Genomic DNA, 57671 nt, shown 5'->3' on the forward strand with positions numbered 1-57671 from the left:
GACTTGCCGTTGCCGTTGGCGCCGAGCAGCGCGATGCGGTCGTCCTGATCTATGCGCAGGTCGAGGCCGGTCAGGATGGGATGCGTTGGGTCATATCCGGAGGCAGCCTTCTCGATGCGGATCAGCGGGCTCGCGAGCGGCTTATCGGGGCTTGGCAGCGCGAAGGGGGCCACGCGGTCCTCCACCTGGTCGGCGATGGGCTGCATCTTGGCCAGGTACTTGACGCGGCTCTGCGCCTGCTTGGCCTTGGTTGCCTTGGCCTTGAAGCGGTCGATGAAGGCCTGGATGCGCCGGCGCTCGTCGTCCTGCTTCTTCTTGAGCTTGAGCTCAAGGCGCTGCCTGGCGCGGCGTGTCTCCTCGAAGTCGTCGTAGCCGCCCGTGTAGAGCGTGAGCTTGCCGCGGTCGAGGTGCAGGATGGCGCCCGCCGCGCGGTTCAGGAGGTCGCGGTCGTGGCTCACGATCAGGACCGTGTGAGGATAGCTCTTGAGGTAGCTTTCGAGCCAGAGCGTGCCCTCGAGGTCGAGGTAGTTGGTCGGCTCGTCGAGGAGCAGGATATCGGGCTCGAGAAAGAGCACGGCGCCGAGCGCGACGCGCATGCGCCAGCCGCCCGAGAAGGCGCGGCAGGGGCGCTGCTGGGCCTCCTCGTCGAAGCCGAGGCCCGCGAGGATGCTTGCGGCGCGCGCCGGAGCGGCGTGGGCACGCATGTCGGCGAGGCGGATCTGGATCTCGGCGATGCGGTGCGGGTCGGTCGCCGTCTCGGCCTCGGCGAGCAGGTCCGCGCGCTCGGTGTCGGTCGAGAGCACCCATTCGATCAGGCTTTCCTCGCCACCGGGTGCCTCCTGCGCGATGCGGCCGATGCGGGCGCCGCGCGGCACCGTGATGCTCCCCTGGTCGGCGTGGAGGTCGCCGGCGATCAGCTTCAGAAGCGTCGACTTGCCGGCGCCGTTGCGGCCGACGAGGCCGACCTTGTGCCCTTCGGGGATGGCGGCGGTCGCGTCCTCGAGGATCGGCCTGCCTTCGATGCGGTAGGTGAGGTCGTTGATGTGCAACATGGCTCGCAGGCGAATAGCCGCTCGGGCTCAGCTTGTCACGCGGGCGGTGAAGCAAGTGGCCCTGGGTCCCGGCTCTGCGCGGCTTCGCCGCTTGGCTGGGATGACACGCTGAGAGCTGTGCGCCGTTGTCATCCCGGCCGAGCGCAGGCGTAGCCTGCGGGAGAGCCGGACCCAGGGGCGATACGGGTGCGTTAGCCGGAGATGACGGGCTTCAGGGTCTCGAACAGCAGGCGCTCCTGCGTGTTGGGGTCCTGGATGGCGAGGTGGGCCGTGAACCAGTCCTTCAGCATGTTGCAGACGCGCGCGCGAGGCGCCTGGGCCAGCGCCTTGGGGTTGGCGAAGAGCTGCATGTCCGCCTGGGTCCAGCCGAGGCGGCCCAGCTCGCCGGCGAGGACGTCGTAGTCTGTCTTCACCGGTGCGGCGTGCTCGGAGGGCTGCTTACGGCCCTCGACGATGGCGCTGACGATGGCCACCACCTGGGCCTCGATCTCCGCGCTCTTGGCCGGGTCGTCGAGGCGCGCGACGATGGTCGGGCTACTCTCGCCCTTGGAGATGAAATCGTAGCAGCCGTCGCCGCTTTCCTGGGACAGCTGGTTCAAGTTGGCGAGAAAGGCGGCCGCCAGCTCCTTGTGGCGGACGGTCGAGGCGGCGAGCGCGTGCTTGGCATTCTCGCGACGCAGGGCGACAAGCTCCTCGATGAGATAACGCGTGATCTCCGGCTGCTCCTTGCGCGCGGCGGAGAGGCGCGCAACCTCGGCAACCCGCGCCTGATACCAGTCGGGGAACTCCTGCTTGACGGCCACCCACATGGTCCGGTTCTGCAGCTTGCGGTCGATCTCATCGGTCGTCGGCACGGCTGGGGCGGCCGCGGCCGGAGCCGCGGGGGATGGCTCTCCGGACGGCACGAGGTTGGCCGTCGTGGTTCCCGTCTGCACCGGAGCGCCGCTCTGCGTCTGGATGAAGCTCAGGATCTGGTCGGTGTACTGGCTGCTGAGCCAGAAGCCGGCGCCGGCCATCGCAACGAGGCCGGTTGCCACGAGGGCAAGCCTGCGGCCGCGCGAGGGAGCCGGCGGCGCGGGGTCGCGCAGCGGCGCGGTCATCTCGGAGGGCTTGCGGCTGTCGGTGGTGGCGCGCAGCGCAGGCGAGGGGCCGGCTGTCGGACCTGGTCCCGGTCCGGGTCCTGGTCCGGGCCTAGCTCCGCCAGCGGGAAAAGGGCCGGCCGTGCGCAGCGGCGGGTTGCCGAGCGGGCGCGTAGCCATCTGATCGGGACGCGTCGTCTCGCCCTGGGGTCGCCAGCTCTCCTGCCGCGACGGTCCCGGCGTATACGGAGCATGCGACTGGGGCGCGGGCGCGTTGGAGGCGGTCGCCTGCGGCGCGGCGGCTGGCTTCGGGGCTGCAGATGCGGGTGCCGTGGCGGCTGGCGGCGACGGCTCCTGTGCAGGAGAGGGTGCCGGCGCCGGCGCGATCTCCGGGACAACGGAGGCGGCGACGCGCCAGTCGGTGAAGCCCTGGCGCCAAACGAGGTCGGTCGGTTTCAGATGGGCGAGCTCGACGATCTTCTTGAGCTCGAGGTCCGACACGGGGCCGTGCTGTTTACCGTCCCGGGCGATGAACCACTGAATGTCTGTCTCTGAACCGCTCATACCCGCTCATACCATGAAGTGAGAAAGCCGGTCCAAGTCTTCACTTTGCCTTGAACCGCTTGTCGCAAGACGATCCCCCTTGGTCGTGTCCCCATTCCCCGGTCCGCGCTCGTCGCGGATCCCCATCCACAGAATGCCTTTGCGGCCCGGTGAAAATGCTTCGTTGGTCATGGACACCGGGCAGGGTGCCATGCAATTTGCGCACTTCGAGGTCTGATCAACATTGAATCCGGGCTTTTACAGGGCATTTCTTGCAGTTTGCGGGCCAGACCCGAGGGCTGCGTTAAGGCGCCGCCTTCTGGCGTGCCCGTGAGCGGCCTATAAGGCGCTCCGCCGCCGGCAAATTCCAAGGAAACGGGGAACCAAGAGAGCAATATGATGGCCATAGAGCGCACATTCTCAATCATCAAACCGGATGCGACGAAGCGCAATCTCACGGGCGAGATCAACGCCGTGATCGAGAAGGCTGGGCTGCGCATCGTCGCGCAGAAGCGCGTCAAATGGACCAAAGCGCAGGCTCAGGAGTTCTACGCCGAGCACAAGGAGCGGCCGTTCTTCAAGGAGCTGGTCTCCTTCATGACGTCGGAGCCGATCGTGCTGCAGGTGCTCGAGGGCGAGGACGCGGTGATCAAGTATCGCGAGATCATGGGCGCGACGGACCCGTCGGAAGCCAAGCGCGGGACCATCCGCAAGAGGTTCGCGCTCTCCAAGGGCGAGAACTCGGTGCACGGCTCGGACAGCTCGAAGTCGGCTGCCCGCGAGATCAAGCTCAACTTCACGGCCAAGGAGATCGTCGGCTGAGGCTGCGCACGGTCACACCACGAAAGCAAACGGGCCCCGCTGGGGCCCGTTTTTGTATGATCAGGATTTCTGACGGCGTAGATCAGCTGAGCTCCTGGACGCGGAAGAGCAGGCCGCCTCGCGGCGTCAGCGTCACGGTCGCGTTGATACCCGGCGGCTCGAGGCCCACGTACTCGGGGCGGAAGCGGCGCAGGAGGATCGACAGTGCCAGCGTGTTCTCCACCTGGCTCATGGCGCCGCCAATGCAGGAGCGCTTGCCGGCCCCGAACGGGATGTAGCTGTACTTCACCTGCTTGTGCGACTTGTCCATCCAGCGCTCGGGCATGAACGCCTCCGGGTCCTTCCAGAACTTCGGATTGTGGTGGGCACCGTAGCCGAACAGCACGATGCGGTCGCCAGGCTGGATCTCCTTGCCGGCGATGACGTCGGGCTGGGTAGCGACGCGGATCAGGCTCCACACCGGAGGGTAGAGGCGCATGGTCTCCTGGATGACGGAGCGGGTGTACTGCAGCGCCGAGTAGTCGGCCGCCGTCGGCTCGCGGTCGCCGCACACGGTCTCGCCCTCGCGGCGGATGCGCTCGGCGGCCTCGGGATGCGTGGCGGTCAGGTACATAGCCCAGGCCAGCGTCAGCGCCGTGGTCTCGGTGCCGGCCCAGAGATACTGCTTGATCTCGTCGATGGCCTGCTGCTGGTCGAATTCCGGAATCTTCGGGTCCGCGACCGCGGACTCGATCATCTTCAACAGCGTCTTCTCGCGCTCCTCGCGCGGGTCCGCCGCGAACACGGCGGGCGGCACGCTCCACCACGCCTCGACGGCCTTGGCGGTATCCTCTTCGCCGACCTCGAACAGGGCGTCGGCCTGGCGCTTCAGCCGGATGTCCTTATGGTTCGACACGTCCGTATAGGTCTTCACGCACTTGAACACGAAGTGCGGATTGAACGGCATGTCGCGGTCGAAGAGCGCCTTGCAGATCATGTCCGCGGCCAGCGTCCAGGTCTGCTCGACCATCTCGAAGGTCTCGCCGCTCCTGGCCAGCTCGCCCCAGTTGGCCATCTTGGTCTTGATGGCCTCGATGAAGTAGGGGATGTAGTCGCCGAACGCGCCCGGATGGAACGCCGGCTGCTGCGGCATGCGGATCTTCTGCCAGAGCGCGCCGTCGTGCGTGATCATGGACTTGCCGAAGATCGGCTTCAGCCCGTCGAAATACTTGATGTAGTTGTCGACCTTGGTCACGAGCACGTGCTTGAAGTACTCGGGCTCCGTGACCAGCACGACGCGCTGGTTGGCCATGTTGACGGGAATCACCGGCCCGTAGCGCTCCGCCATTTGCATGAGCAGGCGCATCGGGTTGTCCGGGTCCTTGAGCAGCGGCGAAAGGTTGAACCAGATGCTGCTCTCGTCGCCGAGGCCGAGGTTGGAATGTTGCTCAGTCGATTCTGCGGTCATGCAATAGTGTCTCCGGGGTGATCCGGTTAGGCCTACCGGTCCCGATTCATACGGAATGCCGTGCGAAGGCGATCTCGGCGGGCCCGTGAATACGTGTACGAGGGCGCTTCACTCGGCTACGGGCGCCTCTCCGGCGCGCCGCTTCTTTCATGAGCGGGCTCTTGCCGGTATGCCGCCCTACGTTCTGTGACTTACTCTAGCACGCGGGCACCGAGACCTTGGTGTTCCGGCGGTTACTGTTGGCGAGGTTTGAATAACGCAGTCTACGGCCTCGATTTTTCGACTGTCCATGCGGCAGCGTCGCTCAGCGACGTTTAGAGTCAACCAATCGCTGCCCCGGGAAGTTCAGTACCCGGCACGCGGGGGCCAGGGCGAGAAGAGCGCTTGCTCTTGGTTAACCCCAGCATTCTCAACAAGTTGCACGCTTACCACGTCCCCGGTCCACGCGGCTTGATCGCGCGCAACCCGGGCCAGGGCCGTGGGATAGAGCTTATGCTCAGCCGCGAGCACCCGATCGGCCAGCGTTTCCGGCGTGTCGTCCGGCAGCACGGGCACGGCCGCCTGGGCGATGATGGGGCCGCCGTCCATCTCGGGGGTGACGAAGTGGACTGTGCAACCTGAAATCCTGACGCCGGCGGCGAGTGCCTGCTCGTGCGTGTGCAGTCCCTTGAATGCGGGCAGCAGCGAGGGGTGGATGTTGATCATGCGGCCCTGCCAGCGCTCGACGAAGGGTGCGGTCATGAGGCGGAGGAATCCCGCAAGGGCGACCAAGTCTATGCGGGAGAGCTCGAGAACGCTCTGGAGCTGGCCTTCGAAGTGCTCGCGGCTTTCGTAGAGCTTGTGGTTGAGGGCGAGTGTCGCCAGCCCCTGTGCCTTGGCCCAGGCGAGACCCGGAGCCTCGGGACGGTTCGAGACCACGAGCGCGATCTCGGCCGGATAATCCGGCGCGCGCGCGGCCTCGACAAGCGCCTGCATGTTGGAGCCGCGGCCAGAGATGAGGACGGCGACGCGCTTCTTTCGAGCTTGGATCATGGCGCGGTGCATAGCATGGCGCGAGGCGGCGTTGCACGCGATCGTTGAAATGCGAGCCCGACGCCTTGCGGTGCCGGCTGCTTCCTTGCTGCAGGCTTTTTGAGGTGCGTCTGCGCGCGCCGCTTTGCCCGTGTGTTGGGCAGCTCAAGGCACGCGACGCGAGTCTTTGTTGTTGTCAAAGGTCTTGTCGGGGCGGCGCATGTTGCCGCCGAGGAGTCCGCATTCGCGACCTTTACGATGGGGAACGCCCGCCGTTTTCATCTGCTGTTCAGGTCGTGGCGCAAATCCTGCTTATCACCAGAGCTGCGTAAGGCGCTTCAGGCCGGCGAAGCCATAGCGCGATCGTTCTTACCTTGGAGAAGCACCTACACCGCATTGCCCTTTCGAAGGCGGGAGAAGCAATGAAGCGTCGCACGTTCTTGACCTCCGGGCTTTCCGCGCTTGCGCTGATGCGGGCTCCAGAGACGGTGCGCGCGGCCGTTCCGTTCTCGGGCCCCGATCAGGCGTCGTCATCCGGCAATCAGACCGCCGCACGCGTGCGGGAACTTGCACGCGAGCTTTCGCGGCGCCGGTTCGCGGCGCCGGCCGAGCGTGCTCCCGGTGCGCTTCAGGACCTCGACTATGACCAATATCGCGAGTTGCGGTTCCGCTCGGAGAAGGCGCTCTGGCACAACGAGGACCTGGGCTTCGAGATTCAGCTCTTTCCGGCGGCCTACATCTTCCGCTCGCCGGTTTCGATCTTCCTGGTCGAGCGCGGGCGCAGCCGGCGGCTCAAGCCCAACGCGTCGTTCTTCGACTTCGGTCCGTACAAGGGACGGATTCCGCGCGGGGCCCAGATCGATTTCTCGGGCTTCCGCATCCATGCGCCGATCAACAGGCGCGACCACCACGACGAGTTCCTGGTGTTCCAGGGCGCCAGCTACTTCCGTGGGCTCGGCAAGGACCATCGCTATGGTCTGTCGGCGCGCGGACTTGCGCTTCATACAGCGGGCGCGGAGGCGGAGGAGTTTCCGTTCTTCCGGAGCTTCTGGATCGAGCGTCCCGACACGCCACAGTCCATAACGGTGCATGCGCTGCTCGACAGTCCGTCCGTCACCGGCGCCTACACGTTCGTGATCCGGCCCGGCCGCGAGACACTCATGGACATCACGTCCGTGCTCTTTCCCCGGCGTGATCTCACCAACGTCGGCATCGCGCCCTTGACCAGCATGTTCCTCAAGGCGGCGCACGATCCGCACGGTCCGCTCGATTTCCGTCCCTCGGTGCACGATTCGGACGGGCTCGCGGTCTGGAACGGGCGCGATGAGCGGCTGTGGCGTCCGCTGCTTAGCCCGTCCACGTTCCAGGTGAGCGCGTTCGTCGACCACAATCCGCGCGGATTCGGCCTCATCCAGCGCGAGCGGCGCTTCGACGACTACCAAGACCTCGAGGCCTTCTCCGAGCTTCGGCCGAGCGCATGGGTCACTCCGGGAGAAGGCTGGGGCGCGGGCTCGGTCGAGCTGGTCGAGATCCCGACCGATGTCGAGTACGAGGACAATATCGTCGCCTACTGGCGCCCCGACGCGCCGCTGCGCGCGGGCGGCAGCTACAGCTTCTCCTATCGGCTCGCATGGTGCGACGACGTGCCTGCCTCGAGCCGCATGCGTGTTCGCGACACCCGCGTCGGCGCGGGCTCGGGTCCGGGCGCGATCCGTTTCGTCGTCGACTTCGCGGACAACCGCGCGCTGGAGCGGCTCGCCGACAGTGCCACGATCCTGCGCGATGCGTCGCCGACAGCGTTCTTCGAGGCGGACCTCACGGCCAGTGCCGGGACGTTGCGCGGGCCGTACGTCCAGCCCAATCCGCATCTGCCCGGCACGCGTGTCGTGTTCGAGCTCGATCCCGGACAGGAGCGCGTTGTCGAGATGCGGCTCGCGCTCAGCGCACAAGGAGAGCCGATGTCCGAGACCTGGCTCTACCGCTGGTGTGCCTGACGAGGGAGGACGCTACGCTCCGAACTTCAGCGCGCCTTCGTAGGTCACTGCCCAAGCGTCGCCCTTGCCTTTGGCGGAGCTGCGCTCGCCGGATGGTGGCGTGATCTCGCCGATGACGACCGGGGCTTCGCCCCACTCCTGCAGAAGGCGCACGAGGCCGTCGGCGCCGTCCCTGGCGACGACGGCGACCATGCCGATGCCGCAGTTGAAGGTGCGCAGCATCTCGGCGTCAGGCAGGCGGCCGACCTTTGCGAGCCAGTCGAACACGGGCTGCGCGCGCCAGCTCGTGAGGTCGACGGTGGCGGCGACGGTCGGCGGCAGCACCCGCGGCAGGTTCTCCGACAGACCGCCGCCCGTGATGTGGGCGAGCGCCTTGATCGGCCCGTCGGTGGCGCCGCCGGCTGCTTCCAGCGCCGCCAGCACCGGCTTCACGTAGATGCGGGTCGGCGTCAGCAGGGCCTCGGCGAGCGTCGTCTCGGGCGCGAAGGGGGCCGGCGCGTCCCAGCCCAGCTTCTCCTCGGCGGCGAGGCGCCGCACGAGCGAATAGCCGTTGGAATGCACGCCGGAGGACGGGAGCCCGATAATGAGATCGCCGATTGTGACGTCCGGGCGCGGCAGGATCTCGCCGCGCTCGACGGCGCCGACCGCAAAGCCCGCAAGGTCGTAGTCGGCGCCCTGATAGTGGCCCGGCATCTCGGCCGTCTCGCCGCCGATCAGGGCGCAGCCGGCCTGCCGGCAGCCCTCGCCTATCCCTGAGACGACGGCGGTGGCGGTCGCCACATCAAGCTTGCCGACGGCAAAATAGTCGAGGAAGAACAGCGGCTCGGCGCCCTGCACGACGAGGTCGTTGACGCACATGGCGACAAGGTCGATGCCGATGGTCGCGTGGCGGCCGGTGTCGATGGCGATGCGGAGCTTGGTGCCCACGCCGTCGTTGGCGGCGACGAGCACCGGGTCGCGGAAGCCGGCGCGCTTCAGATCGAAAAGGCCGCCGAAGCCGCCGAGGTCGGCGTCGGCGCCTGCGCGCTGCGTCGACCGCGCGACGCCCTTGATCGCCTCGACGAGCGCGTTTCCGGCGTCTATGTCTACGCCGGACTCACGATAGGTGATGGGCTTGGCTGAACCGTCCGCTTTCTGGCTCATAGGTCCTCGGAGCTGCCGGCGCAGGTTGGGGTCGATCCTACTTTCGCCCGAATGTGCACCGGAGATGGGGCCTCCTACCAGCTCGAACGCGGGTCGGCAACGGACAAGGGCGTGGCCCGGTATGAAATGCGCTGGAAGGTGAACTTGACCGCTCGACCCCTCATTCTGCCGCTCGTGCTCGCCGGGGTGCTGGCTCTGTCTGGTGTCGCCGTGGCTGCCGGCGGCAAGGTCTATACGGTTGCCAACTATCCGGTGGAGGCGACCGCGAAGGACGCGGTGGCGGCCAAGGAGAAGGCCCACGCCGACGGCCAGCAGGCGGCGCTCGGTGCGCTGCTCAAGCGCCTCGTGCCGGTGACGGCCTACAACCGCCTCGATCACCTGAAGTCGGTGCGGGCCGCCAACTTCATCGACGGTGTGGCCGTGCGCTCGGAGACCAACTCGCGCACGCAGTACATCGCGAGCCTCGATTTTTCGTTCCAGCCCGACGCCGTGCGCGATCTTCTCCATCGCGAGGGGGTGCCGTTCGTGGAGGAGCAGGCGCCGCGCATGGTTCTGGTGCCGGTGACGGCGGAAGGTGCAGAGGGCGCCGTCCGCTACAGTGCGGCAAGCGGACCGTGGGCGCAGGTCTGGAAGGGCCTCGACCTCGACAACACGCTGACGCCGCTCAGGATCGAGCCGCTGCTGCCCGTCATCCACCAGGACGCCGTCGTCGCCGCGCTCAACGGTGATGATGCCGTGGAGCGGATCCTGACCGGCGAATACAAGGCCGATTTCGTGCTACTCGCCGTCGCGGAGGTCGACAAAGCGGGCGGGACGCTCAACGTCACGCTGGCCGGCATCGATCCTGCCGGCCTCGTCTCGTGGCGGCGCGCCTACCGGATCGCGGACGGCGACGTTGGATACGCGATGGAGCTTGCCGCCGTCGTCACGCAGGGTGTGCTCGAGGGCCGCTGGAAGGTCGCCAAGGCCGAGGAGGGCCAGGGCGGTGGCGGCGGGTTCGCCGGCGGAGGAGGCGAGGTGCACCGCGCCGTCGAGTTCTCGAGCCTCGGGGAATGGAACGATCTGCGCGGCCAGATCCTGGACATGCCGGGGATCGACGACGTGCGCATCGGTGCCGTGTCGGCGCGCTCGGCGGAGGTCTCGGTGCGCTATCCCGGCGGCGCGCAGGGGCTCGCGGCGGCCTTTGCCCAGCGGGGGCTCGTGCTGAGCGATGGCGGAGGGTTCTGGACCCTGCGCTCGGGCTACTAACCATACGGGCGCTTGCAGCCACAAAAAACTGTTCTAGATCAAAGCCCCACGTCCGGGTTTCGCCGTAAAATGATCTATTCGCCGCCAAACGGGCCGGGATACACTGCACTATGGTCGTTTTTCGCGTTTCGGGCCCCCCGCACTTGAATATCCCGAACCTCATCACGCTCGGACGGGTCATTCTGGTGCCCGTCGTGTTCTGGCTCCTCGTCTCGGGGCAGACTCAGCTTGCCTTCTTCGCGTTCGTGCTGGCCGGTATCTCGGACGCTGTGGACGGGTTCATCGCCAAGCGTTTCGGGCTTTCCACTGAGCTCGGCGCCTACCTCGACCCGCTGGCCGACAAGCTGCTCATCGTCTCCATCTTCGTGGCGCTCGGCGTCATGGGCGCGCTGCCTTCGTGGCTCGTGATCGCGGTGGTCTCGCGCGATATCCTGATCGTGCTCGGCGTCATGCTCTCCTGGCTGCTCGACCAGCCGGTGCGCATCCGGCCGCTCATCGTCAGCAAGGCCAATACGCTGGCGCAGATCGTGCTCGCGGCGACCGTGCTCGCCGACGACGGATTCAAGCTCGGCCTCGAGGGCCTGCGCATCGCCCTGGTGTGGATTGTGGGCGTGCTCACCATTGCCTCGCTTGCGGCGTATCTGCGCGCTTGGCTTCGCCACATGTCTGGGTAAAAGTCCCCGCTGGCGGCGGCATCTGGGCCGCCGTCGGCCGATCGGAGACGAGGATGCGCGCGGAGCGGCAGGTATTGTTCTGGGTGACGGCGGCCGCGCTGCTCATCCTCACAATCGCGGTTCTCAAGGAGATCCTGCTGCCCTTCATTGCCGGAATCGCCATCGCCTATTTTCTGAGCCCGCTTGCGGACCGCCTCGTGGCGCTGGGCCTCAACCGCATTGTTGCCTCGCTTCTGATCGTGGCGACGCTGGCGGTGCTCGTCATCGCGGGGCTGGTGCTGGTGGTACCCGTGATCCTCACGCAGGCGCAGGATCTCGCGGCGGCGCTGCCGGGCGAAATCGCGCGCATCCGCGAGGTGGTCGAGACCTGGGCGCGGGAGCGACTCGGTCCCGGCTTCAGCAACGGGCTCAACGGGCAGATCGACAAGGCCTCCGACGCCTTGACGCAGAACTGGGCGAGCCTCGCCGGCTGGGCTGCGACCTCGATCTGGAGCCGGAGCCTTGCCATCGTGAACTTCCTGGCGCTGCTGCTCGTGACGCCGCTCGTCGTCTTCTATCTGCTGATCGATTGGCACCCGATGCTGGAAAAGGTCGACGGATGGCTGCCAAGGGGACATGCAGCCTCGATCCGCACGCTCGCGTCCGACATGAACGATGCGGTCGCCGCCTTCGTGCGCGGCCAGGGCACGGTGTGCCTCATTCTCGGCGCCTACTATGCCGTGGCGCTGTCGCTTATCGGGCTCAACTACGGGCTTTTGATCGGCCTCGCGACGGGGCTCATGGCGTTTGTGCCGTTCGTCGGCTGGGCGCTGGGCTTCATCACCGCGACCGCCGTGGCCGTGATCCAGTTCTGGCCGGAGATGGTGCCGATCCTGCTCGTGATCGGGGTGTTCCTGGCTGCCCAGGCGATCGATGCCGGCTTTCTCAGTCCGACCATCGTGGGATCGAAGATCGGGCTGCATCCGGTGTGGCTCATCTTCGCGCTGTTCGTGTTCAGCTACCTGTTCGGAATCGTGGGGACGCTGGTCGCGGTGCCGCTTGCCGCGGCGCTCGGCGTCGTGATCCGCTTCGCGCTCGACGTCTATCTCAAGAGCCCGGTGTACCAGGGTGCGCCTTCCGCCGTGACCTCGCCCGGGACGCAGCCATGACGCTTCGTACCAAAGCCGAGCCCGAGCAACTCGTCCTCTCGCTGTCGCATCGTCAGGCGCAGGAGGCGGAGGACTTCCTGGTCAGCCGCTCCAACGCGGCGGCGGTGGAGCTTGTCGACGGATGGCCGGACTGGCCGCATCCGGCCGCGCTGGTCGTCGGACCGGCCGGCTCCGGCAAGAGCCACCTCGCCAACGTGTGGCGGCTCCGCTCAGGCGCCGAGCTTGTTGCGGCGGCCAAGCTCGACGAGACGGCCGTCGGCGTATTCGAGGCGCGGCGTGCGCTCGTGGTGGAGGATATCGACAGAGGCGTCGGCAGCGAGCAGGTGCTGTTCCACCTCCTCAACCTCGCGCGCGAGACGCGGGGCTCGATCCTGCTCACGTCGCGGGCGGCGCCCGGCGAGATCGAGATCGCGTTGCCGGATCTCAGGTCGCGGCTCCGCGCCATTCCGCCGGTCAGGATCGAGACACCGGACGAAGCGCTCATGCGCTCCGTGCTGGTGAAGCTGTTCTCGGACCGGCAGCTCGCGGTCGAGCCGCACGTGGTGAGCTACCTCGCGCTGCACATGGACCGGTCGATGGACATGGCGCTCGGCGTGGTGGCGGCATGCGACCGGCTTTCGCTCGCCATGCAGCGCAAGGTGACGCGCGCGGTGGCCGCCGCTGCGCTCGCCAGCGTGGCTGAGAACGGGGACGACGATCCGCCGGATGTGAACGACGGGGACGCAGGCTAAACTGTCACAATGATGTTGCAATAAAGACGGCCATTCATGGAACGGACCGATTTCAGGACAAACGACATGGCCTCGGCAAAAGGTAAGCTCAAGACGGACGTGCGCGCGGCCCCCGTGACGCCCGTGCCCGATGGACCCGAGCGCTTCTACAACCGCGAGCTCTCCTGGCTGCAGTTCAATCGGCGTGTGCTCGAGGAGGCGCAGAACAAGCAGCATCCGGTGCTGGAGCGGCTGCGGTTCCTCTCGATCTCGGCGTCGAACCTCGACGAGTTCTACATGGTGCGCGCGGCCGGCATCTACGGCCAGATCGCGGCCGGCGTCACGACGCCGTCGCAGGACGGGTTCACGCCCAAGCAGCAGCTCGCCGAGATCAACCGTTTCGCTGCCAAGCTGGTGGCCGAGAAGCAGACCTGCTGGAACGAGATCAAGGCCGACATGGCTGCGGCCGGCATCGAGATTGTCGATCCGGACAAGCTCACCAAGCCGGAGAAGACCTGGCTCGGGCAGATGTTCATGAGCCACGTGTTCCCGATCCTGACGCCGATCGCCGTCGATCCGGCGCACCCGTTCCCGTTCATCCCCAACCTCGGCCTGACCATGGTCGTGTGGATGCAGAGGAAGAGCGACGCCAAGGCCATGAGCGGGCTCATTCCCATTCCGGCCCAGCTCGAGCGCTTCATCCGGCTGCGCGGGGACGACGCGGCCAAGAACGGCGTGCTGCGCTTTATTCAGCTCGAGGGGCTGATCGGCCTCTTCATCTCGGAGCTGTTTCCGGGCTTCGACGTCAAGAGCCAGGGCGCGTTCCGGGTGCTGCGCGACAGCGACGTCGAGCTGCAGGAGGAAGCCGAGGATCTGGTGCGCTCGTTCGAGACGCTCTTGAAGCGCCGGCGCCGCGGCCACGTGATCCGGCTCGAGCTCGATGCCCGCATGCCCGACCGACTGCAGAAATTTGTGATCGACGAGCTCGAGGTGGGCGAGGAGTCGGTGTTCCTCAAGGAAGGGCTGCTCGGCCTCGCAGACACGGCGCAGCTCATCGTCGCCGACCGGCCGGACCTCGTGTTCAAGGTCTACAATCCACGTTTCCCGGAGCGTATCCGCGAGTTCAACGGTGATTGCTTCGCAGCCATCAGCAAGAAGGACATCATCGTCCACCATCCCTACGAGAGCTTCGATGTGGTGGTGCAGTTCCTGCGCCAGGCGGTGGCGGACCCGAACGTCATGGCCATCAAGTGGACGCTCTACCGCACCGGGCGCGACAGCCCGATCGTGCAGGCGCTCAAGGAGGCGGTGGAGGCCGGAAAGTCGGTGACGGCCGTCGTGGAGCTGAAGGCCCGCTTCGACGAGGCGGCCAACATCCGCTGGGCGCGCGACCTCGAAAAGGTCGGCGTGCACGTCGTCTACGGGTTCATCGAGCTCAAGACGCACGCCAAGCTCGGCCAGATCGTGCGGCGCGAGGGCTCCGACCTCGTCACCTACTGCCACATCGGCACCGGCAACTATCACGTGCAGACGGCGCGCATCTATACGGATCTCTCGCTGTTCACGACGGATCCCTCCATTGCGCGCGACGTGACGCGGATCCTGAACTTCGTCACCGGATACGGCGAGCCGGCCGAGCTCGAGAGCATGGCCGCGAGCCCGCACGGCATTCGCCGGCGCATCCTCGACCACATCCAGCGTGAGATCGCACACGTGAAGGCCGGTCGTCCCGGCGCCATCTGGATGAAGATGAACTCGCTAGTTGATGGGCAGATCATCGACGCGCTCTACGAGGCCAGTCAGGCCGGCGTCGAGGTCGACCTCGTGGTGCGCGGCGTGTGCTGCTTGAGGCCCGGCGTTCCGGGGCTATCGGAGAACATTCGCGTCAAGAGCATCATCGGGCGTTTCCTCGAGCACGCGCGCATCTACTGCTTCGGCGAGGGGGAGGGTCTGCCGTCGCCGAAGGCCGCCGTGTACATCAGCTCCGCCGACATGATGCCCCGCAACCTCGACCGGCGCGTGGAGGCGATGGTGCCGATCAAGAACGCCACCGTTCAAGAGCAGGTGCTCGACCAGATCATGGTGGCGAACCTCAAGGACAACCAGCAGAGCTGGGAGATCAAAGGGGACGGGTCGTCGTCGCGCATCGCGCCCGCCGCCGGCGAGGCGCCGTTCAACGCGCACAGCTACTTCATGACTAACCCGTCGCTCTCGGGACGCGGCCAGGCGCTCAAGGAACATTTTCCGCCGCGGTTCGACTTCGTGCAGAAAGACTAGGCCGTGTGGACAGTTGTCCGGCCACAGGGCTTGTTGCATCATTCCAAGCACGTTGCTTCGTCGCACGAGGATCCTGCTGGCATAGCGATCGTGGAAACTTGCGTGGATCCCGACCTACGTCGGGATGACGTCTGTTGTGTGGGTGCCGCCTGCCCCCTCACAACGTCATCCCGACGTAGGTCGGGATCCACGCAAGTTTCCGCTTGCCCAACGTCGGATGCCGGACACTGAACCTATCCCGGACGGGCTTGTGACCTGGCAATCCCAAGTGTCCATGCGGCCTAGAGCGTGCGATTACACAGCTCGCTGTCAGGGCGGTCGCGTAAAAAAAGAATCGGTAAATCAGTGGTTTGTTTGTGCGGTTCCGATCCGAGGCCGGTTCGGTGCCTGCCCGCAACTGATAGCGGATTTCTTGATAGTCGCACTAGACCCGGGCCTTGCCAGACCCTATCAGGGTGTCGCGCGGATTGCGCCCTAAATGCATGATTCAGAGCGTGATTCACCTTTCCTTGTTTCCCAGCGGAAACGCGCATTTCCAGGCAGGTCGCGGTGAGCTTGACGCAGGTGTTCGGCGGGCGCGCTAAAGCAACGGAGCTTGAGCCCCTCGGCGTGATCGACATCGGGTCCAACTCGGTGCGGCTCGTCGTGTACGAGGGCGCGGTCAGGGCCGCGCTGCCGATCTTCAACGAGAAGGTGCTGGCCGGCCTCGGCAAGGCGGTTGCCTCGACGGGCCACCTCGGCGAGGAGAGCGTCGAGCGGGCGCTCGAGGCGTTGCGCCGCTTCCGGGCCATTGCACGCATCCTCAAGGTCAAGAACCTACGCGTGCTGGCGACGGCGGCGGTGCGCGAGGCCGAGGACGGGCGGGGCTTCATCCAGAGGGCCGAGAAGGTGGTCGGCACCCGCATCGAGGTGCTCTCCGGCGCCAAGGAGGCCCAACTCGCCGCCTACGGGATCCGGATGGGGTTCATGGGTGCGGACGGTCTGGCGGGCGATCTCGGCGGCGGCAGCCTCGAGCTGATCGACATCTACAAGGACCGCCTCAACGACGCGGCCACACTGCCGCTCGGCGGGCTGCGTCTCATCGACCAGACGGGCAACAAGATCGACCGTGCGCTGCCGGTCGTTGACGACGCGGTGGCGCAGGTCAACTGGCTCACCAACGGGCGGGGGCGTCCATTCTACGCTGTGGGCGGTACATGGCGCGCGCTCGCGAAGCTGCATATGGAGCAGACCAACTACCCGCTGCGCGTCATGCACGGCTACGTGATCCCGACGCGGGAGGCGATCGAGTTCTGCCAGTTCGTGCGACGGGCCAAGAAGATCTCGGCGTTGCCGGGCATGGACGACGTGGCGCGCGCGCGGCGCGATGTGGTGCCCTACGGCGCGCTCGTGCTCGAGCGCGTGCTCGAGGCGCTGGCGCCGTCCGAGGTCGTGTTCTCGGTTTTCGGCATCCGCGAGGGGCTGCTGTTCAGCCTGATGCCGCCCCATGAGCAGGCGAAAGACCCCCTGCTCTGCTTCTGCGAGGACTACGCGCGCCAGCGATCGCGGTCCGTCGTTCATGCGCGGGAATTGTGCACGTGGACGGACGCCCTGTTCGATGGAAACGGACCCAAGGAGACGGACGAGGAACGACGCCTCAGGTATGCCGCCTGTCTGCTCTCGGATATCGGCTGGCGGGCTCACCCCGACTACCGCGGGGAGCAGAGCCTTAACGTCGTCGCGCATGCCGGGCTGTCCGGGATCGACCATCCCGGGCGCATTTTTCTCGCGCTTGCGGTCTACTATCGCCATGCGGGCGCCGACGACGGGAAGGGCGACGATTTCTCGGCCCGCCTCAAGCTCGTGGTCAGCAAGCGGGCGCAGAAGCGGGCCCGCATTATCGGCGCGGCCATCCGCGCGGCCCATATGCTCTCGATCGGCATGCCGGGGGTCATCGACGAGACGCGGCTTTCCTACGAGGGGACCAAGCTCGTGCTCAGCATTCCCAGAGCCTACGTGGCCCTCGACGGGGAGCGGCTCAGACGGCGTTTCGGGATGCTCGCGGAGCTGCTTGCGCGCGAGGCGGAAATCCGACTGGCGACCTGAGGCGTATGAGCACGGGCGCTATTCTTTGATCTGGCATCGGCCTTGCGATATCCCGTATCTATCGAGGCCGTGGCAGATCGCCGACTGTCCGGACGACGATTGCCGCCTTCCATGTCCTGTCATCGCTCTCGCGTGATCATGCCCATGCCCTCCAGGATGCCGTCCCGCCATGGCCGATGACCCTTATGAAATCCTTGGCGTGCCGCATAGCGCGACGGACGACCAGATCAGGAAAGCCTATCTCAAGCTCGTCAAGGAGCTGCATCCCGACGTCAATCCGTCGAAGACGGCGGAGGAGCGATTCAAGAAGGTGACAGCCGCCCACGACATTATCGGCGATCCGGAGCGCCGGCGGCAGTACGACACCGGCGAGATCGACGCCTCGGGCGAGCCGCGCCGTCCCACCTGGCGCACGCAGGGGGCAGGCGCCGGTGCAGGTGCGCGGGGACGCAGCGGGCCGATCTTCGAGGACTTCGGTGACATGTTCTCGGACATCTTCTCGGGTGCCGGGCGTGGTGGAGGGCGGGGCGGATTCTCCATGCGTGGGCGCGACGTGCGCTACACGCTCGACGTGGACTTCATCGAGGCCGTGCAGGGCGCCAAGAAGCGGGTGACGCTGACCGACAACGGCGTGCTCGATCTCACCGTGCCCGAGGGCGTTGCCGACGGGCAGGTGCTGCGCCTGCGCGGGCGTGGCGAGCCCGGCGTTGCGGGCGGGGAGTCGGGCGATGCGCTGGTCGAGATCCGCGTGCGGGCGCACCGCGAGTTCCGCCGCGAGGGCGACGACATCCTGGTCGAGGTGCCGATCACGATCGACGAGGCGGTGCTCGGCGGCAAGGTCGAGGTGCCGACAGTCGGAGGCCGGGTGCAGCTCACCATCCCCAAAGGCACGAGCTCTGGGCAGGTGCTGCGGCTCAAGGGCAAGGGCGTGCGCAACGCCACGACCGGAGCGACCGGCGACGAGCTGGTGACGGTCCGAATCGTGCTGCCGGAGACGATCGACGACACCCTCTCCTACTTCCTTTCGGAGTGGCGCCAGAAGCACCGCTACGACCCGCGGAAGTAGGGCGGCCGCACGAAGCTTGTCCCCCTGTCGTCCCGGCCGAGCGCAGGCGTAAGCAGGAGCGTGTTGGGAGATGTTTCTATCCGTGGCCCTCTGGGTCCCGGCTCTGCGCGGCGCCGCTTCGCGACGCCACTCGGCCGGGATGACAGTGGAGGGCGCCGGGTCTCGGCTCAGCGGTCGCCGGGGTTGATGGCGAGGACCTCGCCTTTGGAGAGCGTGAGGGCCAGCTCGCCACGCTTCAGTTTCAACGCATCCTCGCCGAAGAGCTGGCGCCGCCAGCCCTTGAGCGCGGGGACGTCCGGCTCGGCCTCGCTCGCGATGCGCTCAAGGTCGTCGGCGTCGGCGATCAGGCGCGGCGCCACGCGGTGGCGGGCGGCCGACGCCTTCAGAAGCACTTTCAGAAGCTCGATGGTCGCGGTTGCCTCCGCGGACATGGGCTGGTTGTGCGGCAGCGCCGGCAGTGACTTCGGGTCACGCTCGAGCCCGCGCTGGACGGCCTCGATGATCTCCTTGGCGCGCTGCGAGCGGGCGAACCCATCGCTCAAGGTGCGGAGCTCCGAGAGCTTCTCGGGCGTCGTCGGCTGCTGGTTGGCGATGTCGTAGAGCGCCTCGTCCCGCAGGATGCGCCCGCGCGGCACGTCCTGACCCTGCGCCAGGCGCTCGCGCCAGGCGGCCAGCTCGATCAGGACGGCGAGCGCCTTGCGGTTCTTGACGCGCATCTTGAGGCGCTGCCAAGCGTTCTCGGGATGACTCTCATACGTGGCTGGCGCCGTCAGCTCCGCCATCTCCTCGTCGAGCCAGGATTCGCGGTTTGTGATCTCGAGCTCCGCCTTGAGGTGCGTATAGATGTCCCGCAGGTGGGTGACGTCGCCGATGGCGTAGGTGAGCTGCTTGTCGGAGAGCGGCCGGCGGCTCCAGTCGGTGAAGCGGGAGCTCTTGTCGAGATCCCGACCAGTGACCTTCTTGACCAGATTGACGTAGCTCACGCTCTCGCCGAAGCCGCAGACCATGGCCGCGATCTGAGTGTCGAACACGGGCGCCGGGCTGAGGCCCGCCTCGGAGTAGACGATCTCGATGTCCTGGCGCGCGGCGTGGAAGACCTTCACCACGCGGCGGTCCGCCATCAGGGCGTAGAAGGGCTTGAGGTCGATGCCGGCCGCCAGCGGGTCGACGATCACCTCCTCCTTGGGCCCTGCGAGCTGGATCAGGCACAGGTCCGGCCAGAAGGTCTGCTCGCGCATAAACTCGGTGTCGACGGCGACGTATTCGCCGGCGGCAAGCCTGGAGCAGGTGTCTGAGAGGGCTGAGGTCGAGGTGATAACGCGCATTGCGGGACGTATATAGACGGCTGAGGCGGCTATCGCCAGCTCCTTAGCTCCTTGGCCAGGCCGGGCATTTTCCTGGGCTCGCCGCCCTGCGCGGGCGCCGTGCCGGCCAGGAGGCTCTGCCGCGGTCGCGGTCTGCCCGCCGGCGCCGGCCTGTGCCCTCATCCCAATAAAATATTCGTCGAAAGTGTAAATTCCGGTGGGCCGACGTCTAGTCAAGAAATCGCGCGTGATGTATAAATTTTCCCGGGTGCGGGTCGATTTCGAGTGCCGGCGATAAGCGGGTGAGGCAAGTCGGAATTTGACGCCGATTTCGGCGTCATTCCGGAATTTATTCGCTGTCGGTCGATTTCGCGAAGCTCCTCGGATGCGTGATGGTCAATGCCGCTTTCGTGCATGGCGGTGACCTCAAGTTCAGTGTTGCGGCCTCTTCGCGTGGCGTAGGAGTTTGGTGTGCAAGAGCTCGGCAGGCATCGGCCCGTCAGTGGCCGGCCCTCTGCGATTCAGCGCTATCTCTTTGAAGGGCAAGCCCTGGAGAGGGTGCCCAGCGGTGCTTCGGTTCAGCTTATCGCCCGCGATACGTTCGTCGCCGAGACGGCCGTGAAGATCGATCAGATGGGACTTGAGATGAAGTCCCTCAACCGCGAACTCGAACTTATAAAAAGCGACATTGCGGAGCTTCGCGACGAGGCGTCCCGTAGCTACCGCTTCTCCGAATTTCTCGACCGTGAGCATAAAACGCGGGCTACAAAGCTCGATGAGCTTTCGCGTAGATTTGATTATTTGAAATCCCGATTTGATACGATCGACGGAAATTCAAAAGGCGATTATCACGCTTTTCAGACTTTCGAGGCCGTCAGCCGGCGCTTGACCGAGCTTGGCGTGCTCGAGCGCGAGTTCCGGGATGTCTCCTGGAAGCTGAAGCTCAGCGTCGGCCTGTTCGCTCTGTCGCTGCTCGTCTGGCTCGCGGTGCTGACGACCGGTTGACCGGACCGGATGGGCCATTGAGGCAGGTTGCGTGAGATTTCCCCGGGGCGCCGGGAAGGCCGTCGCGCCTCCCGCCTTTGCCTCTTTCTCCGTCGTTCACAGCCGGGCCAGCCGGGCCTCCCCAAAGCCTTGACTTTGGGGGGGCGTCATGCGCTTTTCCGCCACTTCGAACCGGTTCTCAGGCGGATCTCAAGGCACATGGCAGCGCGTAAGAAAGCGGCGGCGGGCGAGAGCACGGCGGATGCGGGCGGCGGCAAGCCGCATCGCTACCGGTCGCATACGTGTGGGGCGCTCAGGAGCTCCGACATCGGTGCCACGGCGCGGCTTTCGGGCTGGGTGCACCGCGTGCGCGACCACGGCGGCGTGCTGTTCATCGACTTGCGCGACCACTACGGGCTGACGCAGGTGGTAGCCGATCCGGACAGCCCCGCCTTCAAGGCGGCGGAGGCCGTGCGATCGGAATGGGTGATCCGCGTGGACGGCCTCGTGCGTGAGCGTCCCGCGGGCACGGCGAACCCGGAGCTGCCGACCGGCGAGGTCGAGGTCTATGCAACCGAGATCGAGACGCTCTCCGAGGCCAAGGAGCTGCCGGTCCCCGTGTTCGGCGAGCCCGACTACCCGGAGGACCTGCGGCTCACCTACCGTTTCCTGGATCTGAGGCGCGAGACTCTGCACGCCATCATCATGAAGCGCCTCGCCATCACGCGCTCGATCCGCGGGCGCATGCACGAAGCGGGCTTCAACGAGTTTCCGACGCCGATCCTGACTGCCTCGTCGCCCGAGGGCGCGCGTGACTTCCTGGTGCCGTCCCGCATTCATGCCGGCAAGTTCTACGCCCTGCCGCAGGCGCCGCAGCAGTACAAGCAACTCCTCATGGTCTCGGGCTTCGATCGCTACTTCCAGATCGCGCCCTGCTTCCGCGACGAGGATCCGCGCGCCGACCGGCTGCCCGGCGAGTTCTACCAGCTCGACGTCGAGATGAGCTTCGTCGAGCAGGAGGACATCTTCCAGACCATGGAGCCGATCCTCACCGATCTGTTTGAGGAGTTCGCAGACGGCAAGCGTGTCGACCGCGGCTGGGCGCGCATTCCCTACGACACGGCGATACAGAAGTACGGCACCGACAAGCCGGACCTGCGCAATCCGATCGAGATGCAGGACGTGACCGAGCATTTCCGCGGCTCGGGCTTCAAGGTGTTCGCCGGCATGATCGAGAAGGATCCGAAGGTCCGCGTGTGGGCGATCCCCGCGACGGGCGGCGGCAGCCGCGCCTTCTGCGATCGCATGAACGTGTGGGCGCAGAAAGAAGGCCAGCCGGGGCTCGGCTATATCTTCTGGCGCGAGGAGGAGGGTGCGGCCGGCGCCGGTCCGGTGGCGAAGAACATCGGCGCGGAGCGCGCAGGCGCCATCCAGGCGCAGCTCGGGCTCAAGACGGGCGATGCCTGCTTCTTCACGGCAGGCGATCCGGCGCGCTTCTACAAGTTTGCGGGGCTCGCCCGCGACGATATCGGCCGCGAGCTCAAGCTCGTCGACGAGGGCCGCTTCGCGTTTGCGTGGATCGTCGACTTCCCATTCTACGAGTGGAACGAGGACGAGAAGAAGATCGACTTCTCGCACAACCCCTTCTCCATGCCGAAGGGCGGGCGCGAGGCGCTGGAGGCGGCCGAGCGGGATGGGCGCGAGGCGCTGCTCGCGCTCAAGGCCAACCAGTACGATGTCGTCTGCAACGGCTACGAGATTGCGTCTGGATCCGTGCGCAACCATAGCCCGGAGACGATGGTCAAGGCGTTCGAGATCACGGGGCTGGGGCGCGCCGAGGTCGAGGCGCGCTTCGGCGGTCTTGACCGTGCCTTCCAGTATGGTGCGCCGCCGCATGGTGGCATGGCGGCGGGCATCGAGCGCATGGTGATGCTGCTCACCGGCTGCACGACCGTGCGCGACGTCGCGCTTTTCCCGATGAACCAGCAGGCGAACGACTTGCTCATGGGCGCGCCGTCAGAAGTGTCGCCGAAGCAGCTCCGCGAGCTTTCCATCCGCGTGGTTGCGCCGGAGAAGAAGTAGGTCCTTTAGGATTCTTGCGGTCTCTGGTTGCACTGCGGCTCCGGCCGGCGAATAGATGCAGCAGCGGTCCCTTCTCCGTGCTATGGTTACAAAAAGGGTCCGAGGGCCAACAGATGAGAATTCTGCTTATTGCGATCGGGTTGTGCGTGGCTGCGACTGCTGCGAGCGCGCAGTGGGGCCAGGGCGGGTGTCGCGGCTCCGGCATGTCGTGCGGCAAGCTGAATTATTATTGCAGTCTGGGTAGTCAGACTCCGTACTCGGTCCGCAAGTATTGCGGGCCGCGCAAGTGGCGACAACAGCGTGGCTACGGTGGCGGTAGGCTTTCGGACCGAGAGCTGCGCTACTACTGCAGCCTAGGAGATCAGACTCCGTATTCCATGCGCGACGATTGCGTCCGCGCGGGGTACTGGTGAGCGCGTCGCGCGCGGATCAAGGCTAGCGTCCGCCCAGGCCGAGGCCGTCAAGGTAGATCAGGACGGCAGCTTCCAGAAGCTCCTCCGCCTGCATCGGGATCGGACGGCGTGCGCGGTCGCCGCGGGCGAAGAGCGCCGCGATCCCATGTGAAAGCGACCAGATGTGCAACGCCATCATCAAGGGCGGCGGTCGGCGGTCCTTGGGCAGCGTGGCGATCAGCGCTTCGCAAGCCTCACGTAGCACGCCGAACGCGCGGTCGCCTTCGGCGCGGACCTCCGGGTAATCCGAGAGCGAGAGGCCGGATTCGAACATGGCCGAGAAGTACGCCGGCTCTTTGCTGGCGAAGCCGAGATAGGCTGCCCCAAGGCGGTTAAAGGCTTCGCGCGGGTTCGGGCGGCCGCCGTCCCATGCGCGTGTCAGCGCCTGTGTGAATGTCTCGAAGCCGCGCTTCGCCACGTCGGCGAGCAGGGCATCGCGGTCGCGGAAGTGGCGGTAGGGTGCCGCCGGGGAAACGCCCGCGGCGCGGGCGGCCTCGGCAAAGGTGAAGCCGGCCGGACCCTTCTCGCGGATCAGGTCGAGCGCGGCCGCAATCAGAGCCTCGCGCAAGTTGCCATGGTGATAGCCACGACGCTCGCCGGGGCCGCGGTCCTTGTGCCAAGTCATGCGGGAGGTTGTAGCCTATTTGCCGTCGACGGGCAGCAGGCAGCGAGCACGGGCGGTCCGTAAGGAGGGAAAAGGTGACGGTGATCTATGTCGATGCCGATGCCTGCCCGGTCAAGGAGGAGGCCTTGCGGGTGGCCGACCGGCACGGCCTGGCCATCGTCTACGTCTCGAATTCCTGGATGCGCCTGCCGGAAGGCGCGAACGTGCAGCGTGTCGTCGTGACGGATGGACCGGATGCGGCGGACGACTGGATCGCGGAGCGAATCGTCAAGGGCGACATTGCCGTGACGGCGGACATTCCTCTTGCGGCGCGCTGCCTCAAGGCCGGTGCGCAGGTCATCGGCCCGACCGGCAAGCCGTTTACGGACGCGAGCATCGGCATGGCGCTCGCCATGCGCGATTTATCTCGGCATCTTCGCGAGACGGGCGAAAGCCGCGGGTTCAACGCGTCCTTTGCGCGACAGGACCGCTCGCGGTTTCTCGAAGCGCTGGAGCTCGCCGTGCAGAGGGCAAAGCGCGCGTAAGCAGGTCAGCGCTTGACGGCGCGCAGCTCCTCGGCAATGCGGGCCGACTGGGACGGCCAGCTCGCCGCGAGCCAGTCGTCGGTGCCGAACAGCCAGTACCAGAACCGGTTGCGACGGTAGTACCGCTCGACCGTGACCTTGTGCATCTTGTCGACGGTCGCCGACAGCGCCTCGAGCATCTCGATCGGCTTGCCTGCTGCCTTCTCGAGAATGTCGATGCGGGCGGCCAGCGATGCGAACGCGTTGGCTGCACCCTGCGCCTCGCTGTCGAGGGTGGTCGCGAGCGCGTGGTGGTCGGAGTGGACCCGCGACAGACCGTCGTGCACCTCGCTCAGATCCTGCGTGATGTTCTCCGCGAGGGTCGCGAAGCCTTCCTGGTTGCGCTCGGCGATCCGCTCAAGGAGCTCGCGCAACTCCGCGCGCTCCTGCGAGGCACGCGCCGCATGGGTGGCAAGTGCCTCCTCCAAGGCGCCAAGGCGGCGGTGCGTCTCCGCGAGGCCGTCGGTCTGCGCGGCGTGCTGGGCGTCGCGCGTCACGGTCAATGCATTCAGATGCTCGATGATCGGGCTTGATACCGATGCCGAGATCTCGCCGGGCTGACGCTCGATGGCCGCCGCCAGGGCCTGGACGCTACCGGACAGTGTCCGCTCCGCTGCCTCGACGGTTTCGAGGCGGCGCAGGAGAGGGCCGATATCGGTTGCGGGCTTCTCGGCCAGGGACTCGACGGCGGCGCGTGTCACCGAGATCTCGGCTTGCAGCGCGCGCTCGAGCAGTCCGAGGCGATCCTGCAGCGCTCCGAGGTCTCCATTGGGCGCTCGGGAGTGGAAGGCCTGCTCCAGGCTTTGGAGGCGATCCCCGAATACGGCCTGGATCTTCTCCTGCGTGATGCCGCCGAGGCGTGAGGTGTCTTCGCGCTGTGCCATGAGCTCTCGCTGCAGATCTTGCAGCACTCCCGATAAGAATTTGCGTTCGTTTGCCAGTTCGATGGTGAGGGTGCGGAGCGACTGCTCGATGGCGTCGATCCGCGCGTGCTGGTTGGCGGTCGCGACGTCTGCGGTGGAGACGCGCGGGGGGTAGGATGCGGCCGGGCCGTTGCGGTAGCGCTCGCGGTAGGCCTCGACGTCAAGAGTGGATTCGGCCGGCCGGGCCGTTGGCGGAAAGAGCCGGAGGAGCGGCGAGAACTCCGTCGCGCCCTCGAGCAGGACATGGACCAGGTCGGCGACGCCGGCCGGCGCCTGGCGGCGATAGGCAAGGGCCGCGGCCAGCCGCAGGATCTCCTCCACGGCTTCCGCGCGCCGCGGGTTCGTCTTGCCGCTGCCGTGCGCGGCGGGAATCTCCGTCGCGATGGCGGTCGCGGCCTCGCGGCGCAGGCCGGCCGTGCGCACGCCGCGGGCTTCGAGCAAGTCCGCCGCCTCGTCGATGCGGGTCAAGGCGTAGATCAGGTGCTCCACGCGCACCTCGGTGGCGCGGTGGGCGGAGGCCACGTCGTAGGCATGGTTGCAGCAGTCGAGCAGCGCATCGTCGACCCAGATGGGCGCGCCGCGCGCCGCGCTCGCCGTCGCACGGGCTCTTGCCGACGCCACGAACGGATCCGCGGGCTGGGAGATGGCGAGGTCGCCCGGAGTTGCCTGAGGCGTTCTCAGGTCCAGATCGTCGCCACGGTAACCCATCCCCTACTCCCCTCACGCGACGCGGCTTTCGTCCCGTGCCCGCCGTTCCCCCGGCTGGTCCGCAGCCTCACCGCTCCCGTCGGTCAGCCGCAATGTTTCCGCGCAGAAAAACCATACCCTCTAACGTTACCGGGCGCGAGAGGCGGCGTCACAGGCCGGAGAATTTGGTAAACATTGCGATGGATCGGATTCGCCTCGGAATTTGCTTCGGGACCGGGTCCGTTCGATCCTTGCTGCCGGCTGAGCCAGGATGTTGGCCTCGGGCGCTGCCATGACGACGTCAGAATCGCGCGTAAAAATCGAACCCTGCCAAAGGGAAAGACCTGTGACCGTGCTCGTCAACCGATGCTCGCGACAAGGGGCGCCGCGCCTTTCCGGCGCCGCGATGGCGCTCGCCGTTGCGGTCTTTTTGAGCGCTGTCGCCGGCGAGGCGCGGGCGGCGCCGGGTGATGCCAAGCCCTACGACGATAAGCTCATGCGGCTCGCCGAGATCCTTGGTGCGGTGCACTATCTGCGGGAGCTGTGCAGTGCCAACGACGGACAGCTCTGGCGTGAGAAGATGAAAGAGCTCATCGACACGGAAGGCGGCACGGCCATTCGGCGCGCGCGGCTGACGCGCAGCTTCAATCAAGGCTACCGCAGCTATCGGCGCACCTACGTCACGTGCACGCCGACGGCACAATCGTCCATCGAGCGCTTTCTCGCCGAGGGGATTCAGATCGGAGATGGCCTGGTCAACCGATCGCCCTGAAACTCAAACTGAATCGCAATCGCGCCCGGCACACCTGCCGATCGTCGGTGAACTGTCGAATGAAGCAGAAGTAGCGTGCAGTTTACTGTGAATTGCTGCAGCATCTAGTCGCGTGAACTGCCCGTGATAGGTGTAGTTTCGCAAGATAGAGAATCGTGGGCGCGGGGGTTCGCCGCCGATCTCGTATTGGCTTTGGGGGAAGGACCGCGATGGAAGCTCATTTCGATTTGAACACGTCCGAAGATCTCAGTTTTCGGGCGTTGAGTCTTATACTTGCCGCCTGGGACGAGGGGACCGAGAGTGGCGTTGCGCCGGAGCAGATGGCCTATGCGGCCTTGTTCACGGCCTTGACGGATCTGGTGTCGCTCTACGGCGAGGATGCCGTGAAGAAGCTCGCAGGCGGGCTTGAGCGGCGGATCGACATGGGCGAGTTCACGCTCGATCGCAACGTCCAATAGGGATCGGTGTCCGCCGCGAGGCGGCGTGCTAAACAGATGGCGGAGCTGCCGTGCGGGCTGCTCCGCCGTTGGTGTCTCAGGGGTGCGTCGGCGTCTCGGATGGGCTCGCGGCCGTGCCTGCTCAGGTCAGCGTCTTCAGCATCACCTCACCGACGAGCAAAGCGCCGAAGCCGATCAGCAGCACGCCCGCAACGCGGTTCGTGTAGGCCAGATGCCGCGTGCTGAAGCGATGGCGCAGGCGGCCAATCAGGTGCGACAAGCCGAGCCACCACAGGAAGCTGCCGGCCATGATCGAGGCCACCATGGTCAGCGCGTCGATGTGGCTGTCCACCTCGACGAACGTGCTCACGCCGCCGAAAATGGCGAACAGGCCGAGCACGGCGCCCGGATTGGTGATGGTCAGGAGGAAGGTCTTGGGAATATCCCAGGCGTAGTCGCGCAAGGAGGCTGCGCCTTCCATCTCGGTCTGCACGCTGCCAAGGCGCGGGGGCGCCACGTAGAGCCTGATGCCGAAGGCGATCAGCGCCAGCCCGCCCACGATCTGGATGGCCTGGCGATGGTATTCGATGGCGCCCGAGATGGCGCCGACGCCGAGACTCGCGAACAGTGCGATGAGGCCGTCGCCCAGCGTGGCGCCGATGCCGGCAGCAAGGCCGCCCCAGAAGCCGCGCTCGATGGCGCGCTGGATGCACAGCACGTTGACGGGGCCGACCGGAGCCGCGACAAGAACCCCGATCAGAATTCCCACTGGGATGATGAGGAGGTTGGGGACTAGCTGCATGCGCGCCACCGCAGCGACCGCGCTCTGTCGAGTTCCGGCATTGCACCTCGAGTGGGACCCGGCCGTGCCGGGTCAAAGGAAGGACCAGTAAGCCTCATGGGTTACGAGCAGAGAGCGCTCCACTTCGCTCCCGATGGGAAGCTCGGCGCTTGCGGTGCCCGTCCCGCGGCTCAGAAACGTGTCTCCACAAATGAAATGCGACGGCCGATCAGGGATCGCCGCCCGTGTGCTGCTCTATTGGTAACGGCGGCGTTTTGCCTTGTCCATGGCGATTGCCTGCGGGCTCCGGCGCTGGCCGGGGATAAGGAGACGGCGGTTGCTGCAAAGGCCGCGCCGAGGGAAAGGGCGTTTCACGGTACGTTGCCGCAAAGCGTCATCGACATGCGCGAGCAGATCCTCGCCGCCGTTCATGCGGGCGACGTGGCGGAGCTCAAGGACGCCATCGAGTGGAACGAGATCCCCCCGGACTTCGGTGCCGCCGCCCGTGACGATCCGATTGCATATTGGAAACAGAGTTCCGCCGACGGCGAGGGGCGCGAGGTGCTCGCCGTGCTCGCCAATCTGCTGGCGCTGCCCCCGGCGCGTCTCGCCATCGGCAAGGACCCCGAGAACGCGCTCGTCTACGTCTGGCCGTATCTCGCCGAGCTGCCGCTCGACGGCCTGACACCGGCGGAGGAGGTGGATCTCCATCGCATTATGCCCGCGGCGGCGGCCAAGGAGGCAAAGGCCGCGAAGAAGTGGACGTGGTGGCGGATCGCCATCGGCGCCGACGGAACCTGGCATACGTTTCGCAAATACGACTGATCGACAGGTGCCGGACGCTATGCCGCGGGTTTTCGAGGGGCGGGGTTCGCTGCCATATTCGATGGATATTTATGTCCATTGTTATCAATGGATTCCGGCCGGCGGGTGTACGGGGCTGGAAGCTTCGTTATAGTGCGCCTATGTCGTCAGGGGCCGCCGACAGCCGGCGATCTCGAGGTTGCGGTTTCAGAGGTGCGTAGCATGTTGGGTTTTCGACTTTCCGCCCTGCTCTTGGGGGCGGGTTTCGTGGCTTTCGGTGTCGGAACGCCGGCGTCGGCGCAGGGCATCGGCCAGTACGGATTGTGGGGCGAGCCTCCCGAGCGTAGCAGCAGAGGCGTGCAACCTTCGTTCCTCGGCGCAGCGCCGGCGGTGGCCGGCAAGTCCGTGGCACTCGCCTCGGGTGGGGCACGGCCGTCGATCTCGGCGCGTGCGCCGCAGACCATCGCTTTCCAGAATGGATTTCAGCCGGGCTCGATCGTGATCGATACCGCGGGGCGCAAGCTCTACTACACGCTGTCGCGCAGCAGCGCCTACGTCTATCCGATCGCAGTCGGCAAGCAGGGCTTCGCGTGGACCGGTGTCGAGCGCGTGTCGCGCATCGAGGACTGGCCGGACTGGATCCCGCCGGCCGAGATGCGCCAGCGCATGCCGAAGCTGCCGGTCCGCATGACGGGCGGACTCAGGAACCCGCTTGGCGCCAAGGCGATCTATCTCGGTAACACGCTCTACCGCATCCACGGCACGAACGATTCGAAGTCGATCGGGTCGGCGTCGTCGTCGGGCTGCTTCCGCATGCACAACGAGCATGTCGTGCACTTGGCGAAGCACGTCGATGCGGGGACGGTCGTGTACGTCATGCGTCGCCTGCCGAAGTCCGGCACCGTTATGCCGCCGGGCGGCTACCAGGAGGTGAAGACGCCGCCGCCGGCCGAGGCCGCGCCTGCCGCGGAGGCGCCTGCGGCCGCGCAGGCCCAACCGGCCGAGCCGCAGGCTCCGGAAGCCGCACCGCCGGTTGAGGTCCCGCCCGCGGAGCAGCCGGCCGATCAGGGGATCTAGGCCCGTCTCGCCTTCGCCCCGAAGGGCGGAAGAGGGACGTTGTGCCCTGCGACGTTTGGGGCAATCCCGGGGGCGTTCCTCGGGTGCCCCGCCTCGCGTATAGACGGGCTGCGCCGCTAGGCGCCCGTGGACGGGCGCAGCAATCCGGTGGTGCCTGGGCGCCAACTGCAATAAAGTGCGATTCTGACCACCACGCGGGTCGATGTCCCGCGGGTTAAGACGCGCACACCGCTTATCGCAACTGGGCGCTTATCGGACAAACGAGGTCAGACCAATGAGCAACGCCATCTCTCTCGAGCTTCTGGCCTTCAACCTGAAGCTCCTCGGACGCCAGCGCCGCAAGAACCTCTTGATCAGCGCCGGGCGGCCCGAAGACAAGAAGCGCATGCTGCCCGCCATCCGGCGCATTCTCACGCTCGACGTCGAGCTCTATGCGACGCCGGGTACGTACCGCTTTTTCAAGGAGCACGGCATCGGCAGCACCGAGATCCACAAGATCACGGACGGGCGCTCGCCCAACATCCTCTCTTTCCTCAAGGCCAACCGCTTCGATCTCGTCATCAACGTGCTGACGGGCGACGAGGACTACGACGAAAGCTCGGACGCCAGACTCATCCGCAAGCTCTCGATCGAGAACGGCATCCCGCTGATCACCGACGCCGACGTCGGCATCGCCACGCTCGAGCAGATCATCATCGACGCCGAGCGCGGCACTTACCGCTACCGTCTCGCCGACGACAGCGAGCCGTGGAACCTGCGCCTGCGCTTCCTCGCGGCGGCCGAGCGTCTCGGCGGTCTTGCCAACCATCATGCGCACTTCGACAAGGCCTACCTCATCACGCACGAGAACCTGCGCTTGAGCCAGGTCGACATGCAGAAGAAGTGGGAGCTCTATCGCTACCTCAAGGAGAACTACACGCACGACGATCTCGTCGAGCGCATCAGCCGCGGCCTCGAGGCCATGATCCAGCAGGGGGTGACCTACTGCCGGACGATGGTGGATGCCGACAGCACCGTGGGGCTGCTGCCTATCAAGGCGGCGCTGGAGGTCAAGAAGCGCTACGCGGACCGCATCCAGTTCGAGGTCGGCGTGCAGCCGCTGCAGGGCGTGCTCGATCCCGCGTCCTTCACCCAGTATGCGGAAGCGTGCGAGTTGGCCGACTACTGCGGAGGGCTTCCCTCGCGCGACCGGCCGACGCCCGAGAAGCATCTCGACGTCGTCCTGTCGCTGGCCAAGAAGCTCGGCAAGCCGGTCGACGTGCACATCGACCAGGAGAACAATCCGCTCGAGGACGAGACCGAGCTCCTGGCCGAGAAGACCATCGAGCACGGGATGCAGGGACGCGTGTTCGGCGTGCACGCCATCTCGCTCTCGGCCAAGGAGGATCGCGAGCAGGACCGGATCATCGAGAAGGTCAAGCAGGCGGACCTCGGCATCATCATCTGCCCGTCGGCGGCGCTCAGCATGAAGCAATTGCCGATGACGGCGCCGCTGCACAACTCCATCGCCCCGTTCGTCAAGCTCAGAGATGCTGGCGTGCGCACCTACCTCGGCGTTGACAATGTGCATGACCTCTTCATGCCGATGGTGGACGGCGACATCTGGACCGAGTGCCGGATGCTGATGGAGACGACCCGCTTCTACGACATCGACGCCGTGGCCGAGTGGGCCTGCCAGAAGCCGATCCAGGCCAAGGTGCAGCCGGCGGCGGCCGTTACCCCGATCGCGGCGGCACGGGCCGGCGAGAAGGAGCCGGCAAAGAAGCGCGCGGCAGGCGGGCGGCGCGGGCGTTGACGCCCGCTTCCGGTATGTTGGAGGCTGCGTTCCGCCGATGGTAGCGCCGCTGGTTCAATCGCTCTTGATCCAATGCGGGCGGCGTGCTCGTTGAAGCTTGCGTGGGTGCCGGCCGTCCATGCGAAGCATGGCTCCGCCATGACGCTGGCATGACGGAGCCTTGGGCTAACCGAGTTACTCCAGCCTCAACGTCATCCCGGCGCACGCCGGGATCCACGCAAGGTTGCCAAGGGCGGGCCGGCAGTGGTTCGCGAGACGTGCGTTTCTGGAAGGCCATGGGAATGTCCTCCGCGGTGGTGCAAGTAGCGGTGCTCGAGGATCGCGGCGTGGTCTCGGTCACCGGCCCGGATGCCGAGAAGCTGCTTGCGGGCCTCATTACCAACGACATGACGCTGCTCGCGGATGCGCCGGCGCTCTATGCGGCGTTGCTCACGCCCCAAGGCAAGATTCTGTTCGACTTCCTTGTCGTGAAGACCGAGGGCGGCTTCCTGCTCGATACGGTGCGCGACAAGGCCGGTGAGCTCGTCAAGCGGATCTCCATGTACAAGCTGCGCGCCGACGTGCAGATCCGCGACGTGTCTGCGGATTTCGTTGTCGCCGCGGCATGGGGCGAGGCGCCTCTTTCGCCGGGTGGGGCAGCGGGCGCGCATGTGTTCGCCGATCCACGCCTCCCCGCGCTAGGCGACAGAATCGTCGCTGAGGCGCGATCCGCCGACGCCGCGCTCGCGGCGATCGGGGGAAACTCCGTATCGTCTGCGGCCTATCACGCGCACCGGATCGTGCTCGGCGTACCGGAGGGCGGACGCGATTTCGCGTACGGCGATACCTTCCCGCACGAGGCGCTGCTCGATCAGCTCCACGGCGTGTCGTTCACGAAGGGCTGCTTCGTTGGACAGGAGGTCGTGTCGCGGATGCAGCATCGCACCTCGGTGCGCAAGCGTGTGGTGCCGGTGCTCGCCGATCAGGCGCTGCCGGCCGGTCCGCTGCCGGTGCTCGCCGGAAAGGCGGAGATCGGGCGGCTTGGTTCGGTGGCCGGCGCGCGGGGGCTTGCGCTGCTCAGGCTGGACCGGGTGGCGGAGGCGCGCCGCGATGGCATCGCTCTTGTGGCGGGTGGCGTGGCGCTCCGCGTCGAGCTCCCGGCGTTCGCGACATTCAAGATCGGGGCGCCGCATGAAATCGCGTGAGACGGCCAAGCTCGTGCGCTGCCCATGGGCGGGGATCGAGGATCCGCTCTACGCGCGCTATCACGACGAGGAATGGGGCGTGCCGCACGCCGACGAGCACCGGCTGTTCGAGAAGCTCGTGCTCGAGGGCTTTCAGGCCGGGCTGTCGTGGATCACGATCCTGCGCAAACGGGAGGCGTTCAGGCGCGCGTTCCATCGCTTTGATCCGGCGCGGATCGCGCGCTATACCGAACGCGACGTGGCGCGGCTGATGGCGGACGAGGGCATCGTGCGCAACCGCATGAAGGTCGAGGCGACGATCGACAACGCGAAGGCGTATCTGAAGCTCAGGAAGACGCGGACGCTGGCCTCATTCCTGTGGGAGCAGGCGGGCGGTGAGGCGGCGCCGAACCGGCATGAGGCGTTCGGTGACGTGCCCGCCTCGACGGAGGCCTCGCAGCGGCTTTCGAAGGCGCTCAAGATGGCGGGCTTCCGGTTCGTCGGGCCGACCACGGTCTACGCCTTCATGCAGGCGACTGGCATGGTCAATGATCACCTCGTCGGCTGCCCGCGTCATGCGGTGTGCGCCAAGCTGCAGCGCGCGTTCGTGCCACCGTCGATCTGATGACCATGGGCACCTCCGAAACCAATCCCAGGCGGACAGCGTCACCGCGCAGTGATGACGTCTCGCGCGCTCCGCGCGCGTGGCAACGCATGCTTTCGGGGCGGAGGCTCGACCTTCTCGATCCGTCGCCGGCCGACATCGAGATCGAGGACATCGCGCATGGGCTGGCTCGGGTGGCGCGGTGGAACGGCCAAACGCAAGGCGCGCATGCTTTCTCCGTTGCGCAACACTCGCTTTTGGTGGAGGAAATTGCCGCCGTTTTAAATCCTGGTTGGAATACCAAGTTACGGCTTGCCGCCCTTTTGCACGACGCTCCCGAATATGTGATTGGAGATTTGATCAGTCCGTTTAAAACGGCCATCGGGCTAGATTACAAGGCGTTCGAACTCAAGCTGCTCGAAGCCATTCATGTGCGGTTCGAGCTACCGGCGCAGTTGCCGGAAACGATCGGTGTGGAGATCAAGCGCGCCGACCGAGTCGCTGCGTTCTACGAAGCGACTGGGCTTGCGGGCTTTTCCCGCGAGGAAGCCCTCATTTTTTTTGGAGAGCCGGAAGAAACGAATTTGACTCTTACGCAACGCCTTCTCGCGCTCTCGCCGATGCCTGCGGCTGATGCGCAGCGGCTCTTTCTCGAACGTTTCGTGGCCCTCACGAACGCACGTTGACGCGCGCTTGCAGCGTTTGATTGATCATTCGATTTTTATTCCATCTTGCGCGAAGAATATCTTGCTCGACCGGTTCCGAAAATCGCCATGATCCGTGTTTAGCCGGCACAATATAGGAGCTTGTGCCATGGTCGCAGATATGAACTTCAAGCGTCGGGTTCACGAAAGAGATCCCGAAGCAGAGACGTCTCACGTGGCCGCCTCGCGCAGCGAGCCCGCCAGCGTGGAGATCGGGCTCAACGCGGCCATCGTCGCCGTGATCGACGACGAGCCGGTGGTGCTCGTGATCCGCGGCGAGCGCGAGGCCGTCGACGGGCTGCCGTTTGGCCCCTTCTCTCCGGTCGCGCATCGGACGCTCGAGAGCGGCCTGCGCACCTGGGTCGAGGAGCAGACCGGGCTCGGCCTCGGCTATGTCGAGCAGCTCTACACATTCGGAGACCGGGGACGTCACGCCGAGCCGGGCGATGCCGCGCCGCACGTGGTCTCGATCGGCTACCTCGCGCTCACCGAGACGGGCCACGCGCGCGACCTGCAGCACGGCTCGTGGCGGAGCTGGTACCAGTATTTCCCGTGGGAGGACTGGCGGAAGGGCAAGCCCGAAATTCTCGCGGCCGAGATCGAGCCGCGCCTCAGGCAGTGGGCGCAGAGCCCCAGCTCGCGCTCGGCACCCGTGCGTCCGGTGCCAAGAGAAGACCGCATCCGTATCTGCTTCGGCCTCGACGGCGGCGCATGGGACGAGGAGAAGGTCCTCGATCGTTTCGAGCTGCTTTACGAGGCCGGCCTCGTCGAGGAGGCACGCCGGGACGGGCGGGAGGCTGCATCGGCGTGGGGAAGCGCCTTGCCGCGGCTTGGCGCGCCGATGCAGTTTGACCACCGGCGCATTCTCGCGACCGCCATCGGTCGCGTGCGCGCGAAGATCAAGTATCGGCCGGTGATCTTCGAGCTGATGCCGGACGACTTCACGCTGTTCGAGCTGCAGAAGACGGTGGAGGCGATCCTCGGGCCGCATCTGCACAAGCAGAACTTCCGTCGCCTCGTCGAGAGCGCGGGGCTGGTCGAGCCCACGGGCGAGGTCAAGACGCAGACTGGCGGACGGCCGGCGAAGCTGTTCCGGTTCCGCCGCGAGGTGGTGCTCGAGCGGCCGGCGCCGGGCGTGCGCGTCAAAGCCGTTCGTGTTTGAATTGTCCGCGAACGGTGCGCGGGGCCTTTGCAGCGGAGCTGCAATTTATTTCGGCATTGGCCTGGAAAATCGTGCGCGCCTCAACTAGATTTGTTTCAGGCGTTCTATGCTCCGCTAGAGCATAATAAGGGGAACCATAGAGGTCCAAGAGCGTAGGAGTGACTGGCCTAAGGCGGCCGGTATTTTTCAGGGCCCTCATATACTCAAGTCGAGTATATGATAGCTTGGAGGTGAAAAATGGCGCTTCGTTCAGCCCATTCGGCGCTTGCGCTTTCCCAGCCCCAGCCGGCGGCTGCCTGCGCGCCGCGTGCGCGTACGGTAGATCCCGTCACGCCGCCGCTGGCGTTCACGCCGGCGCTCAAGCGGGAGATGGCGCCGCTCTACGAGCGCGTGAAGCATGTGGTGACGCCGATGGAGTGGGTACACTACGCGCCCCTCGTCAAGGCGATCAACGAGCTCAAGGCGAAGCGCAATGCCGTTATCCTGGCGCACAACTACATGACGCCGGAGATCTTCCATGGCGTGGGCGATTTCCGCGGCGATAGCCTGCAGCTCGCCAAGGAGGCGGCGCGGGTCGAGGCGCAGGTCATCGTGCAGGCCGGCGTGCACTTCATGGCCGAGACCTCGAAGCTCCTCTCCCCCGACAAGACGGTGTTGATCCCGGATCCGCTCGCGGGCTGCTCGCTTGCATCCTCGATCACGCCCGAGGACGTGCGCGCATTGCGCGCCGCCTATCCCGGCGTGCCGATCGTCACCTACGTCAACACCAGCGCGGCGGTGAAGGCCGAGTGCGATATCTGCTGCACGTCTTCGAACGCGGTGAAGATCGTCGAGAGCCTGGGCGTGCCGCGTGTGCTGCTGATCCCGGATCAGTACCTCGCCAAGTACGTGCAGACCAAGACGAAGGTCGAGATCATCGCCTGGAAGGGGGCGTGCGAGGTGCACGAGCGCTTCACGGGCGAAGAGATGGAGACCATGCGTGCGGCCGAGCCCGGCCTCAAGATCATCGCGCATCCCGAGTGCCCGCCGGACGTCATCCAGGCGTCGGACTTCACGGGCTCGACGGCGGCCATGATCGACTGGGTGAAGACCAAGCGGCCGGCCAAGGTCATGCTCGTCACCGAGTGCTCGATGGCATCGAACGTCGCCGCCGAGGCGCCGGACGTCGAGTTCATCCGGCCGTGCAACCTGTGCCCGCACATGAAGCGCATCAGCCTCGAGAAGATCTACGAGGCGCTGCTCTACAACCGCTACGAGGTGACGGTCGATCCGACCGTCGCGGCCAAGGCGCGCCGCGCCGTCGAGCACATGGTCGAGGCGTCGGCCTGACGCATGAGAGGCGCGCGGACGTGAGCGCCCGCGCGTTCCTTTTTTGGGTGCTTCCATCGGAAGCAGTTGGGGAGGTCCGCTGATGGACTTCGATAGCACCCGTCTCGCCCGGGGCTTCGCCGATCCTGCCGACGTGCTCGGATCCGGCGACATCGTGATTATCGGCGCCGGGCTCGCCGGTCTGTTCACGGCCCTGCGGCTCGCGCCGCTGCCGGTCACGGTGGTGGCGGCGGCTCCGCTCGGCGAAGGCTCCTCAAGCGTATGGGCCCAGGGCGGCATCGCGGCCGCCGTGGGCGAGGGCGATGCGCCGGAGCAGCACGCGGCCGACACCATCGCCGCGGGCGGCGGCATCGTCGATGCGCACGTTGCGGAGGTCGTCGCGTCGGAAGCGCCGGCGCGCATCGCCGATCTCCTGCGCTACGGAGTGCCGTTCGACCGTGACCTCGCCGGGCATTTCGTGCTCTCGCGCGAGGCGGCCCATTCCAAGCCGCGCGTCGTGCGCGTATCGGGCGACCGCGCCGGCGCTGCCATCATGCAGTCCCTGATCGCGGCGGTGAAGCAGACGCCATCCATCCGCGTGCTTGACGGCTACGAGGCGCTGGATCTCATTCTTGAGGCGGGATCGGGCGGCAGCGACCGCGTCTCCGGCGTGCGGCTCGTGCGCACCGAGGCGAAGGGGACCGGAACGTTCGACTTCATGCCGGCGAGCGCCGTCGTGCTGGCCACGGGCGGCGCGGGCGCGCTCTACTCCGTCACCACCAATCCGATCTATGCGCGTGGCGAGGCGATCGCGTTTGCCGCGCGCGCGGGCGCGCTGATCGCGGACGCGGAGTTCGTGCAGTTCCATCCGACGGCCATCGACGCCGGGATCGATCCGGCGCCGCTTGCGTCGGAGGCGTTGCGCGGCGAGGGCGCGACGCTGATCAACGGCGCCGGCGCGCGCTTTATGCTTGCGCTCGATGAACGGGGCGAGCTTGCGGCCCGCGACATCGTCGCGCGCGGCGTGTTCGCGGAGATCGCGGCGGGGCGCGGCGCGTTCCTCGATTGCCGCGATGCGATCGGCGCCGCCTTTCCGCAGGCGTTTCCGACCGTCTATGCGCATTGCCGCGCGGCGGGCATCGATCCCGTCACGCAGCCGATTCCGGTGGCGCCGGCCGCGCACTACCACATGGGTGGCGTGGCGACCGACCTCTTCGGACGCACGTCGCTCGAGGGGCTGTGGGCCGTGGGCGAGGTGGCCTCGACCGGGCTGCACGGGGCCAACCGGCTGGCGTCCAACTCGCTGCTCGAAGCCGTGGTGCTTGGCGCGCGCGCGGCCGACGACATCGGCCGCCTGGTCACGAGCGAGATGGCACATCCCACTGCCCGGACCTACCGCACGGGGCCGGAGCGGCCCATCGATGCCGCGCGGCGCGCGAGCCTCGTCGGCCGTCTCAGGCAGACGATGAGCGTGCACGTGGGCGTGGTGCGCAGCGGCGCCGGGCTCGTACAGGCGCTCACGTTTTTGCGCGAGATCGGCGAGGAGGCGGGCTGCGACCGCATGGTCGTCAACATGGCGCTGGCGGCGGAGATCATCACCGGGTCGGCGCTCCTGCGCACGGAAAGCCGCGGCGCGCACTACCGCTCGGACTTTCCGGAGCCCGAGGCCGCGCTCCAGCATCGCAGCGCTGTCACGCTGCGTGAGATCCGCGCCATCGGCACGCGCAGCCGCAAGTCCGCGGCGCCCCGCTGTTGCGAGGAGCTTTCCACGTGACGGAAGCGACGTTCGACGGCGGCCTGCCGCGCATCGTGATCGCGCGCGCGGTCGAGCAGGCGCTGGCCGAGGATCTCGGGACGCGCGGCGATATCACGACCGATGCCACGGTTCCTTTCGATGCAACGGCCGAGGCGACGTTCGGTGCGCGCCTCGCCGGCGTGATCGCGGGGCTCGCAGTTGCGGAGGCGGCGTTCCAGGCAGTCGATCCGCGTGTGGGGTTCGAGGCGCTGGTGCGCGACGGCGATCAGGTTGCGACCGCCGCCGCGGTGGCGCGTGCGCGTGGGCCGGCGCGGGCGTTGCTCACAGGCGAGCGAGTGGCGCTCAACTTCCTCTGCCACATGAGCGGCATCGCCACGCTGACGCGGCGCTATGTCGATGCGGTCTCCGGAACGCGCGCGCGCATCGTCGATACGCGCAAGACGACGCCGGGGCTGCGTGCGTTCGAGAAGTATGCCGTGCGCGCCGGCGGCGGGGCCAATCACCGCTCGGGCCTCCACGACGCCATCCTGATCAAGGACAACCATATCGTGGCGGCGGGCGGTGTTGCGCCGGCCATCGCCGCGGCGCGGGCGCATGCCGGGCATATGGTCAAGATCGAGGTCGAGGTGGGCAATCTCGATGAGCTTGCCGCGGCGCTCGCGTATCCGATCGATGCCGTTCTGCTCGACAATATGGATGTGACGGTGCTGCGACAAGCGGTGGCGATGGTCGCTGGCCGTGTGCTGACCGAGGCTTCCGGCGGCGTCACGCTCGAGACGGTGCGCGCGATCGCCGAGGCTGGGGTCGACCTCATTTCGGTCGGCGCGCTCACGCATTCGGCGCCGATCCTGGACCTGGGTCTCGATTTCACCGGCCCGTGACCGGGTCATGGGTCATAACAAGCTTGATTTTGCCGCAGTTGCCCGACATGTCTCGCAGCGGAGCCGGGCGCGGGAAAACGGTGAAGGATGGCATCCGTATGATCACGGGAATCGTAATCTGGGGTCTGGCGGCGATGGTGGCCGCCGCGCTGGCCGGATTCGTTGCCGGTTGGAAGAACCGCGACTACTCGTTTTGGATGGCGTGGAGCTTCCTCTTTCCTCCGGCGCTGTTCTGGCTCGTTCTGATGCCGAAGAAGCAGGGACCCCGCCCGCGCCGTCCGAGCCTCGATGAGCTCGACCGCATGGAGAACCGCGACCTGCCGCACTGACGCCAGTCGACATCGTGTCTTCGACGCATTTTGCGCTGGGTCCCGGCTCTGCGCTCCGGCTTGCTCCTCCGCTTGGCCGGGATGACAGTTGGCGTCGTGCGTACCCGTGTCATCCCGGCCGAGCATAGCGAGAGCCGGGACCCAGGGCGTGTCTGACGACGTCGCGGCTCAGCTCGCGAGCTTGGCGCGGATGGCGGCCTGGGCGGCGGCGAGGCGCGCGACCGGCACGCGGAACGGCGAGCACGACACGTAGTCGAAGCCCGCTGCGTGGAAGAACGCGACCGAAGCCGGGTCGCCGCCGTGCTCGCCGCAGATGCCGACCTTCAACTCCGGCTTTGTCGCGCGTCCGCGCTCGATGCCGATGCGCACCAGCTCGCCCACGCCTTCCTGCTCGAGGGAGACGAACGGATCGTTCTCGTAGACACCCTGCGTGGCGTAGGCGGTGAGGATCGGTGCGGCGTCGTCGCGGGAGAGGCCGAGCACCGTCTGCGTGAGGTCGTTGGTGCCGAACGAGAAGAAATCCGCGCCGGCGACGCCCTCGGCGATCTCGTCGGCCTTGAGGCAGGCACGCGGCAGCTCGATCATGGTGCCGATCTTGTAGGCGAGGCGTGCGCCGGTCTCCTTCTCGACCGTCTCGGCGGTAGCGCGGATGACGCCGGCCAGGATGTCGAACTCGCGCCGATAGGCGACGAGCGGGATCATGATCTCGGGCTCGACCGTGGCGCCGAGGCGCTTCTCGGTCTCGATGGCGGCCTCGAAGATAGCGCGTGCCTGCATCTCGGTGATCTCGGGATAGCGGATGGCGAGGCGGGCGCCGCGCAGGCCGAGCATGGGGTTGAACTCCGAGAGCTCGGCGATGCGCGCGTGCAGCTTCTCGACGGAAATTTCGAGCGCGGCCGCGACGGTCTCGACCTCCCGCTCCTGGCGGGGCAGGAACTCGTGGAGGGGGGGATCGAGCAGGCGGATGGTCACCGGCAGCTCGCCCATGATCTCGAACAGCTCGACGAAGTCGGCGCGCTGGACGGGTAGGATCCGCGCCAGGGCCGCGCGGCGGCCGGCCTCCGTGGTGGCGCAGATCATCTCGCGCATGGCGAGGATGCGCTCGGCATCGAAGAACATGTGCTCGGTGCGGCAGAGGCCGATCCCCTGGGCGCCGAAAGTGCGAGCCTGCTTGGCATCCTTGGGCGTGTCGGCGTTGGCGCGCACGGCAAGCCCGCGCGCATCGTCCGCCCAGGCGATGAGCCGTGCGAAGTCGCCCGAGAGCTGCGGCTGGCGCATGGGCACGGCGCCCAGGTAGACGCGGCCGGTTGCGCCGTCGATGGTGATCACGTCGCCCGCCTTCAAGACCTTCTGGCCGACGGTGAGCGTCTCGGTCTTCTCGCTGATGCGCAGCGCGCCGGCACCGGAGACGCATGGTACGCCCATGCCGCGCGCCACCACGGCGGCGTGGCTCGTCATGCCGCCGCGCGCGGTCAGGATGCCGGCCGAGGCGTGCATGCCGTGGATGTCCTCCGGGCTCGTCTCGGCGCGGACCAGGATCACGTCGCGGCCCAACTGCTTCTGGCGCTCGGCCTCGTCGGAGGTGAACACGATCTGGCCGGCCGCGGAACCGGGGGATGCGGGCAGGCCGGTGGTCAAAAGCTCCTTTTCCGCGTCGGCGTCGATGGTCGGATGCAGGAGCTGGGTGAAGCCTGACGGGTCGACACGCAGCACCGCCTCCTCGCGCGTGATGACGCCTTCCTCGGCGAGATCGACGGCGATCTTGACGGCGGCCTCGGCTGTGCGCTTGCCGGAGCGCGTCTGCAGCATCCAGACCTTGCCGTTCTGGATCGTGAACTCGATGTCCTGCATGTCGCGGTAGCGGTTTTCGAGGGTGGCGAAGATGAGCTTCAGCTCATCGAAAGCGCCCGGCATCTCCTCCTCGAGCGATGGGTTCGGGTCCTCGGCCTCGCGGCGCGCCTTGATGGTCAGCGGCTGCGGCGTGCGGATGCCGGCCACCACGTCCTCGCCCTGGGCGTTGACGAGATACTCTCCGTAGATCTCGTTGGCGCCGGTCGACGGGTTGCGCGTGAAGGCGACGCCGGTCGCGGAGGTGTTGCCCATGTTGCCGAACACCATGGCCTGCACGTTGACGGCCGTGCCCCAGTTGTCGGGGATGGCGTGCAGGCGGCGGTAGGTGACGGCGCGCGCGTTGTGCCACGAGCCGAACACGGCGCCGATGGCGCCCCAGAGCTGCTGGCCGGTATCCTGCGGGAAGGGCTTCCCGATGGCGTCCTCGATCGCCTTCTTGTAGAGCGCGATGATCTTCTGCCAATCGTCTGCGCTGAGCTCCGTGTCGAAAGCGTAGCCGTTGAGGTTCTTGTAGTTGTCCAGGATCTCCTCGAACACCGAGTGGTCGACGCCGAGCACGACGTCGCCGTACATCTGGATGAAGCGGCGGTAGCTGTCGTAGGCGAAGCGGTCGTCGCCTGAATGGCGCGCGAGGCCGAGCACGGTACGGTCGTTGAGGCCGAGGTTCAGAATGGTGTCCATCATGCCGGGCATGGATGCGCGTGCGCCCGAGCGCACCGCGACGAGTAGCGGGTTGTTCTCGTTTCCGAACTCGCCTCCAGTCTCCTTGCCGATGCGCGCCAGCGCATCCTCGACCTGCGCGGCGAGGTGCTCCGGCAGGCGGCGGCCGTTCTCGTAGAACAGCCCGCAGACCTCGGTGGTGATCGTGAAGCCCGGGGGTACAGGCAGGCCAAGGCTCGCCATCTCAGCGAGGTTGGCGCCCTTGCCGCCGAGCAAGTTCTTCATCGCGGCGCTACCTTCGGCCTCGCCGGCAGCGAAGTAGTAGACCCATTTGGGCGCCGCATCGGGGGATGGTCGAGCCAACGGCAAAGTGCGCCTCTCTCTGGAAAAATATCGCTCGCAGAACGCCGGGCCCAAGCCGGCGGCGGGACTGTCGCACAGGCGCGCCCGTGCGCCAACACTACCTTTGACTGCGCCCGCTCGATACCGCACTCTCGGCGCCTCTTCGTTAAGCAGGGCTCTCATGACGGATCACGTTTCCAAGGTTCTCGAGCGGCTGGACCGCAATTTCGATGCGGGCCTCGATCGGCTTTTCTCGCTCTTGCGAATCGAAAGCGTTTCGACGGATCCCGCATACAAGTCCGAGTGCCGGAAGGCCGCCGACTGGTGTGCAGCGCAACTTACGGCGGCCGGCATCCCCGCGTCCGTGAGACAGACGACGGGACACCCCATCGTCGTCGGCCATGATCGCAAGAAGGTCGGCAAGGGTACGCCGCACGTCCTCTTCTACGGGCACTACGATGTGCAACCGCCGGATCCACTGGAGCTCTGGAGCAAGCCGCCGTTCGAGCCGCGCATCGCGACCGACAAGGCCAACGGCAAGATTATCGTGGCGCGCGGGGCCGAGGATAACAAAGGCCAGCTCATGACCTTCCTCGAGGCGGCGCGGGCCTGGACCGAGGTGGCGGGCGAGCTTCCGGTCGCGGTCACGGCCATGATCGAAGGCGAGGAGGAGTGCGGGTCGCCGTCGCTGCCGGGGTTCCTCAAGACGAGCGGGAAGGAGATCACGGCCGACCTGGCGCTCGTGTGCGACACCGGCCAGTGGGACAGGGACACGCCGGCCATCACGACGATGCTGCGCGGGCTCGCGGGTGTCGAGGTGATCGTCAAGGGGCCATCGCGGGACCTGCATTCGGGGATCTATGGCGGGCCGGCCATGAACCCGATCCGCGCGCTGGTCGGCGTGCTCGGCAAGATGCACGACGGCAAGGGCCGCATCCGCATTCCCGGCTTCTACGACGGCGTCGAGAAGCCGACGAAAGCACAGCTCAAGCAGTGGCAGGCGCTCGGGCTCGATTCCAAACAACTGCTCGGGCCGGTCGGGCTCTCGGAGCCGGCCGGGGAAGCGTCGGCGTCGCTGATCGAGCAGCTCTGGTCGAGGCCGACGATCGAGTTCAACGGCATCACGGGCGGCTATCAGGGTGTCGGAGCCAAGACCGTCATTCCGGCGCAGGCCTCGGTCAAGATCACCTGCCGCCTGGTGTCGGGACAGGACCCGCAGCACGTGCTCGCAGCCGTGCGCCGGTTCGTCACCGACAACCTGCCCGTGGACTGCAAGGCGGAGTTCATCGGCGGGCACGGCAGCGCGGCCATCGGCTTCGACACGTCGGCGCCGGCCGTGCGTGCGGCCGCGGCGGCGCTCGAAGAGGAGTGGGGCGCCAAGACGGTGCTGATGGGCTGCGGCGCGTCGATCCCGATCGTGACCTCGTTCAAGCAGGCGCTCGGCATGGACAGCCTGCTGATCGGATTCGGAGTCGACGACGACCGCATCCATTCTCCGAACGAGAAATACAACCTGAAGAGCTTCAAGAAGGGTGCGCGCAGCTGGGTGCGCATCCTCGACGCGCTGGCGCGGCAGGCGGCCTGAAGCGATGCGTGTGCCGCCGAACCTGACACTGCCGGGCCTTCTCGCGCTCATCGCGTTGGCCGCCGTGCTGCTCTACCTCGAGCGTGATGGCGGAGGGGGCTCGCCCGCGCCTCGATCCGCGACATCCCCGCAAACGACGGCGCTGCGCCCGGACGCCGCGTCCGGCGCCTTCGACTATTACTCGCTCGTGCTGTCGTGGAGCCCGACCCATTGCGAGAGCCCGGAGGGGCAGGACGACCACGCGCAGTGCGCTCCGCGCAACGGGCGGCGCTATGCTTTCATCCTGCATGGGCTCTGGCCGCAGTACGAGCGCGGCTATCCGGAAGACTGCCCCGCGAAGACGACCTGGGTGCCGCAGCCGGTGATCGACGACATGCTCGACGTCATGCCGAGCAGGGGACTGATCATCCACGAGTACCGCAAGCACGGCACCTGCTCCGGCCTTTCGCCCGAAGCCTACTACCGCACGGCGCGGCGACTCTACGACAGCCTCACCATCCCGCAGCGGTTCCGCAATCCGACGGCGGCGCAATTCCTCGATCCCGACGATGCGGTGGACGCGTTCGTGGCCGCCAACCCGCAGCTCAAGCCCGACATGGTGGCTGTCGCGTGCCGCGGGCCGGGAAGCCGCCTGCGCGAGGTGCGCATCTGCTTCTCGAAAGCCGGCGTCCCCCGATCCTGCGGGGTGAACGAGGACCAGGGGAAGCTCTGCCGCAGTGCACGCATGCATGTGCCGCCCGTGCGCTGAAATGGACTGCGTTCAGTCTGCTTTCGCAGCCTGTGGATAACTTCGCTCGCGTCCCGCCATCGCCACATTGAAGCTTGCCGCTCGGTGCGTGGAACAGCAAGCTTCGAGTCGTGCTGCGTTTGGTTTTCGCGATGCGGGCTCGACGCATGCAGGGACTTGCAAACCAACGCGGCTTGGCGCCGCTCTTCAACGACGGACCGGTCGCCCTGCGGGACGGCAGAGGCGCTCGCTTCGCGAAGGGGCCGCCGCAACGCGCTGCAACGGGCCGTCAGCGGCTGCGTGCCACGCGGGAGATGCTGGACGGCATCGGCGGTCTCGGCTGGAGCGTGATGGGATTCGTGGGAGGTGCCGTCGTTTGGCATTTCATCGGCTTCTGGGGCTTCGTGTCGGAGGTTGTGCTCGCCGGCGGTTCGACCGTCGCGGAGCGGCCTGCGATTCACGCTTCCGCGCCGAAAGCACCGCCCCATTGGGTGCAGGTCGCGGAGGCGTCTGCTCCGCCGTGTACGGTGCTGTCACTCGATCGTCGCACCGGCGTCACGTCGGCGCGTTCCTGCGAGGCCGAGCATGGACCTTTGCCAGCGGATTCGTTCCAGGGGCGCGAGGATCGGATAAGCGCGGTGGGCCGCGACGGCAGGATACGGTCGGCCCAGGATTGAGGCACGGATTCCGAGCCGCAGGATCCGATGTGACGGATTTTCGTGCAGGTGTGGCAAACGCTCCAAGGGCCTTTGCAAACAATGAACTCGCTCTGCGAGTGAATGTGATGCGTGAAGTCCGGAGCGCCTTTTGCCCGAAAGCTGCCCTCAAGGGCCGATACCAGCGCGCGGTCTTGGCTTAAGGGTTTGGGCCATTGTTTGTTTGAGTGGAGTCGTCGACCATGAATTTCGCTGCCGGACAGAGCTGGACCTATCGTGTGGCGCGGGGCTTCGAAGCATCGCGGCTGCTGATCGGTGCCGTCGCGACGTTCGACGGTGACCGCAACATCATCTGCTGTGCCGCGATCCATGCGCCGCGGCGCCATGCGGACGGCCATCTCGACATGATCACCGTGCCGTTCATTCCGATGACGGATGCGGCCTTCTGCGCCAGCGTGATCGCGCTCGACGAGAGTGCGGCGGAGCTGCCGGAGGGCTTCGTCGAGAAGTTCACGGAGTGGTCCAACGATTCCAGGGGCCTTACTGCGTTCACGGTGCCGTTCGACGGGTTCCTCGACCACATGATCACCGATCAGCTCGCGGAGCTCGCCGGGTTGTCGGCGGCGTAAAGATCCTGCCCGATTCAGATCGAAATATCCCCCGCACCCGATTTTCAATCGCGTCCGACCTCTCCCCGTCATGGCGGAGCCATGCTGCGCATGGACGGGAGAGGTAAAGATCGCGCCAGCCGGCGGGGTCAGCCGGTCTTGCGCAAGCGCTCGGGACGCCAGGAGGCAGGGGCGAGCGCAATATAGCCGAGACCGAGCGTCGGCGTGTCGATGCCGTCGAGCTTCGTCGGGTCCAGGCTCCAGCGCCCGGCGAGGCGCAGCACGTGCTCCTCGGTGGGATAGAGGATGATTTCGCCGCCCGCGTCGCCCTTGCGGCCACGCACGCCGCGGAAATCGAACAGTTTCAGTCCGAGGGCGCGCTCCTCCCTGGTGGTCCGGCCCCGGTTCCACACCACGCCGGAGTCCGTGATGGCGAAGGCGCGCACGACACGGCCTTCGAGCAGGCGCGCCCAGGCGAAGACGTCGATCGGCGGATAGGCGAAGAAGTACTGCACCTCGACGAAGCGCTGGCCAAGGCGATCGAGAAGGGCCAGGCCCTTGTCGACGAAAGCACGGCCGACCGGATAGGGCAGCGCCAGGCCAACGACGAACGTCCATCCGTTGACGGGCGGAGAGACGAAGACGTGATCGTTGCCCAGGTGGTCGTCGTAGACGGCGCCGATCCCGGATTGCCAATTGCAGGGCTCGGCCGCGACAAGGCCCAGCTCATCGAGCACCGCCTCCGTGTCGCGGCTGCGCACGGCGAGCCAGGCCATCTTGTAGCCGAAGCCCGCCGGCGGATCCGGCATCTGCCCGTAAGTGACGCGTCCCTCAGCCATGCGCGGCGCAAGGACATAGGCCGCGACCGCGACCGTCAGAGCGACCATGATGGCAATCGTCAGAATCACGGCATGCCCGATTTTCCACCTCTCCGTTTTCTAGAGTGCCGGCAGCCCGCGGATCAAGCGCGGGCCGGCGAGAGCTGGGGAAAATCGGGGGCGGGGGGGGCTTGGAATCAAACGAGGCCAGCCTGCTTTCCTCCGCCGGCCGCGGGGGCGCCGAGGGCATGGGCAAGCTGGCCTCTCTTACCGCCGCTGCCGACCCTGGGGTCAGATATGGCGGCCGCAAGACGGACGCGCGATGACGAGGGCGATGCGCGTCCCTCTTCTGGCCCTCTCGAGCGAGCTGTCTCGAGCGCGACAGCCCGCGCCCCAATGTGGGAGAGGGGCGAGAGGATCAGTCCGAGGTGAACCGGGCAGACCCTAGCGTCGCCAGGTGACAGCCGAATGAACACTGTGCGACGGCCGCGTAGCAGAATGTCAGCGTCGTCCAGTGCAAGAAAACGACCGGCAAGAAAAAGACCGGGCCTTGCGACCCGGTCCCGACAAGACCCCATGCAGGAGGCTCGAATCTTCAGGGCAGCGTCACCTTGGCGGTGAAAACGAAGCGCTCGTCGCAGAGGCCCTCGGCCACGCAGGCGCCGGCGCCTGGCGTCACGACGTCGATGTCGGTGTCCCAGTAGCGGAAGTCGAAGGTGAACTTCTCGACCGCCAGCGAGAGGCCGGCATTCCAATACTGGTACTTATCCTTGTTGCCGCCGCCGGCGGTGAAGCCTTCGTCGCTATCGCCGTACACGGTGCCCCAGGCGCCGGAGAGCGACGGGCTGAAGATGCCGACCTGGGGAAGCGCATAGGACGCGGCGCTCTCGACCGTGAACACCTCGCCGGTCTCAAGGCCATAATCGGGCGACCAATAGAGCGTGGTGCCGCTGGTCAAGCCCTTGATCCAGGGCGATTCCATGCTGTAGCCGGCTTTCAGCTCGACATAGTTCAGCTCGGCGCCGGTGTCGTCGGCGCCCGGGTAGGCGTAGTAGATGACGCCGAAGTCGAAGGTAATGGGTCCCCAGAAGGGGCCTGGGCCCAGGGTCGGCTTGATGCCGGCGTAGAGATCGACCTCCGCGTCCGCCGGAGGCGCGTCGTCGAAGTCGACGTTGGTGGCCCAGATGCCGGCGTAGAAGATGCCGTAGGTGAGGTCGATGGAGCCCTGTGCGGCGGGGTTCTCATCGGTCTGCGAGATGCCGCGGAAGATGTAGTCGCTGGTGCCGCCGAGGGTGACGGAGAGGTCGAGCTTGCGGCCCTCCGGCGGCGGCGCGTCCTTGACGCTGCCGCCATAGCCGTCGGCAAGGGCTGCGCCCGAAAATGCCATCAACGCGGAGCCAACGAGCAGTGCACGCACCGGCTGCTTCAGTCGCGACATGGACAACGGACCCCCACCAGCGTTCGGCCCGCACTCCTCCTGGAAGGGCGGGCAGCTCCCGATAGAGCAAAGCGCAGAGGGGTTAAGCAAACAAGAGCAAAGACCTGCCGTCTTAAATCTCGTGCGGCGTTTGTGTCTCGGGCGCCACGCGCCTGGGGATATACTGTCGAAAACGAAAACGGGACCCGTGAGGGTCCCGTTCCGTGAGGCTAGTTTATCGCCCTGCCGATTAAGGCAGCGTCACGCTGGCGGTGAAGACGAAGCGCTCGTCGGCGAGAGGATTGTTGTCGAGGTCCGTATCCCAGTAGCGGAAGTCGAAGGTGAACTTCTCGACGGCCAGCGCCACACCGGCGTTCCAGTAGCTGTAGTTGTCTACGCCAATGTCCCACTGGTCGGGATTGTCGGATTCGGTGTAGCCGACGCCGCCGCTGATGGTCGGCGTGAAGATGCCGAGAGCGGGCAGCTCGTAAGCGGCCGTGCCTTCGATCGTGTAGATCGCGTCCGAGTTCGACTGGTCCGGAACGTACCAGAAGACCGGCGTCAGGGTCAGGTTCTTGACCGGCGAGAACTCGAGACCAGCCTTCAGCTCGATCAGGTCAAAGTCGCTCGGGCCCAGAGAGGGGACAACGCTCTTGTCCTCCGCCCAGGGATAGAAGTAGTACACGAGGCCGAAGTCGAAGGTCACGGGACCCAGCTTCGGCGTGATGCCGGTGATGAGGTTCAACTCGGCCGGGCCGTAAGGATCGGCAACCACAGAGCCCCAGAGGCTGCCGTACCAGATGCCGTACGTCAGGTCGATCGACGCCTGGAACGCCGGATCCTCGTCGTTCGTCGAGATGCCACGGAACACATAGTCACTCGTGCCGGTGCCCGTCACCGACCACTCGAGGCTCTCAGCATTCGCTGCGCCAGCCAGGGTCGTGAGCGCGATGCCTGCTGCGCCGACCATCTTGGTGAATTTTGCTGTCATCGTACCTCTAACCCCCCTAGTCCCACACCTTAGAATTTCGGTGCGCCTCGCTGCATTCCTTGGTCCAGGGCGCCCTTGAGAATGGGCACGACCCGCAACCAACCGTCCGATTGTTCGGCGCGTCTTGACTAAGAAGAACCGGATCGTGCGCCCAAGCACAAGCGCTATGACAGACAAATCAACTACTCCGGTCCCAAGTGTCTCATCCGAGCAACTTTGCGCGCGATCTGGCCACGACTTGCTCAAAATTGGTTCACTTGGGAGGCATCTGTTGACAGATCGTGAATAGAAATGGAGCTAATCTTGCCTAAAAATTAGTCAGGCGCGCGGTGGCCTGGAGCGCGATGTATGTCGGTTGTCGATTCAATTGCGTGTCGGGTGGCCCAAAGCGGTCCTTCAGACTCTAAAATGGAATCAATGCCGGGTTCGGTGAGGTCCGTCATGCCGGCGAGGCGCTAGCCTAGCTCTCTATACGTAACAAGAACGGGGCCTGTTCCGGCCCCGTTCCATTTAATCCTTGCTAGATTTCGGCTTCCCTTGATCAGGGGAAGGCAACCTTTGCCGTGAAGACGAAGCGCTCGTCGGAGAGGTTCGAACCGCTCGGCGTCAGGGTGTCGACATCCGAATCCCAGTAGCGGAAGTCGAACGCGAACTTGTCGTACCCGAGGGTCAAACCGGCGTTCCAGTAAGACATTTCGGCGTCGGTATCGACGTTCTCGACGTAACCGTAAGTACCGCTGATCGACGGTTCGAAAACGAAGACCTTCGGAAGGGTATAGGAGAGGCTGGTCTCAGACACCCAATACTCGCCGGCGTCGCCCTGGGCTTCGGGGCTCCAGTAGAAGGTCTGAGAGCCGCTCAGGCTCGGCAGGATCTCGCCGCTGACGCCGGCCTTGAGCTCAAATACCTCCACATCGCCCGTTGCCGGCTCTGCGGCGCCCGGATAGGTGTAGTAGAGGACGCCGAAATCGAAGGTTGCGGCACCGAGTGTCGGCTTGATGCCGGCGTAGTAGTCGATCTCGAGGTTGCCGAAGACGAAATCCTCATCGACCGACGAACCCCAAGCACCGGCATACAAAATGCCGTACGTGAAGTCGATGCCGGCTTGGAGAGCCGGATCGTTGTCCGACTGCGAAACGCCGCGGAAGACGTAGTCGCTGGTGATGGCGGCGTTGACCGACCACTCGAAGGTGCGACCGGCGTCGTCCTTCAGGCTGAGACCGCCGGCGGAAGCGGGTGCCGCCAGCATGAGTAGCGCGGCGCTCGCAGCGCCGAGTGTCTTCGCGAATGTTGGTGTCATCGACATGTACCCTTAACCCCCGATCTAGATCCCACACGAAAGAAGTTTCATGCCCCCGACAGCTCCGTGTGCGATCGGCCCAGATCGGGCGCTGTCCGGAAGTGTCGCTTGGTGGTGCAGTGCAACTCGGCTGTCATAAAGCTCCAAAATCGTCGGCAACAACAAGTGTTATGTCCGTCGCGCCACGCGCTCGACCAAGGCATGTCGCGCGGCTGCAACTTGCGGCCATAACTGGCTATTTCTTGCCCAGCTTTCGCTCTTTCCACAGGCATCAGATGTCGGAGCCTGCGCAATAAAAGGACACCTGCTGCCCGATCCGCAGGCGTATTCTTCAAGTGCCAGAGCTCGAAGGTGCGGCGCCTCCCCGCTTTTCCATGTGGCGGCGGTTTCGCTATTGAAACGTCCATCGCGAACAGGACCACGCTCATGTCATCCGCCGGCGCCTCCGCACCGACCGTCCTCATCACAGGCGCTGCGCGTCGCATCGGGCGGGCGATCGCGCTCGATCTGGCGCGGGCTGGCTGGCAGGTCTGCGTGCACTACCGCCGGTCGGCCGAGGAGGCGGAAGAGCTCGTCGGCGAGATTCGGGCGCTGGGCGGGGTGGGCGCGGCGGTGGCAGCGGACCTCGGGTCGGAGGCGGATATAGAGGGGCTCATTCCGCTGGTGCGCGAAGCGCTCGGCGCGCCCGTCTGTCTGATCAACAACGCCTCGGAGTTCCTCGTCGACACGATCGAGACCGTGACGCCCGGCACCTGGGACACCCACCTCGACATCAATCTCAAGGCGCCGGTGTTCCTGGCCCGGTCCCTGTTCCTCAACCTGCCGGAGGGGGCGCAGGGCAACGTCATCAACATCATCGACCAGCGGGTGTGGAAGCTCACTCCGGACTTCTTCTCCTATACGATCTCGAAAGCCGGCCTCTGGACCGCCACCCGGACGCTGGCGCAGGCGCTGGCGCCGAGGGTACGCGTCAACGCCATCGGACCGGGACCGGTGCTCAAGAGCATTCACCAGACGGATGCGGACTTCGCGCGCGAGGCGGAGTCGACGCTGCTGGGGCACGGCCCGAGCCCGCAGGAGATCGCGGCGGCGGTGCTGTTCATCCTCGCCTCGCCCTCGCTCACCGGACAAATGATCGCGCTGGACGGTGGGCAGCATCTGACGTGGGGGGAGGCGTAAGCGCGGAAAGGGGCTTGAAAAGGCAGGCTGCGGACCGACCGGCGCCACAATTCCTCCCTTCCATCCCCCCACTGGCGCCCCAAACTTGGGCGACGGGTAAGGTTCCGGGGTGGGTCGGCGGTTCGGGTGTAAACCAGGTCTTAAGCTTAAGGGTCTAGGAACCATTGTTCGGACCGTTGGGCGCCAACCCACGATGAGAATTCGATTTCGAGCGTGAGCCCGCGTCTTTGATCGCTCGCCGTCAAAGGCGGTTCAGGCTACTGGCGCCGCGTAGAAAAACTGGGGTGTCCCATGACCTGCCGATCTAGGTCTTCTCGTTCCGGCGTTGCCGTTCTGGCTTCCTTCCTTCTTGCTCCTGCCGCGGCCCAAGCCGCCGAGCTTCCTCCGATCCGGAGCAGCGCCTCCAATCCGGTGGCCGACTGCGCCACGCCCGGGCGCCTCACGCACTATCTTCAGCAGCGCAACCCGAAGCTCGATCCCCGCTACGAGACGCTTGCTGCCGAGTACATGCGCCATGGCGAGGCACTTCAGGTGCGCTGGGACTACGCCTTCTTCCAGATGATCCTCGAGACCGGCTATCTCAACTACGGCGGCGACGTGAAGCCCGACCAGAACAATTTCGCCGGGCTCGGCGCCACGGGCAAAGGCGCACGGGGCGAGCGCTTCCCGGACATCTCGACGGGCGTGCGCGCGCATATCGAGCATCTCGTGATGTACTCGGGCGATCGCGTCGAGAACCCGGTGGCCGAGCGGACCCGCAACATCCAGGAATGGGGTGTGCTCACGGACTGGCAGAAGGGGATCTCCGGGCCAATCACGTTCAGCCAGCTCGCGAAGAAGTGGGCGCCGGGCAGCCGGCGCTATGTGAGCGATATCGAGACCATCGCGCAGCGGTTCTTCGATGGGCCCTGCAAGGAGCCGGATCCTTATCTCGACGTGATTGCCGCCCGGGGCGATGCGCCCTCAAAGACGCGGAGCGTCGAGGCAAAAGCGCCGGTCGCGTCGCAGAATACCACGGACGACGCCGTACGTGTGTCGCCTGGCACCGCCGACGGGCCGCCCATCGTGGAGGACGTGCTGCCCTCCAAGGGCGCGGCTGCCGTGGCGGCTGCGGCCTCGGAGCCGAAGGCCAAGGCGCAGACGGCGTCGGTGACGCCGCCGGTCACGCTGCTCAATCCGGCCCCGGCCGCAGATACCGTCGTGGAGCCCGCCGCCGCCAGCGAGGCCGAGGCCGCGGCCGCCGCGCAGTCGTCCGGGAAGGCGATCGAGGTCGCCGCGCTGCCGGGCGCTCTCAAGGGTGCCGGTGCGGCTGAGACCAAGCCCGAAGCGAAACCCGAGAAGAAGAAGCCGGAAAAGAAGGACGCGAGCGGCAAGTGCCGGGTCTGGACCGCCAGCTACGGCGGCTCCAAGGCCATCATCATCAAGGCCGTGTCCGACAAGACCATCAACTACACGGTGCTCGACGTGAACGAGGGGGCCGAGAAGCGCGAGGCCGACGCCTACATCAACGCCTACGCCAAGGGCGGGCAGTCGGTCGGCGAGTTCGCGAGCCAATCGCAGGCGCTCGAAAAAGCCTTCGAGCTCTGCCCCGAGGGCTGATCGGACCTTATGGTGGTGGCGTTCCCTAGCATGGCCGCTCGTTGCTTCCTTCCAGGGCGGCTCGCCGTTGCCGTTGCGGTGCTGGCCGCGACCGGCGCATCGCTGGCGCACGCGGCACCGACGCTGCCCGAGATCCGTCTCTCGCAACGCAACCCCGTGCCGGCGTGCGTGACGCCCGGGCGCCTGATGGCGTTCCTCAAGCAGCGCAACGGCAAGCTCGATCCACGCTTCCGCAACATCGCCTCGTTCTACAAGCAGCACGGCGAAGCCTGGGGTGTGCGTTGGGACTACGCCTTCTTCCAGATGGCGATCGAGACCAACTTCCTTACCTACCGCGCGCCCAGCGGGCGCATGGGGGACGTCGATCCCAAGCAGAACAATTTCGCCGGCATCGGCACCACCGGCGGCGGCGTGCCCGGCGACAGCTTCCCCGATGTCTCGACCGGAGTTCTCGGGCAGATCCAGCACCTCGTCGTCTACTCGGGCGAGATGATCCCCAACCCGGTGGCGCCGCGCACGCAGCTCAAGCAGGAGCACATCCTTGCCAAGTCGCGCGAGCTGAAGCGGCCGGTGCGGTTCTCGGATCTCGCACGGCGCTGGGCGGCCGATCCCAAGTATGCGGGCTCCATCGAATGGGTGGCGGAGCGTTTCCGCTCGGAGCATTGCAAGGGACGCGGTGCGCCGCAGAACAACGAGATGCTGCCGTGGCAGCAAAAGCCGGCGCGTGGCGCCGACGGCGGACGTGCCGCCGCGCCGGCGCCGAAAGGCGCACACGCGGATGCCAGCGCGCCAGTGCGCACGATCTGGAGTCGCGACCAGCAGAAGCGCACGCCGCCCAAGGCCGAGCCGCCGCCGGCCAAAGCAATGGCGGAGGCGGCGCGGATGCCCGAGCTGCCCGTTGCGCAGGTTGATGTTGCGCCGCCTGTTGCAGTCCATGCTCCTCAGCGCGAAGCGGTCCGCGAGGAGGAGCACGAGACGCGTTTCGCACTGTTCACGCCGCCGGCAGGACTGGCCGATGCCGTGATCCCGGAGAGCGGGATGCTCGCATCTGATGCCCGCGTGCCTGTGCCGCCCAGCGAGCGCCCTGTCGCCGGACCGCCCGAGCCCCCGGTGGTGGCGGCCGGCTCCTCCGTCGGCGGGTTCGTCGTGGGAGGATCGAGCAAGCCGACCTTTCCTCCGCCGTCGGGGCTCGGCGTGAAGCCCAGCCGCTGCATGGTCGAGAGTGCGCGCTACGGCGGCGAGACGACGGTGCTGGTCAAGGCGTCTGAAGGTGCGGACGTGCACTACGTCGCGCTGTCCGTGCTCGACGGCTTCGAGGACAGCATGACGGCGAGCTTCATCTCCTCGCGCCCGGAAGGCGGCGAGGTGATCGGCGTCTTCCCCTCGCGCGACGCGGCGCTGGCCAAAGCGCGCACGCTCTGCCCGGATTGATCCTCCGCAAAGGCCGCGTGTATGTAAGCTTGCGTGGATCCCGGCCTGCGCCGGGATGACGTCAAGTTTGCAAAAAACCTTCATCATAAGCAGAGTCATGGGCGCGGAGGCGGTATCCACGACACGTGTCGATGTAGGTGTGCTCTCGAATGTGTCGCGTGCGCTGCGCTGTTTCTACCTAAGCCCGAACGAATCTATGGCTCGGGGGCGAGGTACTTGAGGGCGGCGGAGGAGATGGCGCCGCCGACCACGCACGGAATGCCGGCGGCCACGACGCCGCCCGCCGCGGCGCCGACGCAGCCGAGCGCGAACACGGTCTGCCCCGCTTGGCCCCACCAGGCATAGTCGCGCGACTTCTGCGAGCCCTTGGTCTTCAGCTCCTCGATGGCGGCGACGGCATCCTTCCTGATCTTGCCGGTCTCGAAGGTCTCGGCGGCCTCGATCACCTCGCGCAACGGCTTGCGCACGTCGGCCGGCTGCGTGTTCATCTCCTCGCTCAGGATGTCGAGCAACTCCTTTTCACGCGAGGCGTTGGTGGCCAGCGTCCACTTGGCCATGGAGCCGATGGTCAGCTTCTCAACGTCGTTCCTGTCGTTCGACATGGCGAGCGCGCCGACGATGCGCTGGATCGGCTCGCGGTAGCCGGTGGCGTAGTAGTAGCCCCACAGGGCGTCGATGACGTGGCCGCCGTCGTCGACGGGCAGCTCGGCCAGCGTCTTGCCGTCGCCGTACAGATACTTGCGGATCAGGACCTGACGCGCCGGCATGCGCTCGACGAACTTCTGCAGCAGCTCTTTCCAGTCAGGTAGGCCCGAGTAGGCGATGGCGCGGATCAGCACCACCTGGTCCTCGGGCGGCATGGGAAACATGCGTGAGACGAGGAGCTCGGCGCGGTCCGGGTTGGCACCGAGGACGCCGCCGGTGAAACCGATGTAGACGCCCGCCGTGTCGAGGTCGCGGAACAGGCCGAGGTCGCCCATGGCATGCACGACCTCAGGCAACCGGTCGGGCTCGGGCGCGCGGCGGTAGTCGTTGATCCACTTGAGGACGTGTTCGGATTTCTCGAGCCGTAGCGGCGGCGCGCGCTTGGCCTTGTCCCCGGCCAGCGCCGGGGCCAGCGCCAGGGCTGCCGTGAGAAGTGCGATCAGGATTCGCATGGCCGTCATCCTCCGGACGCGCCGGGATCGGTATCCATAGGTTGCGTGCAAGGTCTCCCGAGATCCAAGGGCCGCGATGTCCTGGGCGGTTTTGTGGCAAACGGCCCGGTCGGCTGGATCTCGGGCCGCTTGACGGGGCGCCTTCGGCCGCCAATGTTCCGGCCATGCCCATCCCCGACGACAAGGCCGACGGCGGCCTCGCCCCCGCGCGGCCGAGCAAGCCCCGCGAGGCCAACGCCCCCGCGACAGGGCCGGACGTGATCGCCGGCTACCTCAAGACATTGACGACCGGGCCCGGCGTCTACCGGATGCTCGATGCCGCGGGCGACGTGATCTACGTCGGCAAGGCGCGCAATCTCAAGGCGCGCGTGCAGAACTACACGCGGCTCGCCGGGCTGCCGAACCGCACGCTGCGCATGGTTCAGGCGACGGCTGCCATGGAGTTCGTCTCCGTGCGCACCGAAGCCGAGGCGCTGCTGCTCGAAGCCAACCTCATCAAGCGCTTCCGGCCGCGCTTCAACGTCACCCTGCGCGACGACAAGAGCTTCCCCTACATCTTGATCCGGCGCGACCAGGGGGCGCCGCAGATCCTGAAGCACCGCGGCGCGCGGACGGTCAAGGGCGAGTACTTCGGGCCGTTCGCGTCGGCGGGCGCGGTCAACCGCACCATCAACCTGCTGGAGCGGGCGTTTCTGTTGCGCTCGTGCTCGGACAGCGTCTTCGAGAGCCGCACGCGGCCGTGCCTGCTCTACCAGATCAAGCGCTGCTCGGCGCCGTGCACGGGCGAGATCAGCCTCGAGGACTACGGACGGCTGGTCGACGAGGCGATCCGCTTCCTCAAGGGCGAGAGCCAGTCGGTGCGGGAAATGTACCAGCGGCTGATGGAGGAGGCGGCAGAGAGGCTCGAGTTCGAGCGGGCGGCGATGCTGCGCAACCGGCTCTGGGCGCTGGCGCACGTGCAGGCCGAGCAGGCGATCAACCCCGAAGGCGTGGAGGAAGCCGACGTGTTCGCCGCCTACCAGGAAGCCGGGCAGACCTGCATCCAGGTGTTCTTCTTCCGCGTCGGGCAGAACTGGGGCAACCGCGCCTACTACCCGAAGGCGGATCGCTCGCTGCCGGTCGAGGAAGTTCTGGATAGCTTCGTCGCGCAGTTCTACGACGACAAGCCGGTGCCGCGGCTGATCCTGCTCTCGCACGACATCGCCAACCGCGCGCTGCTCGAGGAAGCGCTCTGCATCAAGGCCGATCGGCGCGTGGAGATCCGTGTGCCGCAGCGGGGCGTGAAGTCGGGGCTGGTCGAGCATGCGCTCGCCAACGCGCGCGAGGCGCTGGGGCGCAAGCTCGCCGAGTCGTCGTCGCAGAGGGCGCTGCTCGCGGCGCTCGGGGAGCGCTTCGGTCTCAAGCATCCGCCGCAGCGCGTGGACGTGTTCGACAACAGCCATATCATGGGCACCAACGCGGTCGGGGGGATGATCGTCGCCGGCCCTGAGGGCTTCGCCAAGAGCGCCTATCGCAAGTTCAACATCCGCTCGGAGACGCTGACGCCCGGCGACGACTACGCGATGATGCGGGAGGTGCTCACGCGCCGCTTCCGCAGGCTTGCGGAGAACGAGGCCGGGGCGCCGACGGAGACGCCGGCCGAAGCGCTGTGGGAGCATGTGGCGGCCGAGGGATCTCAGCCGATCGACGAGGAGGATGCGTCGCCGCTGGGTGGAGCGCTGCCCGAGCGGCCGGATCTGGTGCTGGTGGACGGTGGTGCGGGCCAGCTCACGGTGGCGCGCGAGGTGCTGGCGGAACTCGGTCTTGGCCACATCGCCGTGGTCGGAGTCGCGAAAGGGCCGGACCGCGACGCGGGGCG

Annotated in this window: 48 protein-coding genes (1 of these 48 running past the window's edge); 33 read left to right on the forward strand and 15 right to left on the reverse strand. The window is 66.4% G+C overall.

The window, feature by feature from the left end; translation table 11 throughout:
- Window positions 1-1052 (reverse strand): ABC-F family ATP-binding cassette domain-containing protein (locus IT540_RS16105; RefSeq protein ID WP_291180194.1); only part of this gene is annotated, 1052 nt, incomplete at its 3' end.
- A 191-nt stretch (window positions 1053-1243) separates the two neighbouring features.
- Entirely contained in the window at window positions 1244-2695 is a 1452-nt protein-coding gene (locus tag IT540_RS16110) for a DUF4339 domain-containing protein (RefSeq protein ID WP_291180197.1), read from the reverse strand.
- A 378-nt stretch (window positions 2696-3073) separates the two neighbouring features.
- Here IT540_RS16110 and ndk point away from each other — a divergent pair, with 378 nt between their 5' ends.
- Complete coding sequence (ndk, locus tag IT540_RS16115) at window positions 3074-3496, forward strand: nucleoside-diphosphate kinase (protein ID WP_291180375.1); 423 nt, start codon at window positions 3074-3076, stop codon at window positions 3494-3496.
- A gap of 82 nt (window positions 3497-3578) precedes the next feature.
- Here the strand turns inward: ndk and IT540_RS16120 are convergent, their stop codons facing one another.
- Window positions 3579-4943, reverse strand: a complete 1365-nt coding sequence (locus IT540_RS16120) for a cytochrome P450 (RefSeq protein WP_291180200.1) — start codon at window positions 4941-4943, stop codon at window positions 3579-3581.
- Window positions 4944-5288: 345 nt separating this feature from the next.
- On the reverse strand, window positions 5289-5975 hold the full coding sequence (gene purN / locus IT540_RS16125) for a phosphoribosylglycinamide formyltransferase (protein ID WP_291180203.1): 687 nt from the start codon (window positions 5973-5975) through the stop codon (window positions 5289-5291).
- A 401-nt stretch (window positions 5976-6376) separates the two neighbouring features.
- Here purN and IT540_RS16130 point away from each other — a divergent pair, with 401 nt between their 5' ends.
- Window positions 6377-7948 carry a glucan biosynthesis protein G gene (locus IT540_RS16130; protein WP_291180206.1) on the forward strand — a complete coding sequence of 524 codons (1572 nt, stop codon included), beginning with the start codon at window positions 6377-6379 and terminating at the stop codon, window positions 7946-7948.
- A gap of 12 nt (window positions 7949-7960) precedes the next feature.
- Here IT540_RS16130 and purM read toward each other — a convergent pair whose 3' ends face one another.
- Window positions 7961-9091, reverse strand: coding sequence for a phosphoribosylformylglycinamidine cyclo-ligase (purM, locus tag IT540_RS16135; protein ID WP_291180209.1), 1131 nt, complete (start codon window positions 9089-9091; stop codon window positions 7961-7963).
- A gap of 144 nt (window positions 9092-9235) precedes the next feature.
- On the opposite strand from purM, the gene IT540_RS16140 reads away from it, so the two are divergent.
- The 7 genes from IT540_RS16140 (at window position 9236) to IT540_RS16170 (ending at window position 18299) form a co-directional block, all read left to right on the forward strand.
- Window positions 9236-10339, forward strand: a complete 1104-nt coding sequence (locus IT540_RS16140; RefSeq protein ID WP_291180212.1) for a DUF2066 domain-containing protein — start codon at window positions 9236-9238, stop codon at window positions 10337-10339.
- A 143-nt stretch (window positions 10340-10482) separates the two neighbouring features.
- Window positions 10483-11013 carry a CDP-alcohol phosphatidyltransferase family protein gene (locus IT540_RS16145; RefSeq protein ID WP_291180378.1) on the forward strand — a complete coding sequence of 177 codons (531 nt, stop codon included), beginning with the start codon at window positions 10483-10485 and terminating at the stop codon, window positions 11011-11013.
- Between the two features lie 53 nt (window positions 11014-11066).
- Complete coding sequence (locus IT540_RS16150; protein ID WP_291180215.1) at window positions 11067-12161, forward strand: AI-2E family transporter; 1095 nt, start codon at window positions 11067-11069, stop codon at window positions 12159-12161.
- Window positions 12158-12892, forward strand: a complete 735-nt coding sequence (locus tag IT540_RS16155) for a DnaA/Hda family protein (protein WP_291180217.1) — start codon at window positions 12158-12160, stop codon at window positions 12890-12892. The genes IT540_RS16150 and IT540_RS16155 overlap by 4 nt, the downstream gene beginning before the upstream one ends.
- A 66-nt stretch (window positions 12893-12958) precedes the next feature.
- Window positions 12959-15148, forward strand: coding sequence for an RNA degradosome polyphosphate kinase (locus IT540_RS16160; RefSeq protein ID WP_291180381.1), 2190 nt, complete (start codon window positions 12959-12961; stop codon window positions 15146-15148).
- Window positions 15149-15697: 549 nt separating this feature from the next.
- Window positions 15698-17233, forward strand: coding sequence for a Ppx/GppA phosphatase family protein (locus IT540_RS16165; protein WP_291180220.1), 1536 nt, complete (start codon window positions 15698-15700; stop codon window positions 17231-17233).
- 169 nt (window positions 17234-17402) lie between these two features.
- Window positions 17403-18299, forward strand: a complete 897-nt coding sequence (locus IT540_RS16170; protein ID WP_291180223.1) for a DnaJ C-terminal domain-containing protein — start codon at window positions 17403-17405, stop codon at window positions 18297-18299.
- A gap of 167 nt (window positions 18300-18466) precedes the next feature.
- On the opposite strand, the gene rnd is transcribed toward IT540_RS16170, so the two are convergent.
- Entirely contained in the window at window positions 18467-19624 is a 1158-nt protein-coding gene (gene rnd / locus IT540_RS16175) for a ribonuclease D (RefSeq protein WP_291180225.1), read from the reverse strand.
- A 450-nt stretch (window positions 19625-20074) separates the two neighbouring features.
- Here rnd and IT540_RS16180 point away from each other — a divergent pair, with 450 nt between their 5' ends.
- Together IT540_RS16180 and aspS are read left to right on the forward strand one after the other, a co-directional pair.
- Window positions 20075-20608 carry a hypothetical protein gene (locus tag IT540_RS16180; protein WP_291180227.1) on the forward strand — a complete coding sequence of 178 codons (534 nt, stop codon included), beginning with the start codon at window positions 20075-20077 and terminating at the stop codon, window positions 20606-20608.
- Window positions 20609-20806: 198 nt separating this feature from the next.
- Window positions 20807-22669, forward strand: coding sequence for an aspartate--tRNA ligase (gene aspS, locus IT540_RS16185; protein ID WP_291180230.1), 1863 nt, complete (start codon window positions 20807-20809; stop codon window positions 22667-22669).
- Between the two features lie 435 nt (window positions 22670-23104).
- On the opposite strand, the gene IT540_RS16190 is transcribed toward aspS, so the two are convergent.
- Entirely contained in the window at window positions 23105-23746 is a 642-nt protein-coding gene (locus tag IT540_RS16190) for a TetR/AcrR family transcriptional regulator (protein WP_291180232.1), read from the reverse strand.
- A gap of 74 nt (window positions 23747-23820) precedes the next feature.
- On the opposite strand from IT540_RS16190, the gene IT540_RS16195 reads away from it, so the two are divergent.
- Window positions 23821-24270: a YaiI/YqxD family protein gene (locus IT540_RS16195; protein ID WP_291180235.1), complete on the forward strand. Its 450-nt coding sequence runs from the start codon at window positions 23821-23823 to the stop codon at window positions 24268-24270.
- A gap of 5 nt (window positions 24271-24275) precedes the next feature.
- Here IT540_RS16195 and IT540_RS16200 read toward each other — a convergent pair whose 3' ends face one another.
- Complete coding sequence (locus tag IT540_RS16200) at window positions 24276-25940, reverse strand: Clp protease N-terminal domain-containing protein (RefSeq protein ID WP_291180238.1); 1665 nt, start codon at window positions 25938-25940, stop codon at window positions 24276-24278.
- Between the two features lie 325 nt (window positions 25941-26265).
- On the opposite strand from IT540_RS16200, the gene IT540_RS16205 reads away from it, so the two are divergent.
- Both IT540_RS16205 and IT540_RS16210 read left to right on the forward strand, forming a co-directional pair.
- A complete protein-coding gene (locus IT540_RS16205) occupies window positions 26266-26691 on the forward strand; it encodes a TIGR02301 family protein (RefSeq protein WP_291180241.1) in 426 nt (141 codons plus the stop codon).
- A 209-nt stretch (window positions 26692-26900) separates the two neighbouring features.
- A complete protein-coding gene (locus IT540_RS16210; protein WP_291180244.1) occupies window positions 26901-27149 on the forward strand; it encodes a hypothetical protein in 249 nt (82 codons plus the stop codon).
- A 121-nt stretch (window positions 27150-27270) separates the two neighbouring features.
- On the opposite strand, the gene IT540_RS16215 is transcribed toward IT540_RS16210, so the two are convergent.
- Window positions 27271-27930, reverse strand: a complete 660-nt coding sequence (locus IT540_RS16215; protein ID WP_291180247.1) for a LysE family transporter — start codon at window positions 27928-27930, stop codon at window positions 27271-27273.
- Window positions 27931-28311: 381 nt separating this feature from the next.
- On the opposite strand from IT540_RS16215, the gene IT540_RS16220 reads away from it, so the two are divergent.
- The 11 genes from IT540_RS16220 to IT540_RS16270 all read left to right on the forward strand — a co-directional run bounded on the left by IT540_RS16220 (window position 28312) and on the right by IT540_RS16270 (window position 39492).
- On the forward strand, window positions 28312-28734 hold the full coding sequence (locus tag IT540_RS16220) for a hypothetical protein (RefSeq protein WP_291180250.1): 423 nt from the start codon (window positions 28312-28314) through the stop codon (window positions 28732-28734).
- A gap of 201 nt (window positions 28735-28935) precedes the next feature.
- On the forward strand, window positions 28936-29790 hold the full coding sequence (locus IT540_RS16225; protein ID WP_291180253.1) for a L,D-transpeptidase: 855 nt from the start codon (window positions 28936-28938) through the stop codon (window positions 29788-29790).
- 274 nt (window positions 29791-30064) lie between these two features.
- Window positions 30065-31585, forward strand: a complete 1521-nt coding sequence (locus tag IT540_RS16230) for an amidohydrolase family protein (RefSeq protein ID WP_291180256.1) — start codon at window positions 30065-30067, stop codon at window positions 31583-31585.
- 257 nt (window positions 31586-31842) lie between these two features.
- Complete coding sequence (locus tag IT540_RS16235; RefSeq protein ID WP_291180258.1) at window positions 31843-32769, forward strand: folate-binding protein; 927 nt, start codon at window positions 31843-31845, stop codon at window positions 32767-32769.
- Entirely contained in the window at window positions 32756-33373 is a 618-nt protein-coding gene (locus tag IT540_RS16240) for a DNA-3-methyladenine glycosylase I (RefSeq protein WP_291180265.1), read from the forward strand. Before IT540_RS16235 ends, IT540_RS16240 begins: the two co-directional genes overlap by 14 nt.
- A gap of 89 nt (window positions 33374-33462) precedes the next feature.
- On the forward strand, window positions 33463-34038 hold the full coding sequence (locus IT540_RS16245) for an HD family hydrolase (protein WP_291180384.1): 576 nt from the start codon (window positions 33463-33465) through the stop codon (window positions 34036-34038).
- A gap of 127 nt (window positions 34039-34165) precedes the next feature.
- Window positions 34166-35218 (forward strand): NAD regulator, encoded by a 1053-nt coding sequence (locus tag IT540_RS16250; RefSeq protein ID WP_291180278.1) that lies wholly within the window; start codon window positions 34166-34168, stop codon window positions 35216-35218.
- Window positions 35219-35455: 237 nt separating this feature from the next.
- Window positions 35456-36547: a quinolinate synthase NadA gene (gene nadA, locus IT540_RS16255; protein ID WP_291180288.1), complete on the forward strand. Its 1092-nt coding sequence runs from the start codon at window positions 35456-35458 to the stop codon at window positions 36545-36547.
- A gap of 82 nt (window positions 36548-36629) precedes the next feature.
- The gene (locus tag IT540_RS16260) at window positions 36630-38300 is read left to right on the forward strand and encodes an L-aspartate oxidase (RefSeq protein WP_291180298.1); all 1671 of its coding nucleotides are present in this window, start codon (window positions 36630-36632) and stop codon (window positions 38298-38300) included.
- Window positions 38297-39163: a carboxylating nicotinate-nucleotide diphosphorylase gene (nadC, locus tag IT540_RS16265; protein ID WP_291180301.1), complete on the forward strand. Its 867-nt coding sequence runs from the start codon at window positions 38297-38299 to the stop codon at window positions 39161-39163. The genes IT540_RS16260 and nadC overlap by 4 nt, the downstream gene beginning before the upstream one ends.
- A gap of 98 nt (window positions 39164-39261) precedes the next feature.
- A complete protein-coding gene (locus tag IT540_RS16270) occupies window positions 39262-39492 on the forward strand; it encodes a hypothetical protein (RefSeq protein ID WP_291180303.1) in 231 nt (76 codons plus the stop codon).
- Window positions 39493-39660: 168 nt separating this feature from the next.
- Here IT540_RS16270 and ppdK read toward each other — a convergent pair whose 3' ends face one another.
- Window positions 39661-42366, reverse strand: coding sequence for a pyruvate, phosphate dikinase (ppdK, locus tag IT540_RS16275; protein WP_291180313.1), 2706 nt, complete (start codon window positions 42364-42366; stop codon window positions 39661-39663).
- Window positions 42367-42526: 160 nt separating this feature from the next.
- Between ppdK and IT540_RS16280 the strand changes: the two genes are divergently transcribed.
- The 4 genes from IT540_RS16280 (at window position 42527) to IT540_RS16295 (ending at window position 45942) form a co-directional block, all read left to right on the forward strand.
- The gene (locus tag IT540_RS16280; RefSeq protein ID WP_291180316.1) at window positions 42527-43930 is read left to right on the forward strand and encodes a M20/M25/M40 family metallo-hydrolase; all 1404 of its coding nucleotides are present in this window, start codon (window positions 42527-42529) and stop codon (window positions 43928-43930) included.
- A gap of 4 nt (window positions 43931-43934) precedes the next feature.
- Window positions 43935-44678 carry a ribonuclease T gene (locus tag IT540_RS16285; protein ID WP_291180319.1) on the forward strand — a complete coding sequence of 248 codons (744 nt, stop codon included), beginning with the start codon at window positions 43935-43937 and terminating at the stop codon, window positions 44676-44678.
- A 146-nt stretch (window positions 44679-44824) separates the two neighbouring features.
- Window positions 44825-45334: a hypothetical protein gene (locus tag IT540_RS16290; protein WP_291180327.1), complete on the forward strand. Its 510-nt coding sequence runs from the start codon at window positions 44825-44827 to the stop codon at window positions 45332-45334.
- Window positions 45335-45555: 221 nt separating this feature from the next.
- Window positions 45556-45942 carry a hypothetical protein gene (locus tag IT540_RS16295; RefSeq protein ID WP_291180330.1) on the forward strand — a complete coding sequence of 129 codons (387 nt, stop codon included), beginning with the start codon at window positions 45556-45558 and terminating at the stop codon, window positions 45940-45942.
- A 128-nt stretch (window positions 45943-46070) separates the two neighbouring features.
- On the opposite strand, the gene IT540_RS16300 is transcribed toward IT540_RS16295, so the two are convergent.
- The 4 genes from IT540_RS16300 to IT540_RS16315 all read right to left on the reverse strand — a co-directional run bounded on the left by IT540_RS16300 (window position 46071) and on the right by IT540_RS16315 (window position 50447).
- Window positions 46071-46808, reverse strand: coding sequence for a hypothetical protein (locus IT540_RS16300; RefSeq protein ID WP_291180333.1), 738 nt, complete (start codon window positions 46806-46808; stop codon window positions 46071-46073).
- A 526-nt stretch (window positions 46809-47334) separates the two neighbouring features.
- Window positions 47335-48177, reverse strand: a complete 843-nt coding sequence (locus IT540_RS16305) for a TorF family putative porin (protein WP_291180336.1) — start codon at window positions 48175-48177, stop codon at window positions 47335-47337.
- A gap of 229 nt (window positions 48178-48406) precedes the next feature.
- Complete coding sequence (locus tag IT540_RS16310; protein ID WP_291180339.1) at window positions 48407-49147, reverse strand: TorF family putative porin; 741 nt, start codon at window positions 49145-49147, stop codon at window positions 48407-48409.
- A 541-nt stretch (window positions 49148-49688) separates the two neighbouring features.
- Window positions 49689-50447 (reverse strand): TorF family putative porin, encoded by a 759-nt coding sequence (locus tag IT540_RS16315; protein ID WP_291180342.1) that lies wholly within the window; start codon window positions 50445-50447, stop codon window positions 49689-49691.
- 426 nt (window positions 50448-50873) lie between these two features.
- Here IT540_RS16315 and IT540_RS16320 point away from each other — a divergent pair, with 426 nt between their 5' ends.
- The 3 genes from IT540_RS16320 to IT540_RS16330 all read left to right on the forward strand — a co-directional run bounded on the left by IT540_RS16320 (window position 50874) and on the right by IT540_RS16330 (window position 54656).
- Window positions 50874-51626: an SDR family oxidoreductase gene (locus IT540_RS16320; protein ID WP_291180345.1), complete on the forward strand. Its 753-nt coding sequence runs from the start codon at window positions 50874-50876 to the stop codon at window positions 51624-51626.
- A gap of 291 nt (window positions 51627-51917) precedes the next feature.
- The gene (locus IT540_RS16325; RefSeq protein WP_291180348.1) at window positions 51918-53225 is read left to right on the forward strand and encodes a glucosaminidase domain-containing protein; all 1308 of its coding nucleotides are present in this window, start codon (window positions 51918-51920) and stop codon (window positions 53223-53225) included.
- 30 nt (window positions 53226-53255) lie between these two features.
- Window positions 53256-54656 (forward strand): glucosaminidase domain-containing protein, encoded by a 1401-nt coding sequence (locus IT540_RS16330; RefSeq protein ID WP_291180351.1) that lies wholly within the window; start codon window positions 53256-53258, stop codon window positions 54654-54656.
- Window positions 54657-54850: 194 nt separating this feature from the next.
- Here the strand turns inward: IT540_RS16330 and IT540_RS16335 are convergent, their stop codons facing one another.
- On the reverse strand, window positions 54851-55813 hold the full coding sequence (locus IT540_RS16335; protein WP_291180354.1) for a hypothetical protein: 963 nt from the start codon (window positions 55811-55813) through the stop codon (window positions 54851-54853).
- 164 nt (window positions 55814-55977) lie between these two features.
- Here IT540_RS16335 and uvrC point away from each other — a divergent pair, with 164 nt between their 5' ends.
- Window positions 55978-57671 carry the 5' portion of an excinuclease ABC subunit UvrC gene (gene uvrC / locus IT540_RS16340; protein WP_291180357.1) on the forward strand. 322 nt of this gene lie beyond the right edge of the window, so the window shows 1694 of its 2016 coding nt (coding positions 1-1694); the start codon lies at window positions 55978-55980; its stop codon lies off the right edge, out of view.

The sequence above is a fragment of the Hyphomicrobium sp. genome, assembly GCF_020852195.1.
Taxonomy (GTDB): Bacteria; Pseudomonadota; Alphaproteobacteria; order Rhizobiales; family Hyphomicrobiaceae; genus Hyphomicrobium_C.

Bases quoted from the DNA above. Each gene is read 5' to 3' on its own strand.
- IT540_RS16130 (WP_291180206.1), top strand. From the start codon at position 6,377: ATGAAGCGTCGCACGTTCTTGACCTCCGGGCTTTCCGCGCTTGCGCTG.
- IT540_RS16230 (WP_291180256.1), top strand. From the start codon at position 30,065: ATGAGCAACGCCATCTCTCTCGAGCTTCTGGCCTTCAACCTGAAGCTC.
- IT540_RS16285 (WP_291180319.1), top strand. From the start codon at position 43,935: ATGCGTGTGCCGCCGAACCTGACACTGCCGGGCCTTCTCGCGCTCATC.
- IT540_RS16260 (WP_291180298.1), top strand. From the start codon at position 36,630: ATGGACTTCGATAGCACCCGTCTCGCCCGGGGCTTCGCCGATCCTGCC.
- IT540_RS16160 (WP_291180381.1), top strand. From the start codon at position 12,959: ATGGCCTCGGCAAAAGGTAAGCTCAAGACGGACGTGCGCGCGGCCCCC.
- purN (WP_291180203.1), bottom strand. From the start codon at position 5,975: ATGATCCAAGCTCGAAAGAAGCGCGTCGCCGTCCTCATCTCTGGCCGC.
- IT540_RS16325 (WP_291180348.1), top strand. From the start codon at position 51,918: ATGACCTGCCGATCTAGGTCTTCTCGTTCCGGCGTTGCCGTTCTGGCT.
- IT540_RS16250 (WP_291180278.1), top strand. From the start codon at position 34,166: ATGGTCGCAGATATGAACTTCAAGCGTCGGGTTCACGAAAGAGATCCC.
- purM (WP_291180209.1), bottom strand. From the start codon at position 9,091: ATGAGCCAGAAAGCGGACGGTTCAGCCAAGCCCATCACCTATCGTGAG.
- IT540_RS16220 (WP_291180250.1), top strand. From the start codon at position 28,312: ATGCGCGAGCAGATCCTCGCCGCCGTTCATGCGGGCGACGTGGCGGAG.
- IT540_RS16295 (WP_291180330.1), top strand. From the start codon at position 45,556: ATGAATTTCGCTGCCGGACAGAGCTGGACCTATCGTGTGGCGCGGGGC.
- IT540_RS16225 (WP_291180253.1), top strand. From the start codon at position 28,936: ATGTTGGGTTTTCGACTTTCCGCCCTGCTCTTGGGGGCGGGTTTCGTG.
- aspS (WP_291180230.1), top strand. From the start codon at position 20,807: ATGGCAGCGCGTAAGAAAGCGGCGGCGGGCGAGAGCACGGCGGATGCG.
- IT540_RS16155 (WP_291180217.1), top strand. From the start codon at position 12,158: ATGACGCTTCGTACCAAAGCCGAGCCCGAGCAACTCGTCCTCTCGCTG.
- IT540_RS16335 (WP_291180354.1), bottom strand. From the start codon at position 55,813: ATGCGAATCCTGATCGCACTTCTCACGGCAGCCCTGGCGCTGGCCCCG.
- IT540_RS16290 (WP_291180327.1), top strand. From the start codon at position 44,825: ATGCAGGGACTTGCAAACCAACGCGGCTTGGCGCCGCTCTTCAACGAC.
- ndk (WP_291180375.1), top strand. From the start codon at position 3,074: ATGGCCATAGAGCGCACATTCTCAATCATCAAACCGGATGCGACGAAG.
- rnd (WP_291180225.1), bottom strand. From the start codon at position 19,624: ATGCGCGTTATCACCTCGACCTCAGCCCTCTCAGACACCTGCTCCAGG.
- IT540_RS16150 (WP_291180215.1), top strand. From the start codon at position 11,067: ATGCGCGCGGAGCGGCAGGTATTGTTCTGGGTGACGGCGGCCGCGCTG.
- IT540_RS16310 (WP_291180339.1), bottom strand. From the start codon at position 49,147: ATGACAGCAAAATTCACCAAGATGGTCGGCGCAGCAGGCATCGCGCTC.
- IT540_RS16120 (WP_291180200.1), bottom strand. From the start codon at position 4,943: ATGACCGCAGAATCGACTGAGCAACATTCCAACCTCGGCCTCGGCGAC.
- IT540_RS16245 (WP_291180384.1), top strand. From the start codon at position 33,463: ATGCTTTCGGGGCGGAGGCTCGACCTTCTCGATCCGTCGCCGGCCGAC.
- nadA (WP_291180288.1), top strand. From the start codon at position 35,456: ATGGCGCTTCGTTCAGCCCATTCGGCGCTTGCGCTTTCCCAGCCCCAG.
- IT540_RS16305 (WP_291180336.1), bottom strand. From the start codon at position 48,177: ATGTCGCGACTGAAGCAGCCGGTGCGTGCACTGCTCGTTGGCTCCGCG.
- IT540_RS16320 (WP_291180345.1), top strand. From the start codon at position 50,874: ATGTCATCCGCCGGCGCCTCCGCACCGACCGTCCTCATCACAGGCGCT.
- IT540_RS16190 (WP_291180232.1), bottom strand. From the start codon at position 23,746: ATGACTTGGCACAAGGACCGCGGCCCCGGCGAGCGTCGTGGCTATCAC.
- IT540_RS16280 (WP_291180316.1), top strand. From the start codon at position 42,527: ATGACGGATCACGTTTCCAAGGTTCTCGAGCGGCTGGACCGCAATTTC.
- IT540_RS16315 (WP_291180342.1), bottom strand. From the start codon at position 50,447: ATGACACCAACATTCGCGAAGACACTCGGCGCTGCGAGCGCCGCGCTA.
- IT540_RS16110 (WP_291180197.1), bottom strand. From the start codon at position 2,695: ATGAGCGGTTCAGAGACAGACATTCAGTGGTTCATCGCCCGGGACGGT.
- IT540_RS16170 (WP_291180223.1), top strand. From the start codon at position 17,403: ATGGCCGATGACCCTTATGAAATCCTTGGCGTGCCGCATAGCGCGACG.
- IT540_RS16210 (WP_291180244.1), top strand. From the start codon at position 26,901: ATGGAAGCTCATTTCGATTTGAACACGTCCGAAGATCTCAGTTTTCGG.
- IT540_RS16270 (WP_291180303.1), top strand. From the start codon at position 39,262: ATGATCACGGGAATCGTAATCTGGGGTCTGGCGGCGATGGTGGCCGCC.
- IT540_RS16200 (WP_291180238.1), bottom strand. From the start codon at position 25,940: ATGGGTTACCGTGGCGACGATCTGGACCTGAGAACGCCTCAGGCAACT.
- IT540_RS16215 (WP_291180247.1), bottom strand. From the start codon at position 27,930: ATGCAGCTAGTCCCCAACCTCCTCATCATCCCAGTGGGAATTCTGATC.
- IT540_RS16300 (WP_291180333.1), bottom strand. From the start codon at position 46,808: ATGGTCGCTCTGACGGTCGCGGTCGCGGCCTATGTCCTTGCGCCGCGC.
- IT540_RS16240 (WP_291180265.1), top strand. From the start codon at position 32,756: ATGAAATCGCGTGAGACGGCCAAGCTCGTGCGCTGCCCATGGGCGGGG.
- IT540_RS16330 (WP_291180351.1), top strand. From the start codon at position 53,256: ATGGCCGCTCGTTGCTTCCTTCCAGGGCGGCTCGCCGTTGCCGTTGCG.